We start from the raw sequence: 57,671 nt of genomic DNA, 5'->3' as shown, positions 1-57,671 counted from the left end.
TTGAGCTGGCATCCATACCGGCAAAACTGACCCGGCAGCTGAGTCGGTTGAAAGGCACATCGGATTCCATTGAACGCCACCATGATACAGAACTATCTCAGCAGGGATTGGGTGAAGTTGAAGCCGCCAGAGGACGTCTCTTCCATCGCGCAGTACAGCAGGATGGTGTGATCCGCCAGTATCAGATCGTGGCGCCCACAGAGTGGAATTTTCATCCCCGTGGTGTGGTCTGTCAGGGTCTGAAAAGCCTCTCAGCCAAGCATCAAAAGCAGCTGATGCAGCAGGCGGAACTGCTGATCGGTGCGGTCGATCCCTGTGTCGGTTTTCAACTGGAGTTGCGCTGATGCATGAGATGTCACTCTGTGAAGGGGTGTTGCAGATACTCGAGGAGAGTTCGGCCAGTCAGGGTTTCAGCAAGGTGAAGCGTGTCTGGCTGGAGATCGGTGAACTCTCCGGTGTGGAGAAAGAGGCGATGCGCTTCGGCTTCGATGTGGTGATGAAAGAGACCCTCGCGGATGGGGCTAAACTGGAGATCATCGATGTGCCCGGCGAGGCCTGGTGCATGCCATGCTCAAAGCAGGTGAAGGTGGCAGCCAGATTCGATGCCTGCCCCGATTGCGGCAGTTATCAGTTGCAGGTCACCGGGGGGGATGAGATGCGTGTCAAAGAGCTGGAAGTGGAATAACCGATCCACAATGAACAAAGCGATGTCGGAACAGACATCAGTGAATGCAGTTAATGATTAGAGGATAAGAGCCATGTGCACAGTCTGCGGTTGCGGTGAAGGTGAAACAACGATTGATGATCATCAGCATCATCACCACGAGCCCAGTCATGAACATAGCCACGAGCATACTCATGACTATGGAAAAGGAGCGGCACATGCCCATGCGCCGGGGATGAGTCAGGCGCGTATGGTGCAGATCGAACAGGATATCCTGGGCAAGAACAATCAATATGCGGCGGCCAACCGACAATACTTCAGTGAGCATGGGATTCATGTATTGAATCTGGTCTCCAGCCCTGGCTCAGGTAAAACCAGTCTGCTCTCCCGAACCATTGAAGATATGCAGGCTGAATTCAGTGTTGCGGTGATCGAAGGGGATCAGCAGACCGCCAATGATGCGGAACGCATTCGCAGCACCGGTGCCAAGGCGATTCAGATAAACACCGGCAAAGGCTGTCATCTGGATGGCCATATGGTGGGGCACGCGGTGGAGAGTCTGCAGCCGGAGGATGGCAGTCTGCTGTTCATCGAGAATGTGGGTAACCTGGTCTGTCCCGCCGCCTTCGATCTGGGTGAGGCCCATAAAGTAGCCATACTCTCTGTCACCGAAGGTGAGGACAAACCGATCAAGTATCCGGATATGTTTCACGCCGCCGACCTGATGCTGTTGAACAAAATCGATCTGCTGCCCTATCTGGATTTCGATGTGGCGCAATGCATCGCCTACGCCCAACAGGTCAATCCGCGGATTCGAGTGCTGGAGCTCTCCGCCAAAACCGGAGAAGGCATGGACGAGTGGTATCAGTGGCTGCTCTCCACCCGGCAGACAGCGCTGATCGGTCATCCGAAAAAGCGCGCCAAGTAGTCCAGTTGCGGTTCTTTCGTATCACTTAAAAGACGGAGTGAACAAACATGTGTCTGGCCATACCGGCAAAAGTTGTCGCTATCGATGAGCTGGCTGATAACGCCACAGTGGAACTGGGTGAAGTCAGGAAAGCGGTTTCACTGGCCCTGGTGGAGAATGTGACTGTGGGTGACTTCGTACTGATTCATGTCGGTTATGCCCTCAACAAGGTGAGTGAGGAGGAGGCCCAGCGAACCCTTGAACTGTTTGCACAAGCCGGAGTGACCCCATGAAATATGTCGACGAGTTTCGCCAGCACAAGCTGGCCAAGCAGCTGGCAGCAGCCATCCGGGATGAGGTTGATACAGGCAGAAGCTACCATCTGATGGAGTTCTGCGGTGGCCATACCCATGCAATTTTCCGTTATGGGGTGCAGGACCTGATGCCGGGCAATGTGCGTTTTATCCACGGTCCCGGCTGTCCAGTGTGTGTGCTGCCGGTCGGGCGCATCGACAATGCCATCCATCTGGTTGAAGCGGAGGATGTGATTCTCTGCACCTATGGGGATCTGCTGCGGGTACCGGCAAGCGGTCGCAACAGTCTGATCAAGGTGAAGGCGGCCGGTGGCGATGTGAGGATGGTCTACTCCACCCAGGATGCGTTGAACATCGCCCGGGAGAATCCCGATCGGCAGGTGGTGTTTCTGGCGATCGGCTTTGAGACCACCACTCCCCCAAGTGCGGTAGCGCTGCAGCAGGCCAGGCGGGAAGGACTGAAGAACTTCAGTCTGTTCTGTAATCATGTGCTGACACCGGCCGCCATCCAGAACATCCTGGAGTCCCCCGAAGTCAGAGAGATCGGTTCGGTGGCCATTCATGGCTTCTTCGGACCCTCCCATGTCAGCTCGGTGATCGGCAGTCGCCCCTATGAGTTCTTTGCCGAAGAGTTTCAACGGCCGGTGGTGATCGCCGGATTCGAGCCACTGGATGTGATGCAGTCGGTGCTGATGCTGATCCGACAACTGAATCAAGGGCGCTATGAGGTGGAGAACGAATATACCCGGGTGGTGACCCGTGAGGGGAATCAAAAAGCTCAGCGACTGGTTGCGGAAGTGTTCGAGTTACGTCGCAGTTTTGAGTGGCGGGGTTTGGGGCTGGTGCCCTACAGCGCACTGAAAATCAAAGCGGACTACCAGGAGTACGATGCGGAGCAGCGATTTCAGATCCCGGTCAGTCCGGCAAAGGAGGTTAAAGGGTGCGAGTGTCCGGCGATCCTGCGTGGGGCGAAGCGTCCTACCGACTGCAAACTGTTCGGGGTGGTCTGTACCCCTGACAATCCAATGGGTTCCTGCATGGTCTCGTCGGAGGGGGCCTGTGCCGCCTACTGGAGTTATGGCCGATTCCGTCAACCAGAAGCAAAGAGCGCATCAACAGAGGTGGCGATATGAATGCCCAGGTGAAACCTTTTACTCTACGACTCGACACCCGCAAGGGGAAAGTTGATATGACCCATGGCAGTGGTGGTCGGGCAATGGCTCAGTTGATTCAGGAGCTGTTTCTGAAGCATTTCGATAATGAACTGCTGCGCCAGGCCAACGATCAGGCCAGCTTCGATGTGCACGCGGGTCGCATGGTGATGAGTGTGGATGGTCATGTGATCTCCCCGCTGTTTTTTCCCGGTGGTGATATCGGCTCACTGGCTGTGCATGGCACCATCAATGATGTGGCCATGTCCGGTGCCCGTCCCACCTATCTCTCCGCCGGTTTCATACTGGAAGAGGGGTTCCCCCTCGCCGATCTGGAACGGATCGTGATCAGCATGAGTCGAGCCGCCAATGAAGCGGGTGTGCCGGTTGTGACCGGCGACACCAAGGTGGTGGAGAAGGGCAAAGGGGATGGTGTATTCATCACCACCACCGGTATCGGGGTGGTGCCCCAGGGGATCGATATCTCCGGTGACCGGGCCGTGCCGGGGGATTTGATCATCGTTAGCGGCAGTATGGGTGATCATGGGGTCACCATCATGTCGAGCCGGGAGAACCTGGAGTTTGAAACCTCCATTACCTCCGACTCAGCCGCACTCCACACCCTGGTTGAACAGATGGTGGCGGTGGCGCCGGATATCCACTCTCTGCGCGACCCAACCCGGGGTGGTCTGGCCACCACGCTGAATGAGCTGGCCCAGCAATCACAAGTGGGCATGCAGTTGAGCGAGGCCGAGATACCGGTCAAGCCCGCTGTCGCCTCGGCCTGCGAGCTGTTGGGTCTGGATCCCCTCTATGTGGCCAATGAGGGCAAACTGATCTGTATCTGTTCCGAGGCGGATGCTGAGCGTCTGCTGCCGGTGATGCGGGCTCATCCACTGGGTGGGGAGAGTGCCGTTATCGGACGGGTGATTGAAGATCCCCATCACTTTGTGCAGATGGAGACACTGTTCGGCGGCAGCCGGGTGGTCGATTGGCTTACCGGCGAGCAGCTCCCCAGAATCTGCTAAAAAGGCCCTGATATGCGAATCCTGTTTTTAAGTCACGCCTTCAACAGCCTCACTCAACGGCTGTTTGTCGAACTGGAGGCCCTGGGTCACCAGGTCTCGGTCGAGTTCGATATCAACGACAGCGTGGCCAGGGAGGCGGTGCTGCTCGCCACGCCCGACTTAATCATTGCACCCTTTCTGAAACGGGCGATCCCTGAATCGATCTGGCAACAGCATACCTGTCTGGTGGTTCATCCAGGGATTCCCGGAGACCGGGGGCCATCTTCACTGGATTGGGCCATTCTGCAGGGTCGATCCCGTTGGGGTGTCACGGTACTCCAGGCCAATGGTGAGATGGACGGGGGCGATATCTGGGCCAGTTGCGAATTTGTCATGCGCCAGGCGAGCAAAGGGAGCCTCTATCGCAATGAAGTCACCGAGGCGGCGGTGAAAGCGGTGCTGCTTGCGGTGGCGCGGTTTCAAGCCGACGACTACCAGCCGCTGCCCCAGGATCAACTCAAACAGTCCGATTCTGGCCAGTGGCAACCGTTGATGACACAGCAGCAGCGCCAGATCGATTGGCAACAGGACACTACAGAACTGGTAATGCGTAAACTGCAGAGCGGTGATGGCGTGCCTGGAGTCAAAGACTCTCTGTTTGATCACCCATGTTATCTCTACGATGCCAGAGTTGAGAGCGAGCTGAAGGGTAGACCGGGTGAGGTGATCGCCAAATCCGGACCTGCGATCTGTATTGCCACCATCGATGGGGCGGTCTGGATCGGACACCTCAAGCTCAGTGACGGCGAGATCCCTTTCAAACTGCCGGCCAGCACACTGCTGGCAGGTCAGCTGACGCAACTGCCGGAAGTCAGGCCAACCGCAGAGAGTGGTTATCGGGAGGTATGGTATGAAGAGGCCGATGGGGTTGGCTATCTCCACTTTCCTTTTTACAACGGTGCCATGAGCAGCGGTCAGTGCCGTACCCTGCTTGAAGCCTACCGGGAGGCAAAACAGTGTGATACTCAGGCCATCGTGTTACTCGGTGGTCCGGACTACTGGTCGAACGGTATGCATCTCAATCTGATCGAGGCCGCCGAGAGTGCGGCGGATGCCTCCTGGGAGAATATCAACGCCATCGATGATCTGGCTTTGGAGATCATCAATACAGAATCCCATCTGACCATAGCGGCACTGCAGGGCAATGCGGGTGCCGGTGGGGTGTTTCTCGCCCGAGCCGCTGATGAGGTCTGGGCCCGGAACGGTGTGATCCTCAATCCTCATTACAAGGATATGGGCAATCTCTATGGATCGGAGTACTGGAGCTATCTGTTACCCCGCTATGTGGGTGAGGAGCATGCCCAGACCATCATTCATAACCGGCTGCCCATGGGCGCAGCCCAAGCAGCGGAACTGCAGTTGGTGGATCGGGTGATTGATCAGCGTGGCGACGCCTATCTGGCACAGGTCAGAAAACTGGCTGAGGCGATGATCGCCGCCCCGGCGTTTGTCAAGCGTCTACATTATAAGCGTGCCCGCCGCACAGCGGACGAGCTGCAAAAAGCCCTGTCGCAATACAGGGAGGAGGAACTGGAGCAGATGAAACGTAATTTCTACGGCTTTGATCCAAGCTACCATATCGCCCGTTACAACTTTGTACACAAGATCGCCAAATCCCGTACTCCGTTGACGATTGCCCGTCATCGCCGTACCGACAACCAGTGGAAGTGTGCCTCATGAGCAGTCGTCCAACCGTCTTGATCGTGGACGATGAGGTCCGCAGCCTGGAGACCCTGGAGCGGATTCTGGAGGATGAATTCGATATTCAGACCGCAGAGAATGTGGAGCAGGCAAGAGCCATTCTGCAGAGCCAGTGGGTTCAGATCATCCTCTGTGATCAACGCATGCCGGATATCACCGGGGTGGAGTTTCTCAAGCAGGTGCGTGAACAGTGGCCCGAAGTGATCCGCATGATCATCTCCGGTTATACCGATTCCGAGGATATCATCAGCGCGGTGAATGAGGCGGGCATCTATCAGTTCGTCACCAAACCCTGGCATCCGGACAGTCTGATACTGCTGCTGAAAAATGCCGCCGAGCTGTTTGAGCTGCAGCGTAAGAACGAGATCCTCAGCATAGAACTGAAGATGTCGCCCAGCCGGCTGCAGACGATGGCGGATGAGAAGAGTCAGCGACTGCGGGATGACTACAGTTGTGACGATCAGATCGTACGCACTCCGCAGAGTTGCATGAACCAGGTGTGTGAAAAGATCCGCCGGGTATCCCCCTACGATATCTCGGTACTGCTGACCGGTGAGTCGGGTACCGGTAAGGAGCTGGCGGCCAGGGCGCTGCACTACAACAGCAACCGTTGGCAGCAACCCTTCGTGGTGGAGAATTGCGGCGCACTCCCCGATGAGCTGCTGGAGAGTGAACTGTTCGGTTACAAACGGGGCGCTTTTACCGGTGCCGTCGAGGATCGGGCCGGGCTGTTTGAGCGGGCCAGCGGCGGCACGGTTTTCCTCGATGAAGTGGGTGAGGTCTCCGCGGCATTTCAGGTAAAACTCCTGCGGGTGTTGCAGGAGGGGGAGATCCGTCCCCTCGGCAGCAGTCAGACCCGGCAGGTCGATGTACGCATCATTGCGGCCACCAACCGGGATCTGGAGAAGGAGGTCCGGGAGGGACGATTCCGTGAGGATCTATACTATCGGTTGGCAACCGTGACCATTCAGCTGCCCGCTTTGCGTGATCGCAAGATGGATATTCCACTGATCGCCAACAGTATTCTGGAATCCTCCATGAAGCAGCTGGGCAAACGGGTGGAAGGATTTACCAATGAGACTCTGGCCTGTATGCAGGCCTACCAGTGGCCTGGCAATGTTCGGGAGCTGCAGAATGAGATCCGTCATATGCTGGTGATGGGGGAGGGTAAGTTGCTCGGTGCCGATCTGCTCTCACCCCGGGTGCTGAGAGCGACCCCTGAAGCGGATGATGGGGATATCGAACTGGTGGATGGATTGAACGGCACCCTGAAGGAGCGGGTCGAATCCCTGGAGGCGCGGATCCTGAAAGAGTGTCTGATCCGCAACCGCTGGAATAAGAGTCAGGCGGCGAAAGAGCTGGGACTCTCCAGAGTCGGTTTGCGCAGCAAACTGGAGCGTTACGGTCTGGAGAAGATCGAACAGCTGCGCGATGATGAAGATATGGTGGGGTAATAGCCAACCGTACAATACTAAAAAACAGAGTAATTTGAGGCATAGACGATCAAGATGCAGAGCCATACCGAAGTAACCAAAGGTCTGACTGATGTAATCGGTTGACAGGGAGCCGTTATGACAGAGACTAAGGAATCTCCAAGTCCCAGCCTGATCGACAAGGTCGGCATGGACACCCCGATCGAGTTCTCCGAGTCCACGGAGAGCGCCTGGATCGATGTGATCCAGAAAATGGATAAGGTCTATGCGGATCTGGTCCACTACCAGGTAGAGTTGGAGCAAAAGAACGCGGAACTGGAGGAGGCTCAGCAGTTTATTCGCAGCGTACTCGAGTCGATGACCGAGGTGCTGGTGGTGTGTGATGTGCAGGGCCGTATTCTGCAGGTCAACCAGGCGCTCGAGGATCTTACCGGCAAGCCGGAAGCGGAATGGCTGCATCGATCGTTTGTCGAGTTGTTTGGTGAAGAGTCGCAACCCCTGGCGGGGGAGTTTGCCGAGAAACTGGGCAGTGATGCGATTATGGATTGTGAAGTCAATCTGCAAACCCTGGAGGGTGGCTCGATGCCCCTGGCGATGAACTGCTCATCCCGCTATGACGTAAAAGGGCGTCTGATGGGTATGGTGTTGATCGGCAGACCGGTCGGCGAGTTGCGCCGAGCCTATGAGAAACTGAATAAGGCCCATGGGGATCTGAAACAGACTCAGGAGCAGTTGGTCCACTCGGAAAAGATGGCCTCTCTGGGGCGTCTGGTGGCCGGGGTGGCCCATGAGTTGAATAATCCGATCAGTGTGGTGTTCGGCAACATGCACGCCTTGAAACGTTATGGTGAACGGATCAATGGCTATCTGTCGGCGGTAGGTGATCAACTGTCTGCCGAACTGAATCAGAAGTTGCGGGAGGATTTTCGTATCGATCGCATCGAGTCCGACATGGGGCCGTTGATCGATGGCACCATGGAGGGGGCTGAGCGCATCAGTAACATCGTACTCGATCTACGTCGCTACTCCGGAGTGCAGAAGGAGAAGCCGGAACGTTTCGATCTCAGGCAGGTCATCCAGACCGCTGTCCACTGGGTGGTGAAGGCAGCCAGAGAGAAGCTGGATATCGTCTGTGATCTCCCCGATGATCTGCAGATCGTCGGACGCCAGGGACAGGTTCACCAAGTCCTCATCAATCTGCTGCAAAACGCCATCGATGTGATGGAGGGGCAGCAGGATCCCAAGCTGGTTATCGGCTGCAGCAAAGTCCAATCCCGGGTTTCAGTCACAGTCAGGGATGTTGGCCCGGGGATTCCGCAAGCGGATCTGAAAAAGATATTCGATCCGTTTTTCACCACCAAGGCGGTAGGCAAGGGTACCGGTCTGGGGCTCTATATCAGTTATGGCCTGGCACGGGATATGGGGGGTGATCTGCAAGCGGATAACCACCCACAAGGGGGAGCCATCTTTACCCTGCAGCTGCCGTTGAATGGAGTGGACGATGAGTGATCAGCCGACACTCAATCTGCTCTGGCTGCAATCCGGCGGCTGTGGTGGATGCAGCCTATCTTTGTTGTGTGCCGAGGGGCCGGATCTGTTCACCCTGCTGGAGAGTGCCGGCATCAATCTGCTTTGGCACCCCTCTCTGAGTGAAGCCAGTGGCAGTGAACTGATTGAGTTGCTGAAGAGCATTCTCGATGGGGAGGTCAGGCTGGATCTGCTCTGTCTGGAGGGCTCCGTGGTTTGTGGTCCCAACGGCAGTGGTAAGTTTCATCGCTTTGCCGGAACCGACCAGCCGATGATGCAGTGGATAGAACGGTTGGCCAAGGTCGCCGGGCATGTGATCGCAGTGGGCAGTTGTGCCGCTTATGGTGGTATTACAGCGGCTGGTAACAATCCCAGTGAGTCCTGTGGTCTGCAGTACGATGAACATGAGAAGGGGGGATTGCTGGGTCAGAGCTTCAGTGACGAGTCGGGTCTGCCGGTGATCAACATCGCCGGTTGCCCGGTACATCCCAACTGGGTCAGTGAGACCCTGGTGCAACTGGCCTGTGGGGAGCTGCAACGGCAACACCTGGATCACGTGGGTCGGCCTCGAAGCTATGCGGATCACCTGGTCCATCACGGTTGTCCACGCAATGAATTTTACGAATACAAGGCGAGTGCGGAGAAGTCTTCCGATCTGGGCTGCATGATGGAGCATATGGGCTGTCTCGGTACCCAGGCCCATGCGGATTGCAATACCCGCCTGTGGAACGGTGAGGGTTCCTGTCTGCGCGGCGGGTATGCCTGCATCAACTGCACTGCACCGGGTTTCGAAGAGCCGGGTCACCCGTTTACCGAAACGCCCAAGATCGCCGGTATACCGGTTGGTCTGCCCACCGACATGCCCAAGGCCTGGTTTGTCGCGCTGGCCTCGCTGGCGAAGGCGGCCACCCCGAAACGTCTGAAGGAGAATGCGGTGGCCGATCATATCCGCGTGCCACCAAGCCGCAAGCCAGGTGAGAAAACGTGACTCGACGCATCATGGGCCCGTTCAATCGGGTAGAGGGGGATCTGGAGGTTGAGCTGGAGATTGAATCCGGTCAGGTGGTTTCCGCCCAGGTCTCCTCTTCACTCTACCGTGGCTTCGAACAGATCCTGCAGGGTAAAGAGCCTGCTGATGCGCTGGTCTACACACCGAGAATATGCGGCATCTGTTCGGTATCCCAATCGGTTGCGGCGGCGCGGGCTCTGGCCCAGTTGAGTGGCGTCACGATGCCGACAAACGGCGACCTGGCCATCAATCTGATTCTGGCCAACGAAAACGTGGCGGACCACCTGACTCACTTCTATCTCTTTTTCATGCCCGACTTTGCCCGGGAGACCTACCGCAATGAGCCCTGGTATGAGTTGATCGCAAACCGATTCCGTGCGCAGACCGGTAGTGCGGCCAGAGAGATGCTGGCAGCACGCGCCCAGTTCATGCATCTGATGGGACTGATGGCGGGCAAATGGCCCCACAGTCTTGCCATTCAGCCTGGTGGGGTAAGTCGCTCGATCGAGATGCAGGAGAAGGCGAGGCTGCAGGCGATCCTGTTCGGTTTCCGTCGCTATCTGGAGTCCCAGCTGTTCGGTGATAGCCTGGAAAATATCGTCTCACTGGATAGTGCCGATGCTCTGCAGGCCTGGTCCGTCGAGCAGCCGCTGGATCGGAGTGATTTCAGGGCCTTTCTTGAAGTGGCGGGAGAGCTTGAGCTGGATCAGCTTGGACAGGCTGAAGACCGCTTTATGAGTTATGGTGCCTATCAACTCAGTGGCCGTAACAGCTTTGCACAGGGGCTCTGGGAAACAGAACTCGAACCCCTTGATAGCAAGCTGATCACCGAAGATATCAGCCACAGTTGGATGGGCTATCAGACAGCGCCCAAGCACCCCTTTGAAGGCGTTACACTGCCGGATGCGGAGATTGAACAGGCCTACAGCTGGTGTAAGGCGCCAAGACTGGATGGCAAGGTTGTGGAGGTTGGTGCCCTGGCCCGTCAGCAGGTGGACGGGCATCCCTTGATCAGGGATCTGGTGAGCCAAAGCGGTGGTAATGTGAGGAACAGGGTAATTGCCAGATTGTTGGAGATTGCCCGGGTGACGTTACTGATGGAGTCCTGGGTCAGAGAGATCCAGCCAAAGCAGCCCTTCTGTGATCATGCAGCCATGCCACAGGAGGCGCAGGGGGCCGGTCTGGTGGAAGCGGCACGGGGCAGTCTGGGACACTGGATAAAAATCCGCAACGGCCGCATTCTCAACTATCAGATTGTGGCGCCGACCACCTGGAACTTCTCACCCCGGGACGCCAAAGGTCAACCCGGTGCGCTTGAGGTGGCCTTGCAGGGGGCCAAGCTCAGGGCTGGGGAGCAGGAGCCGGTATCGGTACAGCATATTGTTCGATCATTCGATCCCTGTATGGTCTGTACAGTTCACTAGGGCCGATTGGGTTCGTGTTGACAGCCCTGATGCTTAACTTCAATGATCATATCGAGTTCGAAAAAATCTTCCTGCATGATTTTGTATCAAGCCAATCCTTCATGAGTTATTCCTTCGCTGCTCATTGAGTCAGGTGAAGATTTTTTATAGTTATGAGCGTTATTCAGGTTGCCAGTTTGCCTAGAATGTCTGACAGATCTGGAAACTGGTATATTGGACAGGTTATGTTGATCCAACTAAAGTTTAAATTATAGGGTGTATCAGTTTATTAATTAGTGTTTATGTAGGTTTTTGTGGTGTAACCCTATTCAATACCTGGATGTATATATTTCTGGTAGATTAGACCGTTGATGTAGTTAACGGTATTTTGGGATAACCATAAATGACCAGTACCAAGAGATCAAAACGCGGCGCATCAACCGCTGTTCGGAAAAAAAAGGCGCCGAGCAAGCCGAAGGTTGGGAAAATCAAAGAACACCCAGAGGATGTGCCTGTTGTGGGCATTGCCGGGTCGGCGGGTGGTCTGAAGGCCTTCAAAGCTCTGCTCTCAAACTTATCTGGCGAAATGGGTATGGGTTTCGTACTCATTCAGCATCTGGATCCCAACCACAAATCCATACTTCCTGAAATACTGGCCAAAGATTGCCCCTTACCTGTGCTCGAGATTACCGATGGCATGAACATCGAGCCGGATCATGTTTATGTGATACCGCCGGGAATGCAATTGACTCTGCTGCACAACAGCCTAAGTTTAATGCCAATACCCAAAGATAAAAGACTCTACAATCCGGCAGACCTGTTTTTTCAGAGCATGGCGGATGATCGCGGTTCAAGTGCCATTGGTGTGGTGCTGTCGGGAACCGCTTCCGATGGCACGCTGGGTTGCCGTGCCATCAAAGAGGCGGGTGGAATCACCTTTGCTCAGGACAGTGACAGTGCGGAATACGATGGCATGCCGGCAAGCGCCGTGTCTGCTGGCTGCATCGATTTTGTTTTGAATCCGGTTGATATCGCCCATGAGCTGGTGCGGATTGTCAGTCACACAGCCCTGCGTCCCGGTCAGATCTTTCTCAAATCCGAGGAGACGCTGACAGCGACCCAGGAACAACTGAACAAAATATTCATTCTGCTAAGGGCACGCACTGGCAACGACTTTTCATACTATAAGACCACTACCGTCAAACGTCGTATCAACCGGCGCATGCTATTGCACAAGTTAGAGCGGATTTCTGAGTATATTTTGTTGATGCAACAGGATCCGCAAGAGATCGATGCCCTGTTTCAGGATATATTGATCAATGTCACCGCCTTTTTGCGTGATCCCGAAAGCTTCGATGCATTGAAAACAAGGGTCTATCCTAAACTGCAGGAAAACCGCCCGTTGGATGCGTCGATCCGCATCTGGGTGCCAGGCTGTTCTATGGGTCAGGAAGCCTATTCCATCGCAATGACACTGATTGAATATCTTGGTGACCGGGCTGACAACTATCCAATCCAGATATTTGGCAGCGACATTGACGAAAGCGCCGTCGAAAAGGCCCGTAGTGGCATCTACCCTGAGACGATCGAAGACGAGGTCTCCCAGGTGCGTCTGCAACGTTACTTCCACAAGGTCAGTGGTGGCTATCAGGTGAACAAACAGTTGCGTGATATGTGTGTGTTTGCTGTCCACAATGTGATCAAGGATCCGCCATTCTCGCGCATCGATCTGATCAGTTGTCGAAATCTGCTGATCTATCTTGGCGCTACACTGCAGAAGAAAGTCCTGCAGGTATTCCACTATGCCTTACAACCCGGTGGATTTCTGCTGCTCGGTACATCTGAAACCATCGGTAGCCAGGCCGATCTGTTTGCCATGCAGGACAAAAAGGCGAAACTCTATCAGAAGAAATCCGTCGCCACACATCTGAACAATGATTTTGTGTTTCGTGAGAATCATAATCCGGTAGCCATTGAGGTACCTGAACGAGGCGATGATCTCACTTTGGTCTACTCTCTTGAACGAGAGGCCGATCGGTTACTGTTGGAAACCTATGTGCCTCCCGGCGTCATTGTCAATTCCGATCAAATGGTCATCCGTTTCCTTGGACGTACCTGGCCCTATATTGAGCCATCGGATGGCGCTGCCTCCCTGAATCTCTACAAGATCGCCCATCCCGACCTTGTAGTCGAATTGCGAGCAGCCATTCACAGTGTCATCAAAGAGGGTGGCAAGGTACGCAAGGAGCATGTTCGCCTGAAGGTCTGTGGTGAAGCTCAACGTGTGAATATTCAGGTGCTCTCCCTGGGTGGTGCGATACGCAATGAGGAAAACCTGCTGGTCATGTTCGAACCGGTGACAGTGTCATCGAAAGAGCAGATTGTCACAGACGAAGCCGAAGGAGAGCAGAAAGAAAACCTTGAAGCGCTGGTTGCTCGTAATAGCGAGCTGGAGCGTGAAGTGGTTACCACCCGGGAGTATATGCAGTCGATCGTCGAAGAACAGGAAGGTACCAACGAAGAGTTGCGCTCAGCCAATGAGGAGATTCAATCAACCAACGAAGAACTTCAGAGCACCAATGAAGAGATGGAGACCGCCAAGGAAGAGTTGCAATCGGCAAATGAAGAGTTGTCCACGGTCAATGAAGAGTTGGAGACTCGCAATGATGAACTGGCCCGTACCAATGATGATCTGACCAATCTGATGGCCAGTGTCAATCTGCCGATCCTGATGCTTGGTTCCGATCTGCGCATTCGTCAGTTCACCCAGGCGGCGGAGAAGCTGCTCAATCTTATCGATACGGATGTGGGTAGGCCAATCGGTAACATCAAAGCGAATATCGATATACCGGATCTGGAGTCCGAAGTCCTGGATGTGATTGATTCCATGGCCACCAAATCAATTGAAATACAGGACAACTCAGGTGTCTGGTATGCGATCAGCATTCGTCCCTATAAGACACTGGACAACCGGATCGACGGCGCAGTGATGATATTCATCGATATCAGTGCGATAAAGGATATTGATAAGATCAAACAGGCCCTTGCCAGGGAGAGACGTTTGGCCACCGTTGTCAGAGATTCGAATGACGCCATTACGGTTCAGGATCTGCATGGCAACATCAAGGCCTGGAACCCGGCAGCTGAACGTCTCTATGGCTATACAGAAGAAGAGGCACTCGACCTGAATGTCTCGCAGATTGTCACAGAATATGGTCAGTCAGATCTAAAAATGATGATCGAGCTTATTAGCGAGGGCGAAAAGTTTGAACCCATGCAACTCGAACGAATAACAAAGTCAGGGGAAGTGGTTCAGATTTGGCTGATTGCCACGGCTCTCATGGATGATGAAGGAAAACCGAATGCCCTGTCTACCATCGAGCGATTGGCTCATTGATAACCGGCGGAGAATTTCAATCTCATGAGTCGATACACTAATCTCAGTCACAGCGAGCTTGAAAGAATGCTCAGTGAATCTGAAAGGTTACTGCGCGCTGATGCAGATACTGATACAGACTATCTGCTGCACAATCTGCAGCTGCATAAAATTGAACTCGAGATTCAGAATCGGGACTTGATGGAATCCCAGAAGGAATTGGAAAACATACGGGATCAATATGCAGAACTCTATGATTTTGCCCCTGTGGGTTATTTGACGCTCGATAAGAACGGCATAATTAATAATCTAAACATATCTGCAGCGGCTATGTTCGGGGCGGAACGTTCCCGAATCGTGGGTAGACCCTTATCAACGCAATTGGCCCCGGGGATGGGGCGTTTGTTGTTCGATCACCTGCGTCATGCCTTCTCATCAGATCAGAAAGTCACGGCTGACCTTGCCCTCAAGACGACATCGGATGGCATTACCCGATATGTGAGAGCCGATACCATCGTACATGCGGACCTTGAGAGTCAGGCCCACTGTCTGATGAATCTGATCGACACCACCGAGCGGCGGCGAGCAGAACAGGCGGTGATCGATGAACGGACTTTTCTGCAACATGTGATTGACGGCGTGGAAAATCCGATTATGGTGATCAGCCTCGACTTCAAAGTACTCAGGATGAATGAAGCCGCCAAGCGTATCGCCACTATGCAGAAGATCGACCCGGAGCACGCCTGCTGTTATCAGATTTCCCACCAGGTGGATCGGCCTTGTGATGGCGATGATTACCCTTGCCCACTTAAAATCGTACTGCAAACCCGCTTGCCGACCAAAGTAACACACAATCATATCTCGGAGTTTGGCACACAACGGAAGTATGAGGTTTCAGTGAGCCCGTTGTTTGATGACGATGGTGAAATCATGGGTGTCATCGAGTCATCCCATGATATCACTGAACATCTTGAATTGCTGGACGAGCTGAAAGAAAGGCAACTCAGCTATGCCCATCTGGCGCAACATGATGCGCTGACAGGGCTACCCAATCGTTTGCTGTTTGCTGATCGTCTGAGTCAGGCGATTCATGTGGCGCACAGAAACAAGTCGATGCTTGCCGTATTGTTTATCGATCTTGACAGGTTCAAAGAGGTCAACGACAGCTTCAATCACGCAACCGGTGATGCTGTGCTGAAAGAGGTTGCAGAGCGATTTCAATCCTTGTTCAGAGAGGATGACACCATTGCGCGCATGGGTGGTGATGAGTTTACGGTGATTCTTACCCACATCAAGAAAGACTCTAACGCGGCATTGGTTGCCAAAAAGCTGCTGAATTTATTCAAAAAGCCCTTTACCATCCAAAATCATAAGTTGTACCTGACCGCCAGTATCGGGATCAGTCTCTATCCCGACCACGGAGAGTCGGTTGATGAACTGGTTCGAAATGCGGACACGGCAATGTACCGGGCCAAGGAGGAGGGCCGGAATACCTTTCAATACTACACGCTGGAGTTGACGGCTAGAGCGTTCGAGCGGGTATTCCTGGCTTCCAGTCTACATAATGCGATATCGCAGAATGAACTCATACTCCACTATCAGCCTCAAATTGAGCTGATTACAAAAGAAATTTGTGGCGTTGAAGCATTGGTGAGATGGCAAAACCGGGATCTGGGGTTGTTGGCGCCCGACAAGTTCATCCCCTTGGCTGAAGAGTCGGAAGTCATCGACGAAATGGGGGCGTGGATCATGAAAGAAGCCTGCCAACAAATGAAAGCCTGGCAGGATTCAGGTATTTTGAGAAGTGACATGACGATCAGTGTGAATTTGTCCGGAAAGCAGTTTGATCATAACAACCTGCTTGAAGAGATTGAGCAGACTTTGACAGCTACCGGTCTTTCACCCGATTGCCTGGAACTGGAAATCACTGAAACCACCATGATGCGTTCGACAAGCGTAACCAGTGAAACTCTGAGAAAACTGCGCAAGCTTGGTGTCAAAGTTGCTGTTGATGATTTCGGAACCGGATATTCGTCCTTGAATTATCTAAAACAATTACCGATTACACGCCTTAAGATCGACAAGACATTCATTTCTGATATCCCTGATGACTTGAATGATGTGGCCATTTCAAAAGCGATCATTGCCATGGCCAACAATCTGTTGCTGGATGTCTTGGCAGAAGGTATTGAAACCGGTGAACAACATCAATTCCTGATTCAACAGGGCTGCCGGGTGGGTCAGGGGTATCTATTTGCCCGGCCCATGCCATCGGATCAGTTTGAATCCTTTATTGAACAAACGCCACAGGGCTGATCTGGCTTGCTAACCGATTTCCCTTTGCAGTTGGGATTCACGAGCTACACACTCTGCTTACGAGCCTGAGAAGGGTGATGCTGGGCAACTAACCCCACAGTCTGTTGAGATCTCACACTACCAAGCTCTGCAGATGCAATGTGTTGTACTGAGGCAAGGGGGTCGAGAACCCATGTCCAGCATTTAGTGCGGTCGTTCGCCCCTGTATGGTCTGTACATGTACCTGAAATCCTATGGTCTGTTTACCTGCTATCCATTCCGAAAACCACCCGGATAGTGCAATCAAGCATGAATGCGATGTGATACAGAAATCGTGGCGAGAATTTGGTAGAAGCTCGATTCGGATTTATCAAGTTGACAATCCTGCTAGTAAAGTATGCTGTGATAGCCTTGAGTGCAAAACCCAGATAATATTAGTATTTACTGATGGTCTGTTCTGGCATAGAATACGCTCACTATGAATGCCTAATCTACATATGCGGGGGGAAAGAGCAGCTGCTTTTGCTGAGCAAAAGTTGCCCGCTGCCGTCTATCCATTTCCCTCGGAATCCAAAATATCCAACTAAGAACTCTGAAGCCAATTGGCTTCGAAGGATTTTATTATGTACGAATTTATTCATGACATTGCGATGCGTCCCAGCCCATTTTCTCGCTCTACAGCGAAGCAACTCTGGACGAAACAGCATCTTGCAGAACAGATGCTCGATTATCATCTAAGCCAGGAGACAGATCTTGCATCCAGGCGTGTCGAGGTGATCGATCGTGTTGTAACCTGGATTGATGGGCAAATCGAACTGTCCGGCAAGAAATTATGCGATCTGGGATGTGGGCCAGGGCTCTACACCATACGTTTTTCTGAGCATGGTGCACAAGTAACGGGGATAGATTTCTCCGAATATAGTCTGAACTACGCCAAATCAAACTCGGGTGGGGTGGTTAACTATCTACAAGCAGATTATGTTGTCGATCAATTACCCACAGGATTTGATCTCATCACCCTGATCTATACGGATCTCTGCGTGTTATCACCTGAGCAGAGATCGATCCTGTTACGCAAGATGCGTGGCATGTTGAATCCTGGTGGTAAAATCGTGCTCGATGTTGCCGGGATGGGCCTGTTGAATGGCAGGCAAGAAGTTACTCTCATTGAGGATCGATTGATGGGTGGATTCTGGGCTGCAGGTGACTATGTTGGGATTCAGAAATCTTATCTATACGATGAACAGCATTTGGTACTGGACCGTTACGTTATTGTCGAACCTGATGAAACCTGGCAGATTTACAATTGGTTCCAACACTACACGCCGCAAATGATAGAAACGGAACTGCGGAATTCAGGGTTTGCAATTACAGAGCTGGCAGGAGATCTTACTGGTAAACCATTGGTTGAAAATAGCGATCTGATGGGAATCATCGCGACACCATGCTAAACCTCATGTGGAGGTGTCGGCTGATGGTTGACATCTCCACGTTCTGAGGTCCACTCGATGAACGAGAACGATACAGTTATGCTAGAAATTCGCAAAGAAGAAGCCAACGACCGGGAGGCCATTCACCAGCTGAATTCAATTGCATTTGATCACGGTCCGGAAGCCGTGCTTGTTGATAAACTCCGAATTACCTGTCAGGACTACATATCATTTGTTGCTGTTGAAGAGAGTTCTGTAATCGGCCATATCTTATTTACTCCGGCTGGCATAGAGGATTGCTCCGCAGTTGGCATGGGATTGGCGCCAATGTCGGTGCTGCCTTCACACCAGAGAGAGGGGGTTGGGTCCCGTCTTGTCCATTATGGCCTAGATTATTTGCGTGATGCCGGTTGCCCATTTGTGATTGTCTTGGGGCACCCTGACTACTATCCGCGCTTTGGTTTCGAGCCCGCGTCAAAATATCAGATTCGCAGTCAATGGGAGGGTGTGCCGGATGCTGCCTTCATGATCGCAGTGTTCGATCGGGAGGTGATACCGAAGCGTGGTGGCGTGGCAAGATATCGGGATGAATTCGATGAGGCGATGTAGACTGTACTATGGCTGACGACAATATATTGAGTTGAGTTGTTGCTCTGAAATCTCTTCTGAAGATTTTAGTTTTCCTGAGTCTGGGTAAATCTCCTTGAGCGAAAAGGCCACACTGAAGATTCAATTCTACAGTGTGGTTTTTGTTGGCAGTAACAGGCTCTAGATCCCGTTCAAAAGATTAAGCGCCACCAGGTTCACCGGTAAACTGAACGAGCAGGTCTTCATCTGTGACGACGGTCTGGCAGGCCAGACGGAAGCTTGGTGGAAGATCTTTTACATTAGCACGCTCTTCCTCTTGCTTGGAGAGTTTGCCAATTGACTTGAGTACCTCTCTCTCCTTGTCGGTTAGCATGACGCCTTTGATATGATCGCCATCGAGGTGAGTGACTTTAATAAGGCATGAGCCGCACTCTCCATCCTGGCACTCGAATGGGATTTTTACGTTGTTTTCCTTGGCAACGGCAAGCAGGGTATCCCGCTTGCCTACGACGGCAGAAACTTTTTTGTTTTTGCTCATGATTGGAGATGAGAAGTAGATTGTGGCCATGATGTGCTCCACTGGGTCAGTTTAAAAAATAGATTGATGGCTGGATTTCAAATCAGAAAAAAACCAAATATTTGTCACGCAACAGTATCAATAGTGTGTTAGGACATGACCCATCATACGTAAAAAAAGGAGACAATGAATAGTTAATTTTGCAATGCACCATATTGATGCCTGAATTGATATGAGTGTCGTTTTTGTGCTTTTTTTCATGCGCTATTTGAATGCATTTTCCAATCTGATTTTTTGTTGACAGAGGAAAATGCACCAATATGATGCCTTACGAAAAAATGTTCCTGGATGATGGTTGTAAATCATGCACCGATATGAAACGCTGGTTGTTCAGTGGTTGGATATTTTGCAAGTCGTGGAGTGATCAATGGCCTGGGTATGGTTATTAGCAGCCGGTGTTCTGGAAGTCTTTTTTGCCGTGTTCCTAAAGCTGTCTGACGGTTTCAGCAAACCAATGTTTACACTGCTTTTTGCAATTGCGGCTGGGTTGTCGCTCTACTGTTTGTCCAAGGCAATGCAGGCGATTCCGATCGGCACAGCTTATGCTGTATGGACAGGTATCGGTACCGCAGGCGTGGCGTTGCTTGGGATCTTACTTTTTTCAGAACCGGTAACCGGTCTAAGACTCTTTTTTATGGCGACACTGATTATGTCAATCATAGGATTGAAGCTGGCCTGAATCCTGTTGCTTGTTGGTCAGGATTTGTAGGGTAGGGCAAGCACATCTTCAACAAACCATCGATTTGAAGTGCGGTTCCCGCCTTATAACTAAATTCCCAGAATAGGCTTGAACTTCTATGAATCTGTCACTTCAGAGAGATGGATAAAGCTCAGAAGATGCGATTGAGGCCGTTCAATGCCGCAACACGATAGGCTTCAGCCATCGTTGGATAGTTGAAGGTGGTCTCTGCGAAATAGAGCAGGCTGTTGGCCTCGCCCTGTTGGGCCATGATGGCCTGGCCAATGTGGACGATCTCGGAGGCCTGCTCGCCGAAACAGTGGATACCGAGGATCTCCAGGGTCTCCCGGTGAAACAACAGTTTCAGCATGCCGACTTCATGGTCGGTTATCTGGGCACGGGCGATGGTTCTGAAGCTTGCCTGCCCCACTTCGTAGGGGACTTTGCTGGCGGTCAGCTCCCGTTCAGTGCGACCGATCGAGCTGATTTCAGGCAGCGTGTAGATGCCGGTGGGAAAGTCATCGATCAACTGCCAGTCCGCACTGCCGGTGGCGATCTGGGCACCGACAAAGCGTCCCTGGTCGTAACTGGCACTGGCCAGGGCAGGTGGGCCGACCACATCGCCGACCGCATAGATGTGGGGCAGTGAGGTGGCATAGGTTTTGTCGATCTCGATCTGACCCCGGTGATTGACCGCTACCCCGATCTCATCCAGTCCCATGTTTTCCGTATTACCGCTGCGCCCATTGGCCCACAGCAGGTAGTCTGTCTTGAATTTCTTGCCAGACTTGCAGTGAAGCACCACACCGTCATCAACGGCCTCCACCTGTTCATAAACCTCATCATGGCGGATTACAGTACCCTGATTGCGCAGGTGATAACTGAGCGCATCGGTGATCTCATCATCAAGAAATGAGAGCAGGCGGTCCCGGGTGTTGACCAGGTTCACTTTGACATCAAGATTGCAAAAGATCGAGGCATACTCACAGCCGATAACGCCTGCACCATAGATGGTAATCGAGTCCGGTGTGGTATCGAGACGCAGTACTGAGTCACTATCGAGAATCCTGGGGTGGTTGAAGTCGATATCTGCTGGTTGGTATGGACGGGATCCTGTAGCGATCACAAAGTGTTCCGCCGTAATCTCTTCGCTGACGCCACTCGGCTGAACAATTTCGATCCGGTGCGTATCGATGAATCCGGCCCGGCCATGGATCACGTCAATCCGATTTCTGGCATAGTGGCGCAGACGACTGCGCACCTGCTGGTTGATCACCTTGCCCGCAGCCTTCAGCAGATCGGAATACTCAACCTGAACCTGGTCGTGGGTGTGTTGAAAGAGGGGGTTGCGCCGATAATCCCTTAACAGCTGAATATTGTGTCTGAGTGCTTTGGATGGAATGGTTCCCCAGTGGGTGCACCCCCCGCCTACCATATCGTGCGCTTCAATCACGGCAACCCGTTTACCGCTCTTGACCAGCTTCATGGCAGCCCCTTCACCACCGGGGCCACTACCAATTACCACCACATCAAAATGTTTTGCACTCATCGTTTCTCCGCTTCGCTACCATGCTAACCGGCCACAGTCTAACATTTTTTTGCGGTGCAATATGGTCGATCGCAGAATTTTTTTAACATTCCGGAGCTGTCTGGAGCCTCAGGTTGCGGTGTCGGCAACCTTTATGTCCGGTTGCTGGCAAAAAACGATAAACCTGTCGAAATCCATCGGTTTGGCAATCATATCGCCTTGTACGATATTGCAGGCATAACGCTTCAGCAGCTCAAAGGTCGACTGCTCTTCAACGCCCTCCGCAACCACTTTCAGACCGAGCTTTCTGGCCATATCGATGGTGCCTTCAACGATCACCGCATCGGTCTTTTCCCGGGTGATGTCCTTGACCAGTATCCGATCGATCTTGATCAGATCGATCGGCAGTTTTTTGATATAGGCGAGAGAGGATTGACCACTGCCGAAATCATCGATTGCCAGGGTGAAATTCGCCTCACGCAGCTGTTGCAGCTTACAGATTGTCTCTCCCCAGTCAGGCAGCAGGGCGTTTTCAGTGATTTCAAGTAACAGATGTTTCGCTTCGATGCCGTAACGGCTTATGGTGGTCTGGATATCCGTGACAAAATTACGATCGGCAAACTGCAGTGGACTGACATTGATTGAGATTTTGAATTGATCTGTCAACAGACCTGAATCGGCCAGTCTGTTGAGGTGCTGGCAGACCATTTCCAACACCTGTTTGCCCAGCTCGATGATCAGGCCGCTCTGCTCTGCATGCTCGATAAAGCTGTCAGGCGCCACCAGGCCATCCTGTGGGTGGTGCCAGCGGACCAGGGCTTCAGCGCCGATCACCGCTCCATCGATACTGATAAAAGGCTGATAGTGGATAACCAGACCATCATTCCTCAGGGCATTGCGCAAACCCTGTTCCAGGGTCATCAGCAGATGGGCCTGTTCCTGCATCTCCGGATCATAGAGGCTCATTGTATTGCGGCCAATGGCTTTTGCCCGGTACATCGCAAAATCCGCCCGTTTCAGCAGGTCATCGGCGTTGTCTCCATGCAGTGGAAACAGAGCAATCCCGAGACTTGCCGACATGTGAATCTCCCTGCCGCCAAGTGGAAATGGGCGTGCGAGGGCTTCCTGAACCTTTTTGATCGTCAGTTCGGCCAACCTGAGAGCTTCACTCTCCTGGTCGGCCAGTTCCGGCATCAGCAGCACGAATTCATCTCCTCCGAGACGGGTGGCCGTAACCTCATCGCTCAGACAACTGTTCAATCGGAGTGCCATCTGCTTGAGCAGTTCATCGCCTAGCTGGTGTCCCATGGAATCATTGAGGGTTTTGAAATTATCCAGATCCAGATAGATCAAAGCTCCGATATGGGAATGATGGATCGAGCGTGCAATATCCTTGCTCAGGCGTTCGGTCAGCAGACGTCGATTCGGCAGATTGGTGAGTGCATCATGGTAGGCGAGGTGTTCGATGATCTTACGGGAGTGGCGCTGTCTGATGTTCATCGCCAGGGAATCGGATAAATTCCGATTGATACTGATCGCACCTGAAGCCATCACGATGACATAGATACAAAGCATGAAGCCCAGGCCGAGATTGGCCGGCCCACCGAGGGTGAAGAGTCTGATGATCAATGGGATGATTACCAGTAACATGTAACCCAGAGAGGCGGGTAGCAGGGCCGCTTGAGTTATCACACCGCCTGCGGCCATACCGATCAGACTGGCTATGATTATGGTTTGATGGAAAGACTGCTCTCCCAAAGGGACCAGTAGAAATGCAGCGGATCCCCAGATGGCACCTGAAGCCAGCGTGCCTGCAATGGCTCGTTTCCGCCAGATCTTGAGGGAGCCCTCAGTGGATTTTCGGGCTTGATAGACACGGTAGGTGTAGTATCGATAGAGGCTTAAACCGAGCATGCCGGTAAACCAGCCAAGCAGAATCTGCCATTGAATCACGGACCACTGGGCAATCACGATAACGGTGGTGTTGATCATGATCGCGCTCAGCGAGGCGGGTAATCCGGTAAAAGACAACTCTACCTGATTCTCCCTGAGGCGAGCTGCAAAATCGGGTGGATCGCTGAGTGACGGGTCGGTATATTCAGTCATCTTTACTATTGCTTTATTTTTATACTCAACAGCTGTTCGCTGAGTGTTGGCGAATTGTTTCCTACCGGGCAGATGAGCTGATCATTCCTGGTCTACCACCCCCAAGGATTCTGTACCATAAAGAGTTCCAGCTTGCTGATTCGCTGGATGGTAGCCAATCTGCGGCATGGTGCAGCAGTGCCCTGATCCTGTATCTATAAATAATCCTTGTTGGGGTCCTGGTCTGGCTCAAATAGCCGTTCATCCATTTTCTGCAGTAACCAAAGCTTTTGATGCGGTCGGTTGAGTGCCTGTTAATGCGGCACATGGATCTAACTGCCAGGATAATGTCAGAAATTTCACCATGATGATAGGGCGGCTGGCGGATTTTAGCGCCAGATACGGAATATTGTTCGGTGTCCTGGCGAAAGCCTGGTTGTGTAGCTGGTCGGCAGCTCTACAGATTGATCAGGGAGATCTTCCATAGGAGTGGTGTAGCTATCTGATCTGTCTCCTAATTCGAGCAGTCGATCAATGCGTTCTCCGGGTTCGGGATGTGTGCGCAAGAGTGACGGCTCCGGTCTCCGGTACCCAGGAAGGAGCAGCTTTTGCCAGAACCTGCCATGGGGATAGGCGATTTTGTTCAAGGCATTGGCCAATCCCGCCGGGTCACCTGTCAATTCAGCAGCCAACAGGTCGGCATCGAATTCCCGTATTCTGGAGAGACCGAGTTGCATCACGGCGCTCAGAGAGGGGGAGACAATCAGCAGCAGTATGCCCCGCAGGGAGAAGGGGGTATAGCCAAGGAACAACAAGGGAAATGTAATCAGCAGTAAGATGATTCCCAAGCTTGACATCAGATGGGTCAGCCGGCTGATCAGATCGGCAATATTCATCAGTCGGATATCGTTATTTGCAAGGTGGGCGGTTTCATGGGCCAGTACCGCGATCAGCTCGCGCATCGAGAGCAGTTCCAAAAGTCCGTCAGTCAGCGCAATCGCGGTTTGATTTGTCCGACCCACGCTGAAGGCATTGGTGGTTTTACTGGGTATCCAGTAAAGGGTGGGGATGGATTTAAGCTTGGCGCGGCGGCTCAACTCTTCAATGACCATCCAGAGTTGTGGCGCCTGATCGGGGCTGATCGGTCTGGCCTGATAGAGATGCAGCAACCAGCGTGGAGACATGTCCGGCAGGGCAAAGATGATCACAGTAGTGCCGATGAATACCCATAGCCATAACTCCTGCCCAAACAGCAGTTCCACACAGAGCGCCAACAACAGAGACATGCCGCCAAGCAACAGTAATGTCTGCAGGAAGTTTCTAAATTTATGCTGTGAGATTCGAGTAAAATTCATGATGGGTGATCAATTACCACAGGTTTGGTAGTTTGATAAGGCTTAAACTCTGTTGTTCCCACATTCGACCAGACCTGCCTGACAGATATTTCTCCATTCGCTATAGTGGCGCGAAAGTCGTGGTGATTCGTGTTTATATGCGGCAAATCACTGCTTGATCCACTAAATTTCGATCTCCTTATTGAACAACAATCGCCCGGCAACTTTGAGGGCTACGATTTTAGGACCTGCTAACACGAATCTAATGCGCCTTGCTGGATCTGTTTCTGTGCCCAGCAAAAAAGCGGTATGGATGATCATTGATCAGACTGAACCAGGCAGGGTCTGCAATACCATCCGGCCTCCAGACTCTCGATTGTCGCTCACCGCTGCCGGGGTAGACCGATTCGTCATCGCCAAAGGCAAGATCTTAATGGTTACCAGGATAGTGCTCGATCAGGTAACGGATAGAGTCAGCCTGATCGTGAGTGGACCTATTTGAATTAACGGAGTGACATAAGGTTACAGATATCCTCATGAGCCGTCATTGCTCCCTGGATGTCCGGTAACAGATTCCGATGTCTGCCATCTGTCATTTTAACGTAAATCAATGAGAACGCTGTGACGCTCGACTGTTTCGGCTGCGTGTTTTTGGTGCGAAGCGGTTGCCAGCGTGCACCATTCTGCTTCGTGTTCCAAGGATGAAGCGATCGGGGATTTGATGTTGTTTTGGTTAAAGTATTGAATATTGGTCAATTAGTTTCATTGGCCTGGGTTTTGCAAAGTAGTTTGCGTCCGTGCCCTTGTTATCAGGACAATACAATTTAACCGAAATAGAAAGCTAGGGTTCCGATCCGGCTCAATACCAGACAAGGTGGTGAGCTGCGATGCCTGGTCCAAGAGCGTTCGACCTCTCCCTCTCAGTGCAGGGTATGGGTTACACGGCGGGATAAAAGCCCGGGAGACTTGCTTGGTCTGACTGCCAAGGGTGCTCCGTGTAGACAGATGTAACTGAGAGGTTCTTCATGAAACGTTTTGCCGCATTAATTCTCGCACTTTCTCTTAGCTCTGTGGCTCAGGCCGCTGATAGTTTCAAAATATGCTGGTCGATCTACGTAGGCTGGATGCCCTGGGCCTATGGGGCTGAGCAGGGGATTGTCAACAAATGGGCTGATAAATATGGCATCGATATCGAAGTGGTGCAGATCAATGACTATATCGAATCGATCAATCAATACACAGCGGGTGAGTTCGACGCCTGTACCATGACCAACATGGATGCCCTGACCATTCCGGCTGCCGGTGGTGTGGACAGTACCGCACTGGTGGTAGGCGACTTTTCCAACGGTAACGACGGGGTGGTGCTGAAGGGCAAGGACAAGCTGGCGGATATCAAAGGTCAGCAGGTTAACCTGGTGGAGTTGAGTGTCTCACACTATCTGTTGGCCCGTGGTCTTGAGAGTGTCGGTCTGAGTGAAAAGGACCTCACCGTGGTGAATACCTCCGATGCGGATATGGTTGCCATCTACGGCACCGATGATGTCACCGCCGTTGCCACTTGGAATCCCTTGCTGAGTGAGATCACATCAATGCCGAACAGCACCAAGGTGTTCGACTCCTCCATGATTCCGGGTGAGATTATCGATCTGCTGGTAATCAATACCGAAACGCTCAAGGCTAACCCGAAACTGGGTAAGGCGCTGGTGGGAGCCTGGTATGAAATCATGTCTGTCATGAGTGGCTCTGATAAGGCTGGCGTCGATGCAAAAACCCATATGGCAAGCGCATCCGGTACCGACCTGGCAGGCTATGAAGCACAACTGGCCAGTACCGAGATGTTCTATACCCCGGCGGCGGCCCTGGATCTCACCAACAGTGAAAAACTGCTGGCCACCATGGAGCATGTCGCCAACTTCTCCTTCGATCATGGCCTGTTGGGTGACGGTGCGCCGGATGCGGGTTTTATCGGTATCGAGATGCCTGCCGGCACCTTCGGTGATAAAGGCAATATCAAGTTCCGCTTTGACCCCAGCTACATGACCATGGCTGCGGAAGGCAAGCTCTAACTGGATATTGTTAGATTTAGCAAACCATCAGTTGACTCGGGCAATGCAGTTTTGATTCGACATCCCGGCAAAGGCCGGGATGTCGATGAGTGAATTAATCATTGCAGCCTGAAGCTGGTCGATTGTTGCAGAGATTTCATCCTCTTTTATTACCATTGGACGCTCAATGCCAAAGCTTTGCATGCAGGCTGGCCGGTGGAGTTTGTTTAGAGAAACCCTATGAAGAAATTCATCAATCAACACCCGGGCAGGGCATTCAAGCTGTTATTGGGTATCGCACCCTTTGTGCTTTTGATCCTGCTCTATGTGATGGGTTCGGATGCCCGTCTGGAAGTGAATCCGAATGACAAACTGTTACCCAGCATGAGTCAGATTGCCGATGGTCTGGAACGGATGGCCTTCGAGCCCAGCAAACGATCCGGCGAGTATCTGTTCTGGCAGGATACCGCCAGCAGTCTGACCCGTCTCGCTTTGGGAATCCTGATTGCGGCAATGCTTGGGTTGCTGATCGGTCTGGTGACCGGTGCACTGCCGATGATCGCTGCCTCCCTTTCGCCATTGCTGACTGTGGTCTCCCTGATACCACCGCTGGCGATTCTGCCGATTCTGTTCATTGTTTTCGGTCTCGGCGAGCTCTCCAAAGTGGTGTTGATCGCCCTCGGCATCACACCTTTCATCGCCCGGGACATTCAACGACGCACTCAGGAGATTCCCTTCGAACAGTTGGTAAAGGCCCAGTCACTGGGTGCCAATACCTCGCAGATCATGATTCGGGTGCTGCTGCCCCAGATCATGCCAAAACTTTTCGATGCGGTGCGCTTGTCTCTCGGTGCAGGCTGGCTGTTTCTGATCGCTGCGGAAGCGGTCGCTGCAACAGACGGTCTGGGGTATCGGATCTTCCTGGTAAGGCGTTACATGGCGATGGATGTGATTCTTCCCTATGTGGCCTGGATAACCATCCTCGCATTTCTCATCGATGTGAGTCTGCGGGAGCTGACGAAAAAACTCTTTCCTTGGTATGTGCAGGGAGGTAAGTCATGAGTGAAACCGATCAAGATTCCAAACCGATGATTCAGGTGAACCAGGTATGGAAGCAGTATGACGACAACATCGTATTGGAACGTCTCAACAAAACTGTCGATGAGGGGGAGTTCGTCACCCTGGTTGGTGCCTCGGGTTGCGGCAAGAGTACCTTTTTGAATATGTTGCTGGGCACCGAACAGCCCTCCAAAGGCGAGATACTGCTCGACGGTAAACCGATCCCGAATGAAGCGGGATCGGATCGGGGTATTGTGTTCCAGCAATACTCGGTATTTCCGCATATGACCGTGTTGGAGAATGTGATGGCGACCTGTGGCTTTCAACGTCCAGGTATAACCGGTTATCTGTTTGGTTCGGGGCGAAGCGCAGCCCGTGAGGCGGCCGAGTCGATACTCGAACAGGTCGGTCTCAGTCAGGCGTTGAAGAAGTATCCCCATGAACTCTCCGGTGGTATGAGGCAGCGTCTGGCGCTTGCCCAGGCACTGCTGGGTAAGCCTCGGATACTGTTGCTGGATGAGTCTTTCGGTGCCCTCGATCCAGGTATCCGGTCGGATATGCACGACCTGGTGTTGAACCTCTGGAGTGAACACAAACTGACCGTCTTCATGGTTACCCATGACCTGAAAGAGGGTTTCTATCTGGGCACCCGGTTGTGGGTGTTCGACAAGCTGAGACATGATCCCCAGGCTCCGCAAAGGTACGGTGCCGTGATTACCTATGATCTGCCGGTAGGGCATATGGATCAAACAACCTATCAACAGATCGACGACCACTTGAGACCGATACCGGCTCAAGCAGGTTAGTGGAGAGATCAATATGAGCGATATGATCAAGTCGATTGACTATACAACGGAACTACCTGGCGGGGCCCATTGGTCGCTACGTGTACGCCGAGGCAGCATCATGCGGCTGACCGATATAAAAGGCGCAGCCAATCTGGGAATGCTCTTCTACAATCCGGAGAATCTTCTGGAGCGATACAACGCACCGGACACCCTGAAATGCCAACATACCTTTAAGTTGACCAGAGGCAACTGTCTCTATTCGGATATGGGGAGAATCTTTGCTTCTATCGTGGAAGACAGCCTGGGTTGGCATGAGACAGTTGCCGGAAACTCCCATGCCTCACATGTTGAGAGCCTGTGGGGTACAAGGGATTATCAACACGACCGCAACGATTGGAAACAGAACGGCCATGATGCCTTTCTGGTGGAGCTGGCCAAGTATGGCCTCAGTGCGGCAGACCTTGCTGCCAACATCAACTGGTTCAGCAAAGTAATGGTCAACGATGAGGGTAATCTGCAACTGGCCGCTGATCACAGCCAGGCGGGTGATCAGGTGACTCTGCGCTTCGAGATGGACACACTTGTCATGATGCACACCTGTCCACACCCGATGAACCGTTCGACAGACTATCCGCAAAGCAGGGTGCAGATCGAACTGGGGGTTGCCGAAGCAGTGCAACCGGATGACTACTGCATGCACTTCAGGGCGGAAAATACCCGGGGATTTCAGAATAACTCCCTCTATCATATCGGCATTGGAGAGTAGATGATGATCAAAGAGTCAGAGCTGTTGGCGCAGCAGGCAATCCGAAGAACCCGGGTTGATGCAGGTGACTATTTCATCGGCATCGTCAAAGCGGGTGAGACGATTCGCATCCTCGATCTGGAAGGTAACCAGGCGGCGGATACCCTGTTCTATTCAGCCGATAATCCGGCAGAGCGCTACAGTGCGATGGATACCATCAGGGAGCAGGGTAACGTCTATCTGACTGCCGGTTCGAAACTCCGCTCGAATGAGAATAACGTGATGCTGGAAGTGGTGGCCGATACCTGTGGCCGTCACGATACCCTTGGTGGTGCCTGTGCCACGGAAAGCAATACTGTGCGCTACGATCTGGAGAAGCGTTGCATGCACGCTTGTCGTGACAGCTGGATGCTGGCAGTGGCGGAACACCCCGAGTATGGCATCAGCAAACGAGATATCACTCATAACATCAATTTCTTTATGAATGTGCCGGTCACCGCAGCAGGGGGATTGACCTTTGAAGACGGTATCTCCGCCCCGGGAAAGTATGTGGAGCTCAGGGCCGAGATGGATGTGATTGTGTTGCTTTCAAATTGTCCTCAATTGAACAACCCCTGTAACGGTTACAACCCGACCCCGATCGAGTGTCTGATCTGGGGTAGTGCCTGAACAGATTGCAGCATTGATTAACGAAGGATCAGTGGACGACCACTGATGACGCTTTTTTTAACCGGGACGACCCGGTCAAGGTAAGCATGTTTTCCAAAGTAATGATCGCCAACCGTGGTGCCATCGCAACACGGATCATCCGCACCCTGCAAAGACTCCGTATTCCATCCCTGGCCGTTTACGCAGAGAGTGATGCGGATAGTCTGCATGTTCGCCATGCAGACCAGGCTTATTCCCTCGGAGATGGGGTGGCCGCCGAAACCTATCTGGATATGGATAAGATCATTGCCATTGCCAAAGCGAATGGTGTCGATGCGATACACCCCGGTTACGGCTTTCTCAGTGAGAATGCCGATTTTGTCAGACGCTGCGAAGCAGAAGGTATCGTCTTCATCGGACCGACTCCGGAGCAGATGGAGCTGTTTGGTTTGAAACACAAAGCCAGGGAGCTGGCACAACAGGCGGATGTACCACTGACTCCGGGCACCGAACTGCTGCAGGATCTCCAGTCCGCGCTGGCATCAGCGGAGAGTATCGGCTATCCGGTGATGCTGAAGAGTACCGCCGGGGGTGGTGGCATCGGTATGCAGTTGTGTCACTCATCTGCAGAGGTGACTGGGGCCTTCGATTCGGTCAAGCGCCTTGGGGCCAACAACTTCGCCAATGACGGGGTATTCATAGAAAAGTTTATCGCCAGGGCCAGACATATCGAAGTTCAGGTTTTTGGTGATGGTGAAGGTGGCGCATTGGCGATCGGCGAACGGGACTGTTCCAGTCAGCGACGCAATCAGAAAGTCGTTGAGGAGTGTCCGGCGCCCAATCTCACCGATGAGATACGCCAACAACTCTATCGCACCGCCGAATCCCTGCTCTCCAGTGTCCACTATCGGAATGCAGGCACGGTTGAGTTTATCTATGATGCGGATACGGATGCGTTCTACTTTCTTGAGGTCAACACCCGTCTGCAGGTGGAACACGGGGTGACGGAGGAGGTCTACGGGGTCGATCTGGTGGAGTGGATGATCAGACAGGCTGCAGGCGATCGTGTCGATCTGCAGCGTGAGCGTTCCACCCTGTCACCACAAGGCCATGCGGTCCAGGTCAGACTCTATGCGGAAGATCCCTATCGGGGTTTTCAACCCTCACCTGGACTGTTGACCGAGGTAGTGTTTCCCGATGACAAGGATGTGAGGATAGACCACTGGATCGAGTCGGGTGTCGAAGTGCCCGCCTATTTTGACCCCATGCTGGCGAAGGTGATTGTCCATGCTGCTGAGCGGAAGGCAGCATTTGCAAAACTCCAGGCCACACTCGCGGCAATCCGACTCTATGGCAGTGAGACCAATCTGGACTACCTGTCGGTGTTGAGTCGGGATCCTTTGCTGCTGGCGGGCGAAGTGACGACCCGCTATCTCAATGATTTTGTCTATACCCCGAGCCGTATCGATGTGATGCAGGGAGGAACCCAGACCACCATTCAGGACTATCCCGCAAGAACGGGTTACTGGGATGTGGGTGTGCCTCCATCGGGTCCTTTCGACAACTACTCCTTTCAGCTGGCCAACCGGCTGCTGGGCAATCCAGCCGGGGCGGCCGGCATGGAGATCACCATCCAGGGGCCTAGCCTGAAGTTCAGCTGTGATAGCCGGATTGCACTCACCGGTGCGGAGATCGAAGCGCGCCTCGATGGTGAACCTTTGGCGATGTGGAGCGCGGTGGAGATTCATGCCGGGCAGACACTCACCCTGGGCAGAATCAAACAGCAGGGGGCGAGAAGTTATCTGGCGGTTAGCGGCGGCATTCACTGCCCGGACTATCTGGGTTCCAAATCGACCTTCACCCTGGGACAGTTCGGCGGCCACAACGGCCGGGCTCTGCGAGCTGGTGATGTGTTGAGGATCGCCTCATCCGACAACCTGACCGACCAGAAAACGATCGCTGAAAATGCCAGGCCACAGATAACCCATGAGTGGCAGTTGCGGGTGATCTATGGTCCCCACGGCGCCCCGGATTTTTTTACTCAGCCGGATATCGACCGGTTCATTTCACACCAGTGGGAAGTCCACTACAACTCCAGCCGTACCGGAATCCGTCTGATCGGACCCAAGCCCGAGTGGGCGCGTAAGGATGGCGGGGAAGCGGGACTCCATCCCTCGAATATTCATGATAACGCCTATGCCTTCGGTACAGTGGATTTTACCGGTGACATGCCGGTGATACTCGGACCGGATGGTCCCTCACTGGGCGGTTTTGTCTGTCCGGCAACCGTGATCCAGGCCGATCTGTGGAAGCTGGGGCAACTGCGTGCCGGAGATAAAGTCAGCTTTTTGCCGGTGGATCTGGAAACGGCCGTCAGGCTGGAACAGGATCAGATCGAAGCTGTTGCCCAGTTGAGACCGCTGACCGATCAATACCAGCCCACTGAGATCACCACCCCTGTCGTGGGACAGCTTGGAAGCAGTGAATATGGTGTCGATGTGGTCTATCGTCTTGCCGGCGATCACTTCATGTTGGTGGAGTATGGCGAACAGGCACTGGATATTTCACTGCGATTTCGTGCCCATGCATTGATGCAGTGGTTACAGCAACATCCTCTCATTGGGCTGCAGGAAATGACCCCGGGGATTCGCTCACTACAGATTCACTACGATGCTCAACGACTCAGTCAGCGCAAACTGCTGCTCCATCTGAAGACTGCGGAGCACGCACTGGCGAGTCAGATCGATCAGCTCCATGTGCCCTCGAGGATTGTGCATATACCCCTCTCATGGGATGACGAAGCCTGTCATAAAGCAATTGAAAAGTATGATCAGTCGGTGCGCAAGAATGCACCCTGGTGCCCCAGTAACCTGGAGTTCATACGTCGCATCAATGGGCTTCAAAGCATCGATGATGTGAAACGGATTGTGTTTGAGGCCTCCTACCTGGTGATGGGATTGGGTGATGTCTATCTTGGTGCACCGGTCGCCACGCCGGTGGATCCCCGTCATCGGTTGGTGACCACCAAATACAATCCAGCCAGAACCTGGACCGCAGAAAATTCAGTGGGTATCGGCGGCTCCTATCTCTGTGTCTATGGCATGGAAGGGCCGGGAGGATATCAGTTCGTCGGACGCACTCTGCAGATGTGGAACCGTTACAAACAGACAACGGCCTTTGAAAAACCCTGGCTGTTGAGATTCTTTGATCAGATACGTTTTTATGAAGTCACACAGGATGAGCTGGTCACCATTCGCAAAGACTTTCCCCAGGGTCGCTATCCGATAAAGATTGAGGAGAGTCGTTTCAGTCTGACTGAATACCAGGCGTTCATCCATTCACAGCAAGCTGAGATCGAAGCATTCCGTCAACACCGGCAGCAGGCCTTCGAAGCCGAGCTCGCCCAATGGCATGCGGATGGACAATTCAACTTTGAAGTGAACGAACAGACCGAAGAGCAGACAGATAGCAGTTGGCCGGAAGATAGTCTGGTGATCGACAGTCCGATCAGCGGCAGTGTCTGGCAGACGGAGGTCAGTGTCGGCCAACAGGTGAAAGCGGGTGAATGTCTGATGATTCTGGAGTCAATGAAAATGGAGATTCCGGTCTATGCCTCGGCCGACAGTACGGTTACCCATGTGTTGTTGGAAAATGGGCAGCGGGTTGGAGCGGGGCAGGCCTTGGTCGTCCTGCAGGAGGGTTAGCTCATGACAACAGACTTTCCCTATGAGATGACCATCTCTGCACTACGCAGAGCTTATCTTAGCGGCAGTCTGACACCTGAGCAGGTGATGCAGACGATCCGTAAGCGTGCCTCGGAGTATGAGGATTACAACATCTGGATCCATCTGCTCAGTGAAGCAGAGCAGGCACACTATCTCGATCGATTGCAACAGCTCGATCTGGCGCGCTTCCCCTTATGGGGCATTCCCTTTGCCATCAAAGACAATATCGATCTCAATGAGATCCCGACCACAGCGGCCTGTATCGAGTTTGCCTATACCCCGACGGCATCCGCGACCGTGGTTGAGCGATTGATTGCCGCCGGTGCCATCCCGGTGGGTAAAGCCAATCTCGATCAGTTTGCCACCGGCCTGAATGGTACCCGGTCCCCCTGGGGTGCCTGCAGAAATGCTTTCAAGCCGGACTATATCAGCGGTGGTTCAAGTTCCGGTTCCGCCGTGTCAGTTGCTCTGGGGCTTGCCAGCTTCAGCCTGGGAACCGATACCGCCGGATCGGGCCGGGTGCCTGCCTGTTTCAACAACCTGATCGGTTTAAAGCCAAGCCGGGGCCTGTTATCCACCAAAGGCCTGGTGCCAGCCTGCCGAAGTCTGGATTGCATCACCCTCTTCGCCTGTGACACCGATGATGCCAATCTGGTGCTGTCGGTGGCCGAAGCCTATGATGCGGATGACGAATACAGCCGCAACAATCCATTTCAGAATCAAAAACGGCACTATGGTGAGCGGCAAGGACCGCTGAAGGTCGGTGTCATCCCTGGGCAGCAGTTGAACTTCTTCGGTGATCAGGCCTATCAACAAGCCTATCGCGATACCCTCAAGCAACTTGAAACAGATGGGATCGAGTTCATTGAGATTGATTATCAACCCTTTGCCGAAGCAGCCAGACTGCTCTATGAAGGGCCCTGGGTGGCAGAGCGTTATCTGGCAACCCAGCCTTTGATTGATGACAACCCGCAAGCGCTGTTCCCGGTCGTGCGGGAGATCATCGAACCCGGTAAGGCATTGCAGGCCGGCAGCCTGTTTGAAGCGCAATACAGGTTGAGCGGATTGAAGGCGATCTGTAATCGACAACTGGCAGCGGTCGACTGTCTTCTGACACCCACCGCAGGCACCTGCTTTACCATTGAGCAGATGTTGGAAGAGCCTATTCTGCGTAACAGTCAGTTGGGTTACTACACCAACTTTATGAATCTGCTGGATCTGGCTTCAGTAGCCGTGCCGACGCAGATGACCACTTCCGGTCTGCCTTTCGGTATCACGCTGGTCGGTGATGCCTTTACAGACCGGGCTCTGCTCTCCATTGCGAAACGGATTCACCGACAGTTTGAGTTGAAAATCGGTGCATCCCAGTATGAACTTCAATCAACTGCTCAACCATCAGTGGGTGACTACAATAAGATCGACGTTGTGGTGTGTGGCGCCCATCTGCAAGGTCTGCCACTCAACTGGCAGTTGACTGAACGTGGCGCCACGTTTAAAGCCAAAACCAAGACAGCCCCGATCTACAGAATGTACGCCTTGCCAGGTGGACCACCCGCAAGACCCGGATTGATACTGGATGAAGCAGCAGGTGGGGCGATCGAGGTTGAAGTCTGGTCGATGCCCCTGAGTCAGTTCGGGGGGTTCGTTGCAGCTATTCCATCACCACTTGGCATCGGTAAGCTGAAGCTTGCCGATGGCACCCAGGCAAGCGGTTTCATCTGTGAATCATATGCGATAACCGGGGCTAAAGAGATTACCGGTTACGGTGGTTGGAAGGCTTATCTGAACAGATAACCCTGTCAGAGTGAGTGAGGCAAGTTATCCAGCTACTAACGATTCGCAATAATTTAGGGTACTTCGCGTTCAATTGCGACAATAAGCCAAGGTCAAAAACCCGTTAGCCGTCTACCACCACATTCCGCAGCAGATCGGCAAACGCCTGAGCTGCCGGTGAGAGGGTACTGCCTCGACGGGCAATGACCGCCAGCTCTCTCTCGACCTTGAAGTCCTTGACCTCGATCTCCGCCACATCCTCCAGGCTGTCCACCCCGAGTTGACTGACGAAGGCCAGATTACCGGTGGTAGCCACCATCCTCAGGATGGCTGGGATCGAGCGAAGCTCCATCACCACATTCATCGCCACGCCCGCATCTCGCAGTGTGGCATCGATGATCTGGCGAACCGCAGTATCCGCTTCAAAACCGACAAAGGAGATACCATCCAATGCGCTGGCACTGATACGGCGCTTTTTCGCCAGTGGGTGCTGTTTGGGTCCAACCAGCACGATCCGGTCGGTGAGCAGTGGCCAGACTTTGAGTTCCCGGTTTTTCACCGGCATGGTCACCAATCCCAGTTCCAGGCGGCCGTTAATCACATCCTCGGCCACCTCATTACTGCCGGCCTCTTTCAACTGAAACTTCACCGCCGGATGGCTACCCTGAAAGGAGGCGATTGCTTTCGGCAGAAGAAATGAGACAGCAGTGGCGCCACCACCGATTCTCACTGTGCCCCCTTCGAGACCCTGGTGGGCTCTGACCTGGTCCCGTAGGTGGTCGTATCGGGCAATCAGGATGCGCGCCTCGTTCTCCACCAGGCGACCGATTTCAGTCAGCTGCACCCCCTTGCGACCCCGGGAGAACAGCTCTGCACCGAAATAGTCCTCCAGTTGCTGCAAGCGGCGGGATAGGGCGGGTTGAGTGAGACCGATCCGATCCGCCGCTTCGGTGATCGAGCCGGTATCGGCAATCGCAACCAGAGAACGCATCAACAACAGGTCCATGGTGGTTATTCCCAGGCAAGGGAATGATCGGATGAGACAGCATGCATGGCGTCACTCCTAAGGTTGAGGGCAGGGATTAAAACCTGTGATGAAGAGGTCATGACAAAATTATAGCATGCAAAATATTTATACAATACATGCGAACAATCAATTATACGTATGTTAAGCGGTCTGATATCGTGCCCAATATTATCTGGTTGGTTGACCAGAACGATCCCCATCGGACAACGGGCATGACTGGCCGTTGATCCCCTGAACCCAGGAGAGAGATTATGCTCGAAGCCTATCGTCAACATGCTGCAGAACGTGCCGAACAAGGTATCCCCCCACTGCCCCTGAATGCGCAGCAGGTCGCCGATCTGGTTGAACTGTTGAAGAGCCCACCGGCGGGAGAGGAGGAGACCCTACTCGATCTTCTGACCAACCGGGTGCCACCTGGTGTTGACGATGCGGCTTACGTCAAAGCGGGCTTCCTGGCTGCCGTGGCCCAGGGTGAGGCGGACAGTCCACTGGTGGACAAGGCCAAGGCGGTGGAGCTGCTGGGCACCATGCTGGGTGGCTACAACATCCAGCCGCTGATCGAACTGATGGATGATACCGAGCTGGGCGAGCTGGCTGCCGAGCAGCTGAAATTCACCCTGCTGATGTTCGATGCCTTCCACGATGTGAAGGAGAAGGCGGATGCGGGTAATACCCACGCCAAGGCGGTGATGAACTCCTGGGCGGAGGCCGAGTGGTTCAAGCGCAAGCCCGATGTACCGGAAGCGATCAAGCTCACCGTGTTCAAGGTTACCGGTGAGACCAACACCGACGACCTGTCACCGGCCCAGGATGCCTGGTCCCGTCCCGATATTCCGCTGCATGCCCTGGCAATGCTGAAGAACGAGCGTGAAGGCATCAGACCGGATGAGCAGGGCAAGATCGGACCCATAGTCGAACTCAATGCACTCAAGGAGAAGGGATTGCCCCTGGCCTATGTGGGCGACGTTGTGGGTACCGGCTCCTCCCGTAAGTCAGCCACCAATTCCGTGCTTTGGCACATGGGTGACGACATCCCCTTTGTTCCCAACAAACGCCAGGGTGGTGTGGTACTGGGTGGCAAGATCGCACCGATCTTCTTCAATACCGTAGAGGATTCCGGCGCTCTGCCAATCGAGTGCCCGGTAGAGAAGCTCGCCATGGGGGATGTGATTGTGGTCAAGCCGTACGAGGGCAAGATCGAAACGGATTCCGGTGAACTGCTCTCCGAGTTCAGCCTGAAGACCGAGGTGCTGCTCGACGAAGCGAAGGCGGGCGGTCGTATTCCTCTGATTATCGGTCGCTCTCTGACTGAGCGGGCACGGGAAGCCCTGGGCTTGGGTGCCACCGAGATGTTCCGTCGTCCGGTGGACCCTGAAGATTCCGGTAAGGGCTTTACTCTGGCGCAGAAGATGGTGGGGCAGGCCTGCGGTGTGGCGGGGATCCGCCCCGGCACCTACTGCGAGCCCCGTATGAGCACGGTCGGTTCCCAGGATACCACTGGCCCGATGACCCGTGACGAACTGAAAGAGCTGGCCTGTCTCGGCTTCAGTGCCGACCTGGTGATGCAGTCCTTCTGCCATACCGCCGCCTACCCCAAGCCGGTGGACATCAACACCCAGCACACCCTGCCAGATTTCATCCAGAATCGCGGTGGTGTCTCCCTGCGTCCCGGTGACGGCATCATCCACTCCTGGCTCAACCGTATGCTGCTGCCCGATCAGGTGGGTACCGGTGGTGACTCCCACACCCGTTTCCCGCTGGGCATCTCTTTCCCGGCCGGTTCCGGTCTTGTCGCCTTCGGCGCGGCCCTGGGCGTGATCCCGCTGGATATGCCTGAGTCGGTGCTGGTGAAGTTCACCGGTGAGATGCAGCCCGGTATCACTCTGCGTGATCTGGTCAATGCGATTCCCTACGCCGCTCTGCAGCGGGGTCTGCTGACCGTGGAGAAGAAGGGCAAAAAGAACATCTATAACGGTCGCATCCTGGAGATCCAGGGGCTGCCCGATCTGACCGTGGAGCAGGCTTTCGAACTCTCCGATGCCTCGGCCGAGCGCTCCGCCGGTGGCTGTACCATCGAGCTCTCCGAAGAGTCTGTTGCAGAGTACCTGCGCTCCAACATCACCATGCTGCGTTGGATGATCGATAACGGCTACGAGGATGCCCGCACCCTGGAACGTCGCGCCCGGGCGATGGAAGAGTGGCTGGAGAATCCGAGCCTGATGCGTGCCGATGCGGATGCGGAGTACGCCGAAGTCATCGAGATCGACATGTCCGAGATCAAAGAGCCTCTGCTGGCATGCCCCAACGATCCGGACGATGTGAAGCCCCTGTCGGAGATCGCCGGCACCAGGATCGACGAAGTCTTCATCGGCTCCTGTATGACCAACATCGGTCACTTCCGTGCCACTGCCAAGATGCTGGAAGCCTCCGGCGAGTCGATCCCGACCCGCCTCTGGCTGGCGCCGCCCACCAAGATGGATGAGCAGCAGCTGATGGAAGAGGGCGTTTACAATGTCTACGCCAGTGCCGGTGCCCGCACCGAAATGCCCGGCTGTTCACTCTGTATGGGCAACCAGGCGCGTATTGCGGCGGGTTCAACAGCGGTCTCAACTTCCACACGTAACTTCCCCAACCGCTTGGGGCAGGGTGCCGATGTCTTCCTGTCATCAGCAGAGCTGGCCGCAGTAGCCGCCGTCATGGGCAAGCTACCCACGGTGGAGGAGTACATGGCCTACGCCACCAAGATCGACTCCATGGCACCGGAGATCTACAAGTATCTCAACTTCGACAAGATGGATGAGTATGTGGAATCTGCCAAGCGGGGAGAGGAGATTGCGGTTAAGTTGATTGCTTGAGGAGCCTGACAGACCGGGAGGTATCGCCTCCGGTCTGTATGAGGCTTGTTGGATGCCGGTCAGTACCTGACATCCATCCAGTCGTGCATGGCGAATCGATATGTAGAGACCAATATGAGAACATAAGCGGCTCCATGGAATGGAGCACGCTATGCCTAAAGCAGCGATCACGGATCGGTCACCCCACAGCCCGCCCTATAAACGTCACCGGCCGGAACAGACGCTGCTCTATCAAATCATCGAGCGGTACTAGCCGGAATTTAGGGATGTGATGGCCATGCAGAGCAAGCCCTTGCCCCTGCATGTGGAACAGGAATTTGCCGATTACCTCAAATGCGGCCGCCTGGAGCACGGATTTCTGCGGGTGCAATGTACCGAGTGCCATCATGAACACCTGGTTGCATTCAGCTGTAAGCGGCGCGGATTTTGCCCCAGCTGTGGCGCAAGACGTATGGCGGAAAGTGCTGCACTGTTGGTGGATGAGGTTTTACCAGAACAACCGATCCGACAATGGGTGCTGAGCTTCCCATTTCAATTGCGGTTCCTGTTTGCCAGCTGCCCGCAACTGATGAGGCGGGTGCTGGGGATCGTTTACAGGGCCATCTCGTCCCATCTTATTAAGAAGTCGGGATTCACTCGAAAAACCGCGCAGACTGGTGCGGTGACGCTGATCCAAAGATTCGGCAGTGCGCTCAATTTGAATGTGCATTTCCACATGCTGTTTCTGGACGGTGTGTACACCACCATGCCCTGGGGTAAAAGCCGATTTCATCGTGCCCATGCACCCGCTCAGCAGGAATTGACGGAGTTGGTGCATAGGATCAGCCATCGGGTTGCCGGGTTTCTGGAGCGCGAGGGAATCCTGGAACGCGATGTGGAAAACAGCTACCTGAATCTGGAAGATCAAGACGAAGATCCGATGCAACAGGTATTGGGTTGCTCGGTGAGTTACCGCGTTGCCATCGGACTCCAACAGGGACGCAAGGTGTTCACGCTGCAGACCATCCCGGCCTGGGAAGAAGATGACCGTTTTGCCCAGGTAGCGAAAGTGGCTGGGCTTAGCCTGCATGCCGGTGTTGCGGCAGAGACCTTGGAACGGCACAAACTGGAGAGGCTATGTCGATATATATCAAGACCGGCGGTCTCCGAGAAACGCCTGTCATTGACCGCTTCTGGGAATATTCGCTACCAGCTCAAAATGCCTTACAGCGATGGGACCACGCACGTCATCTTTGAGCCACTGGTTTTTATCGCCAAGCTGGCGGCGCTGGTACCCAAGCCTACGGTGAACCTGACCCGGTTTCATGGCGTGTTTGCGCCCAACAGCAAATACCGAGTCGATGTAACGCCCGCCAAACGTGGCAAAGGATCAAAGCCTCATGAGAGTGATGATAAGACTCCGCAACAGCGGTACAAGGCGATCACCTGGGCGCAATGCCTGAAGAGTGTGTGCAATATTGACACCACTATCTGCGAGAAGTGCGGAGGTGAAGCCAAGATAATCGCCAATATCGAGGATCAGGCGGTAATCGACAAGATCCTTCATCGCTTACAGGCCAAGGGCATTTTAAAGCACCCCTCTGAGTTGCTGCCGGCAGCACGGATCTCACCCGATTCAGACTGGTTAGCATATGCCCAGCTCCAGAAAAAATCTGGCACAGAGGACAGCGATCAGCACTGAATAATTACCGACTTATTACTACTTAATAGTGATTAAAGGGAATATTTGAGATTAACTCTTTGAAATATCGGAAATATTTAATGGGTGTCCCAGAGACTGGTGAATCTCGTGGAGTGTTGATCAGAGGGTTTCATATACAGTGTTGCAGAAGTGTATTCTTGTATGGACATAGTAAAAATCCTGATACAGGCACATAATATGCCTGTGTGCACTAATTTGTAGTGGCTTGGCTTAGCGAAGGGAGGCAATTTAGAGAGACAGGAATTCTATTTACACAGATTTACCCTGGGGTGGGTGATGTTCAGTCACTGGTTACCGCGAGTTTTTCCAGCGATCTTCCTGCTTTTGATTATTCTAAGCCCTCCAGTATTTGGACAAACACACCCTGACTCGACCGATGTCGGTGATGATTTCCGTTTTGCCACATTGACTGGGGTGATGCAGGTTCTGCTCGACCCTGAGCGCCAGCTGAATATCGATAGCGCCAGTGCAGCAACACTACATTCACAATATCAGGATGTGTCTAACGGCGGAAAAATCGGTTTTACCGACGCTGCTGTATGGACGCGCTTCACACTGGCTTCCCATCTGTCTTCCGCACAGACCTTTTTACTCGAGCTTGACTATCCACTCATGGATCGAATCGAGCTCTACGAGCCCGATGGTCAGGCAAGTTTCAGAAAGCGCCTTGGGGGAGATGCCTTTTTATTCTCTGCACGTGACGTACAGGTTCGCACGAATGTCTTCACCATTGATCTTGTGCCGGGTGAGATCAAGACTCTCTATATGCGGTTGACGACGAATGGTTCAATTCAATTGCCAGTTCGACTCTGGAATCAGATTGCGTTTGCCGAATATGTTGCACAGTCACAGCTTTGGTTTGGGCTCTATTTTGGTGCTATCGTGTTATTGGTGGCATCAGCAATAGGTGGTTTGCTATTTCTTAAATCACCGCTTTTTTTCTGGTATGCCCTGTACTTAACCTTCTATGGATTACTCAATTTCACATTGACAGGGTTGGGTTTTCAGTTCATCTGGCCGGGGTTTCCCTTGTGGCAGGACATGGCACCCAGTTTCTTTGTTGGTGTTGTGGTGATAACCGCCATGATTTTCTCGAGCAAGCTGCTCGATATTGCACAATATAGTCGCACTTTCTATCATCTTTTTTGGTTAACCGCTGTGTTGGCGGCTATTGGTGTTTTCTTATCTCTCACAGGTTACACTGGATTTGCGAAGCGGGTCAGCTCATTCTCAGGTCTGGTGCTTGTTCCTATTGTCATGTTGGCAGCTGTCATCGCCTATCGTGGTGGTAATCTCGCTGCGCGCTACTTTCTGATTGCCTGGGGCGTATTCCTGATTTTTGTTTTTATCTCCGGCCTCTACTATTGGGGAGTTTTACCGCATAATTTTGTGACTGCCTACGCATTACAATTAGGCTCAGTTTTCGAAGTTACGATGTTGGGTATGGCACTGGCTGAGCGGGTGGCGTCATTAAACAGAGAGAAAGAGCAAGCCGATCAGCAGGCAAGGGGCTATTTGACCCTGTTGAACGAAAAGCTTGAATCTTTGGTGAAAGAACGTACATCAGAGCTAGAGGCGAGTAATCAACGTCTAGAGGAGCTAGCCACCCATGACAGTTTGACGCTTTTGCTGAATCATCATGCAGTGCTGCGTGCGTTGGAGGGTGTTATCAATGCATCTGAGAGGCATGGGCAATCGTTCTGCATTGCCATTGTTGATGTGGATAACTTCAAGCAGATTAATGATCAGTTTGGCCATCAGGTAGGGGATGAGGTGTTGGTTGCGATCGCCAATACCCTGAGTAGTAGTCTAAGAACATATGATATTGCTGGACGATATGGCGGGGAAGAGTTTTTACTGATTTTGCCACAGACATCTACTGATGATGCCTCTGATCTCATTGATAGATTGAGACTATCTGTTTCAGATTTGGTGCTTAACAACACCGGGGGTGAGCGAATCACAGTCAGTGCTGGAATGATGGCATACGAACATGGTGTTTCTATGGATGTGGAGGCTCTATTTAGATGTGCCGATGATGCACTTTACTTGGCAAAGGATAGGGGTAAAGACAGGATTGAATGGGGTAGTTTAAAAAGTCTTGATCGCAGTTTGAAGGGCTTTGCTGATGAGAAGGGTAGGCATAAGTTTCATTGCATAAAGGAATGAAGACGCGGATATTGATAGATGACTGAGAGCAGGGAGTGTAGTGGCATAGTTGTTTTGGCCACCTGAATATGGGTGATATTATCACCCCATATGATCTAAATTCTTGCTGCCTGTCAGCCATATTGTCAGCGCCGCCCGATGCTACACTTAACGGAATAGCTTTCAGATATGTCACTTACGCATCAACCTGAATTCTAATAACAGATATCATCATCAATGATTAAGCTAGAACTTGCCGACATACTTACCGCCCCGGTAACCACGGTGCCACCCAATTGTACTGTGGATAATGCGTTGGCACTCATGCGCAAACAGCGCATCAGCTCCATTGTGATCACCGAAGGACAGGTACCGGTTGGGATTTTTACCGAGCGCGACGCTGTCATTATCAGCTATCGACATCAAGACTCCGAACATCTCGCAGTACAGGACGTAATGGGTACGCCACCTCTGACTGCTCCATTGGATATGGATTATCGCGAGGCCTATCGATTGATCGCTGATCATCACGTTCGCCATCTGATCATTGTCAACGATCAGGGGCATTTAGCGGGTATCGCATCCGAGAGCAGCTTCATGCAGCATCTGGGGACCGAATTTCTGGTGCGGTTCAAGGAAGTCGGTGCGCTGATGACCCGTAGCGTCATCACCCTTCCATACGATGCACTTGTTGATGACGCAATCAGGCTCATGGCGCGTGACCGCATCTCGTGCGTGGTCGTGGAAGATGCGGGCGCTGCCGTTGGCATCTTCACAGAACGAGACCTGGTTAGGCTCTCCTCTTCCATTAACAAAGGGGAATCTATTAGCCTCTCCAGCGTAATGGCCCACCCTGTTCGATCCATACCTATCGACATGCCCGTATCAGACGCCATCAAAATCATGGATCAGGCACATATTCGACGCCTGGTTGTGATTGGAGAGAGTGGCTACATTGTAGGATTGGTGACCCGGAACAATATCGTTCGACAACTCTATGACACTCACATAGAACACCTGCGTCAGGCACTGAATGACCGGGAACAGGAGCTTGAAAGTTTAAAAAGCCAGCTTCAGCTTGAGAAACGGCTTCGCAACACGGAAGAGGCGCTGAAAGACAGCGAGCGTCGACTCAAGCTGGCCCTCTCTGCCGGGGGTATTGGAACATGGTCCTGGGATATCGGCAGTGACATGATTGTAGCGGACAGTCACTTTGCGAAACTTAGCGGGATACCAGAAGATCTGGCCGTTAAGGGGCTTTCATTTGAGCAGGTTTTTGATTCCATCTACGAAGAAGACCGTGACTCGGTCCACGCGATTATCCAAGAGTGTCTATCAGCAGGAGGGTCTGATCAATACAGTTTTGATTTTCGTGTTATTTGGCCTGATGAAAGCATGCATTGGTTATCAGCACTTGGCGAGGTCAATGATCGGGACTCTACCGACAGGGCAACATTTATTCACGGTTGCCTGATAGACGTATCTGATCGCAAGGAAGCAGAGCACGCATTACGCGAGAGCGAAATGCAATATAAAAATCTCATTACGCACAGCCCGGACATGATGTACCAGGTCGGTCTAGACGGAAAAGTTATATTTGTATCACCATCCATCGAACACATGACCGGCTTTACACCAGACGAGGTTATCGGAATCGATGCAGCCGAATCACTCTATGTCCGGCCTGAAGAGCGCAATATTCTTTTACAATTATTGAATGAAAAAGGATCCGTGACGGGGTTTGAAGCCGAGTTAAAGCGAAAAGATGGCACTACCTGGTGGGCATCGGCAAATGTCCATTACGTGAAAGATGAGAATGGAACTGTGCAGGCCGTAGAAGGAATAGTCAGGGACATCTCAGAACAGAAACGCATAGAGAGTCTGCTTCATGAAAGTGAACAACGGCTGAGGTTTGCCCTGGATCACAGTCATACCGGCAGCTGGGATCTTAATCTTGTGGATCACACGGCACACCGAACGTTGAAGCATGATCAAATATTCGGTTATGACTCACTGCTGCCTGAGTGGACCTATGAAATGTTTCTTGATCACGTCATTCCTGTAGACAGGTCAGACGTTGACAACAATTTCAACAACTCTGTAGACACTAAATCCGACTGGAATTTCGAATGCCGTATTCGTCGGAGAGATAATGAAATACGGTGGATCCGGGGAGCGGGCGGTCATGAACTCGGCAAGACGGGAGAGATTAAACGCATGTCCGGTATCGTGCAGGACATTACTGAGCGGAAACTGGCTGAAGCCAAACTCATTGAGAGTGAAAAGAGCCTGAGAACCCTGCTCGATACCATACCCGACCTGATCTGGCTGAAAGATCCGGAAGGGGTTTATCTATCATGTAACTCCCGTTTCCAAGAGTTCCTCGATCTATCCGAAGAGAGGATCATTGGAAAAACAGATTATGACCTCTTCGATCCTTCCATAGCCGATGCTTATCGCAAGAACGACAAGATAGTGCTAGACAGCGGTAAAGTCCACATGAATGAAGAGGATGCGAACTATGCGGACGGTCATATCACTCAACTGGAGACCACCAAGACACCAGTGCATGCCCCCGATGGATCGCTTGTCGGCGTACTGGGTATAGGTCGCGACATTACAGAACGTAAGAGAGCAGAGAGCGACCTTACCGAAAGTGAACGCCGCTTTCGCGCCACCTTCGACCAGGCTGCTGTTGGTATTGCCCGCGTCGCTCCAGATGGCCATTGGCTTGAAGTCAACGAGAAGCTCTCAGAGATCGTCGGCTATTCACGTGAGGAACTGCTTGAAAAGACCTTTCAGGACATCACCTACCCAGACGACCTGGATGCGGATCTTGCTCTTGTCAAAGAGGTATTGTCAGGCAAACGCAAAACCTACTCGATGGACAAACGTTACATCAAGTCATCGGGAGCGTTAGTCTGGATCCGGCTTACCGTTTCTCTGGTTCGTGATGATGATGGAGAACCGCTCTACTTTATCTCCGTAATCGAGGACATCGACCAACGGAAAAAGAACGCTGAAAAGCTCATAGAGGCAGCAGCGGTTTTCCGCAGTACCGGAGAAGGGGTCACCATTACCGATCATGAAGGCAACATTCTCGATGTCAACGACGCTTTTACCCGAATAACGGGTTACTCGCGGGATGAAGTGATAGGCCGGAACCCCCGTGTTCTCCAATCCGGTCGACACGACAAGCATTTCTATGAAGACATGTGGCATCAGTTACTGGAGAATGGCCAATGGCATGGTGAAATTTGGAATCGCTCAAAAAACGGTACCGTCTATCCTGAAATACTCACCATCAGCTCAGTAGACCCGGATGACGGCGGACCAAAGAAATATGTCGGCGTGTTCGCTGATATCTCTTCACTCAAGGCCACCGAAGCCCGCCTCGATCATCTGGCACACCATGACTCTCTCACCGGCCTGCCCAACAGGTTACTGTTCAGGGACCGACTCATTCACAGCCTGGCCAGTTCCGAGCGAAAAGGTACCAAAGTAGCAGTCGTGTTTCTTGATCTGGACCGCTTCAAAAACATCAACGATACACTTGGCCATGGTGTTGGTGACCAACTGCTGGTTGAGGTTTCAGAACGTATTACCCGAATCACCCGTGCTGGCGACACCGTTGGCCGCATCAGTGGCGACGAATTCTGCCTGGTGCTGGAAGATCTTCATCTCTCGATCGAAGTCATTCCTGTTGTGGAAAAGGTAATACAGATTTTCGCTGATCCCTTCGAAGTGGAAAGCCATATCCTGCGGGTCTCATCCAGCATCGGCATCGCCTTGTATCCGGATAACAGCAAGGATGCCGACGCCCTGCTGAGCTTTGCCGATGCAGCCATGTACGAGGCCAAGGAGGCGGGCAGGAACACTTACTGCTTCTATACCCGAGAGATGACCGAACAGGCGCAAGAGCACAGCTTCGTGCAGAGCGCCCTGCGCGAGGCCCAGGATCAGTCCCAGTTCTATCTGGTCTACCAACCGCAGATAGACCTCAATACCAATAACCTGGTTGGCCTCGAGGTATTGTCCCGCTGGCAACACCCGACACGCGGGCTTATCCCACCCAACATGTTTATCCCTGTTGCCGAACAGAGCGGCTTGATCAGACAGCTTGGTGCCTGGATACTGCGTACAGCCACAACCCAGGCAAGAGCCTGGCTCGACGAAGGTCATGAATTTGGCCGTGTTTACGTTAATGTGGCAGGCCCGCAACTTCACGATGCGGGGTTTCCCGAGTTAGTGAAAAGCTGCCTGACCGAAAGTGGCCTTCCGCCTGAACGACTGGGCCTGGAGGTCACTGAGAGTTTCGCCATGCGCGCCTCCGAGCACGCCTTCGAGGTGCTCTCGAGTCTGCGGGATATGGGCATAGAACTGGCGATTGACGACTTTGGCACTGGCTACTCCTCACTGAGCTATCTGAAGCAATTGCCTGTGCACAAGTTGAAGATTGACCAGTCTTTTGTCCGCGATATACCTGTCGATCCCAACGACATGGCCATCGCTGAAGCCGTCATCAGTATGGGCCGGGCGCTGAATCTGAAGGTGATAGCTGAAGGGGTGGAAAAGCAGGAGCAGGCCGCTTTCCTCTACGGCAAGGGCTGTCAGGAAGCTCAAGGCTATCTCTACAGCCGGCCATTAAAACCTGAACAGTTTGAAGAGTGGATGGCTCAGACCATGTAGTAGCAGAAGAGAATCGATCCGCCTGTCTCAGATACCGGGCTCTTCCAGCAATCTATCGATCAGCTTTTCACCCAGTGCAGGGTCAAATCCCCCGAATCTTAAGCAGAAAAGGGGTCAGTACCCTTATCAGAAAAGGGGTCAGTACCCTTATCGCGACACTGCTCTATTTCTCCATATTAATGGCTTTTCCATCAGTCAACCGTTCTCTGCTTTACTAACTCAACACGTCGATTTTTTGCCCGACCGGTTTCAGTATCATTACTGCTGACCGGTGCTGCAGGTCCGACACCAAGCGCAGTCAGTCTGCTGTCTTCGATGCCGGCGGCAACCAATGACTTAACGACACTATTGGCACGTTTCAGGGAAAGATCCTGGTTGTACGTCAGACTTCCGACATCGTCAGTATGTCCTACCACGTAGAGTTGTAAGGCGGAATCTGATTTCAATGCCTTCACTATCTCGGTAATCGTTTCATTGGACTCAGGTCGTAACGTCGCTTTATCATGGTCGAACTGGATACCGTACAGGGCCACGTGCCCAGACTCTCCAATTTGCTGCTGCATTTCGGATGCGTCGACGAACTCCAGGGTTGCCTCAAAATTGCTGACCTCCAGAATCTCAACCAGCATCACAGTCCGTTCCCTGAATTTTTTGTTGGAGTTGTTCGCGGCGATAACCACGGCAGACACACCAACATGATATCTGGCACTATCCGTCGTTACGTCAATATAGCGATATGCCGGCGAAGTGAAGGTGTGAGAGAAGCCCAGCAAATAAAACGGGTGAGTTAGCCCCTCGGTTGGAACCATTGTGTCACGCGTCCAGAATGTGGTCGCAAGCAGATGTCTGTTACATCCTGTGTTTTTGCAACTGTATATCTCATTGGCATTTCCCAGTTGCCTCAAGGCAGTAGCATAGTTCTTCTGTACCATCAGCGGCTTATCGCCCGCCTTTGCCAGATAGAGAATACGCGTCCGTTTACCTTCCGGATTAACCAGGGTTATTTTTGTACTCGCGTCTGCTTTCAAAAAGTTGGCGGCATCGTACTCGTTGTATTCAAAACCGATGATTTCCGAACCAGCCACACGTGGAATTTCCGGGTGATCGCGACTACCCTGCATATCACCCGCATAAACAGAAGTTGTAGGCAAGATCAATGACAGGAAGATGAGAATAAATATGTGCATGATTCAATCTCCTTTTTGCGAGCGAGTATAGATCAGGAATATAGCTTTATCTGCCCGGAAGTGAATATTCACGACTGAAATCCCCACATATCTAGTACAATTCATAGTGGATAATACCGAGAGCATGATGACGGAAGGAGACTGTCGATATGAGCCGCCCTGGGGTTCTGTTCGCCAGCCGCCCGCAACGGATGGGGCGTGTGCTGGGGATTGTTTACAGGGCCATATCGTCCCATCTAATTAAGAAGGCGGGATTTACTCAAAAAACCGCGCAGACCCGCGCGGTAACGCTGATCCAGCGTTTTGGTGGCGCACTCAATCTGAATGTTCACTATCATATGCTGTTTCTGGGAGGTCGAATTTACTAGGGATTCTTGGGGGTTGAGCAAAAGGTTGGCCGGGTAAAGGTATTAAAAGTCTTTACTACAGCCAGTTTTCTGCCCTGATATGAAGACGGTTTGCTTTTATATTTACTATATTGCTCGTTGCGAATGGGGCGATTTTGAACCTGATACCGGGGGCAGTTCAGCCCCCGATACAAGGATTCTTACAAGAATCCACCGTAGATAAACCTGTCGCCACCATAAAGATCAGGGTTGCTGAACATGTACTCATCTTTGGAAATCATCCCATCATCGTTCATGTCAGACATCATGAAACCCTTGCTGGCAGCCTTTTCAGCATAGTCCATGTACTCATCCTTGCTGATCATTTCATCTTCATTCTTGTCCATCATACCTTGCGTCATCTTCATTTTTTCCATGGCAAGAAAATGACCGTAAAGGTCGGGATTTCCTGCGAACGGATTGTCTTGTGCGTGAAGAGCGGCAGTGGGTAATGCGAATGTCAAAGCGAGTGCACTAATTGCAGCAATTTTCTTCATCTGTTTTCTCCTAACTGACTATTGGTGTCTGAGCAGGGATTGTAAAGACGGCAAGCCCTGGCACAGATGTGAGTGAATAATTCTGGTGAAAAGGTCTCACCTGTTTATCACGAAGGGATAACAATTCATTCCATCAGGGGCGACACATCAGAGGATGGAGTCAAGCCACAATACGCAGGGAGAATATGGCAATATCGTCAGTTGGCTTGACTCCGACCGCTTGATCAAAAAAGGTGGCGGAGCGAATTTCTGTTTCAGGCGGTTAAAGAAGAGGGAAGGGCTGTATAGAGGAACAGGTGGTCATCGACAAGATACTGAAACATCTACAAGCCAAGTACAGATTGCCACCCCCACCAGATCGGTCACCTGCTACACGTGGCTCACCGACTTCGGGCTGGATTGTATGGCACCGGGTTTTCACACCTGACTACACTTACAGCAACAGAAAGGCAGGTTGCCTGGTGGCTTATTGTCTGAATAAAACCGGATGGTTAGGAAGGCAGTGGGGGGAGGGCAGATTATTCCGGACTCCCTGTCCTCCACCCCTTCGGGGTCAGCTAAAGCTGTTCAAAATCGTTCCAGACGATTTTATCAGCCGGGAACCCGGAGAGTTGGGTGGTTTGAGGTCGGGCAGACGGGAGTCTAAAGCGTATTCTGTCACCAGTTTTCTGCCTTGATGGGCAGGGGTGTTGCGGTTATTCTCTCTATACATAACCTCACGCTCAATGGCGATTGCACGGTTTTTTTGTTTCTGATCATCCCGGCACTGTAAAAATAGAAGGTGTTGAGAACTTTAAACGTTAAGTCGTAGGGAGCAGCTAAGATGGATGTACACTATCGTCCTGCCACGGCAGATGACAGCCGCTTTATAGCTACCATGATCGATATCTCATCCGATGGTATCGCCACATTGGAGTGGCAGGATGAGTGCGATGAGCCGTCAGCCAAAACTGCTCTGGATGTGGGTAGTGAATGGTATGCGCGTGATGAGGGTGATTACAGCTATCGCAACTGTTTGATTGCAGAAACCGTTCGTCCGGTTGGGATGATTCTCTCTTTCCCTATAACAGAGGAAAATTTCAGCAAGGATGGGCACCCTCCTCCCTATGAGACTGACGACATCTATGCGCCTTATAAATATCTGGAAGCACTCAACAGCTGGTATATCTGCGGCGTGGCTGTGATTCCTGAATATAGAAAACAGGGAATTGGTAAACAATTGATTGATTTATCCCTGCAAGAAGGCAGACAGCAGGGATATTCCAATGCCAGTTTGATCGCGGTACATGCCAAAAAAGCACTGATTGCCTACTACGAATCGCTTGGCTTCAAAATAACCCTTAAGGCACCAATCGTAGAACACCCTGGCATTCGTGTTACTGGTGATGTTGTACTGATGGAGACACGTTCTTAAGCTAGTGAATCATATGAATTACTCTGTTTTTTACACCTGGCTACACATACAGCAACAGAAAGACAGGTTGTCTGGTGGCTTGTTGTCTGAATCAAGCCGGAAGATTAAAGGGGTCAAAGCCACTGCTGTCCCAGTAACAAAGCAATAAAGAGGCTTAAATCAACCTGTGTTGATACAATGTAATTGTCTAGAAAACACAGTATAAACAGAAGATTTAAGCCATGGCTCATTCTAACACTGTGCTGTCACAAATGCTTAAAAATGATCCCGAGACATGAGTTCGAGAAGCTGGCAAACATGGTGGATGGCAAGGTTCGAGCTACCGCATTATCGCGTTGGAGCCAGTTTGTAGCGTTAACGGTAGGGCAGCTCAGTGGCCGTCAGAGCCTGCGCGATTTTGAAAGTTGTTTAGCGTCACAACGCCATCTCCATTACCATCTAGGCACTCAACCCGTAAGCAAATCTGAATTAAGCAGAGCGAATGAACAACGTGATGCAAAATTTTACACACAGTTATTTCAGCTGCTCTATCAACGCTGTACCCACCATGCCCCGCGACATGGTTTTCGTTTTAAACACAAACTTTTCTCTCTTGAGGGTTCTTTGCTGAATGCCTCAATGAAACTTTTTTCCTGGGCAGACTACAATCGCAAGAAAGCCGCTTTCAAGTTACATGTGTGGCTGGATCATGACGGCTTGATACCCTGTTTCGCACAGGTGACCGAAGGGCGTGTTTCAGAAAACGAGCAAGCCAGAGCCTTTGATGCCCCCAGGGGATCAGTGCTGGTCTTTGTTAAGGGGTATAACAATTACCGATGGCATAAGACACTGACAGATAAGGGTATTTACTGGACCACCCGGATACGGGGAAATGCCAAATACAAGGTGCTTGAACGCCGTGATACGGCTCCTAACTCGGCAGTCACTAGCGATCAAATCATTAAATACAGCTCCAAACAACGCGATGGCGATAAGCTGAACCCAATTAGACGTATCGGCTATCGCGACCTTGAGACTGGGCGTCATTATGTTTTTATCACAAACCACTTTGACTGGTCTGCTTAGACCATCGCCGATATTTATAAGCAACCCTGGCAGGTGGAATTGTTTTTCAAATGGATCAAGCAGAATTTAAAAATCAAAACATTTATAGGTAACAGCAAGAATGCTGTGCTGACTCAAATACTGGCAGCATTATGCGTTTATTTATTGATCGCGTTTATGAAGTTCCAATCGAAACTTTCTCCTAGTATGCAACAGATTGCTCGATTACTGCATACCAATTTATTCAGTAAGCGTGACCTGATAGGACTGTTCCAGAAACTAAAACCCGATAAATACTCTCCCCCACAAATGATGCTATCATTGGTGCGTCGTTAGTGGGACTGCAGTGGGGCAAAGGCTTTGTCTACCAGTAGTACGCTCATCATCAGTGTCGTGTGTTGGTTAGGTCATTTCCTGAGTGCTGAGAATTTTGTTGAGTGCATCAATTACCGGGACAAACTGTTATTATTACTACCTGGCACGATCCGCATCGGTTTATTCATCAGCCTGAAATACACTCTATGACAACCCAGTTTTCCTCACTAAAACTCGCTCCGGCGTTGTTGGATAATCTTGAGTCTCTAGGTTATTTGAAGATGACGCCGATCCAGTCGGAGAGTCTGCCCCATCTGCTGGCAGGGCAGGATCTTATCGCCCGGGCCAAGACTGGAAGTGGTAAAACGGTTGCCTTTGGACTTGGTCTGCTCAACCTGCTCGATCAGAAATCTTTTAGAGTACAGGGGCTCGTACTCTGTCCAACCCGAGAACTGGCCGATCAGGTAGCCAAGGAGTTACGACGTCTGGCACGTGCCAGTTCCAACACCAAAATCGTTACTCTCTGTGGCGGCACCCCCTTCGGACCGCAGATAGGTTCGTTGGTGCATGGGGCACATATGGTGGTCGGTACGCCGGGACGTATCCTCAAACACCTGGAGAAGGGCTCCCTCTCCCTCGACAGTGTTCGTGCAGTTGTGCTTGATGAGGCTGATAGAATGCTCGATATGGGTTTTCATGACGATATGGCCGAGATCCTTTCAGCCACCCCATCTCAACGACAAACCCTGCTCTTCTCAGCCACCTATCCCGAGACCATTCGAGAAATGAGTGCCGCTTTTCAAAGCGATCCGATTGAAGTGACCGTCGACTCACATCACAGCGATTTGAAGATCAGGCAGCACTTCTATGAAGTCCAAAAAGGCAAGCGAAATCAAACCCTGGCCGCCTTGTTGGCGAAATTTTTTCCGACTTCTACCGTCGTGTTTTGCCATACCAAATCACAGTGTCAGGAAGTCGCGGAGGAGTTACAGCAGCGGGGTATTCAAGCCCTGGCACTGCACGGCGACCTAGAGCAAAAGGATCGTGATCTGGTACTGGTGCGCTTTGCAAATGGTAGTGTTCCGGTACTGGTGGCTACAGATGTGGCAGCTCGCGGCCTCGACATCAAGGAACTTGGCGCGGTGATTAACTATGAGCTGCCCCGGGATCCAGAGATCTATGTCCACCGAATCGGTCGTACAGGACGGGCAGGGAGAAATGGTCTGGCGCTTAGTCTGTTTATCGCCTCAGAGGCCAATCGCGTCAATGCCATTGAGGCCTATCTCAAGAACGAAGTGCGCCTGGAGCAACCGGTAGGGCTAGACATACCTGAGGGTTTCAGTCTCACCGCACCGAATGTCACGCTCTGTATCGATGGCGGCCGCAAAGAAAAAGTTCGTCCCGGCGACATTCTAGGCGCACTCACTGCAGATAAAGCAATACAAGGTGGACTGGTTGGAAAGATCGATATTTTCGACCATGTTGCCTATGTCGCCGTTGATCGCAGTGTTCGGAAAATAGCAATCCGTGTTTTGTCCGATAACAAGATAAAGGGACGTCGCTTTAAAGTGCGAATGATACATCGACTCTGACTCCATGTAGTCAGTATGAACGCCATCGTTTTCACTTGTTGCTTCAGTTTACCTGTGAACATTCGACCAGAATAGATCAAACCGTCCGGTTTTTTAATGCCCTATCTAGGCCGCTATAAAGGTTTCAACGCTATATAGACATTTTGATGCATTTATCTTCAATTTGACAGATGTGTGATTGGCGGCGTTTTTCCTGATATCACAAACAGGTCTATATCAGGTAAGAGAAACCGGCTATCGAACAGAAGTGAAATTCCCATCAAGACTGCTGGAACTGATGTATAATTCTAACTAAACCCCATCGTAACCCGCCAGAATGATTTCAACGGTTTTTGATTTGCTGTTAGCTATGAATCGGGTATGAATATCAAAGATACAGACTTTAGACGTGGTTACCAGCTCAGCATGTTGGTTGGGGCTTCAGGGTCGACGTTCTTGATCGTCTTTGGGATCATTGCGATTGTTAATGACAGACAAATCCTAGGGCTGACGCTTCTTGCCATTACCCTACTGGTATTGGTGTCAATGTTCCTGATGTGGCTGATGAAAAATCCGTCGTTCGGAATCAATGGAATCTCAATTGCGGTTGTTATTGCTTTTACCTATATCATCTCAACAGGGGGAATCGATAATACCGGCCCCCTGTGGTGTTATCCATTGACTCTGATAATGATGTTGCTCCAGGGATTGCGAAGAGGAGTCATCGCATTATTTGTGCTACTGATAATCGCAATCGTTGTGATGTATATCCCATCTGTGTCTTTTGTCACTGCAGACTATCCACAAAGTTTTAAAGTCAGGTTTATTGCCTCCTTTTTTGCTTTGTCCATTATGGTGACAATTTACGAGTTCCTGAGGGAAAGGACGCACAAAAGATACATCGAGATCAGCAACGAATTGGAACATGCTTCCCACACTGACATGTTGACAGGATTGGCTAATCGACGGGAAATGTTGGCGCGACTGGATGCAGCCTACGGTACCTATAATCGCCATGGCGCTCCTTTTTCGATCATCATGGCCGATTTGGATAATTTTAAACGAATAAATGACACATATGGGCACGTCGTTGGTGATCATCTTCTAATCGGGCTTGGCAAGCTTCTATCCTCTGTTGTAAGGCGACAGGATCTGGTTTCCAGGTGGGGGGGAGAGGAGTTCCTGATTATGCTTTCCCAGACTGATAGGCGCCAGGCTATGGAGGTTGCGGAAAAGTTGCGATTGTCTGTGGAATCAGCGGTTTTCTCTGATGAAAATAAATATCAGATAACCCTGAGTCTGGGTGTACAATCGATTACGGAAGCCGTCAACACAGATACAATGATCAGAGATGCCGATCGATTTCTCTACGAAGCAAAACGGAGAGGGCGCAATCGAGTGGCAGGACCGCTATAGTTTGCTTGGATATCTCCCGTTACTTATTCTATATTAAACCAATTCAAAAACACCACCAATGACCGATAGGATTGCCTCACAGCAGATTGATTACTCCCCGGTAGCCTTGGGTAAGCGTATCTTTGTCAGCCTTACATTACTCGTCCTCATCATTTCATCGGCCATGACCGGGGTCTACTATTGGCAGTACCAGGATCGGCTGCGCCAGGAAATGCGGGAGAAACTACACGATATCGTGGCGGTTGCGGCACTGCAGATCGACGCCGAAGCCCACAATACCCTAAGGTTACCCGAACAAGAGTCTGGTCCGACCTATCTCAGGCTACGCCGTGATCTGCAGCGCATCCGCGACACTGCCACCGGAATCCGCTACGTATACACAATGGTGCCGAGCGCGGATGGACAGATCATGTTCGTGCTCGACGCAGAAACGAATCCTGAGGAGATTGCCCACCTCGGTGATCTATACGACGATGCCAGTGAAACACTTAAAACAAACTTTACTTCGCTAGACAAACCTCTTGTGGAACAAGACTTCTACACAGATAAATGGGGCACCTGGCTCACGGCATACGCCCCTTTCTACACCAGCGACGGCAAGCGGGCCGGCGTGCTGGGTATCGACATCGAGAACAGTAATATCCAGACTCGGGAACGCTATCTACTACTCACCTCCCTGCCGATATCATTCGCGGTCATTCTCGCAGTCCTGATCTTCAGTTGGCTTGTCGCCTATCGGTTGTCAGCTACTACGCGTTCAGCCCTGCAGTCGCTACGTGCCAGCGAAGAGAAGCTACGCAATATCGTGGAGTACAGCAGCAACTTACATTACTTTCACACAGATCAACATGTGCTCACATATCTCAGCCCCCAGACCCATCGATTTCTAGACTGCGGACCGGAAGAGGCGAAACGGCGCTGGACGGAGTTTGTAAGCGACCATCCGGTTAACAAAAAGGGATTTGAGATTACCCAGCGCGCCATTGATACCGGTGAACAACAGCCATCTTATGAATTAGAGCTTGTCGGTACCAAAGGTCGCAAAATTTGGGTGCAGGTCAATGAAGCTCCGGTAGTACAAGAAGGCAGGACTATTGGCATTGTCGGCGCTTTGACAGATATCTCCGAAAGCAAACACTACGCCGATTTCATACAGCACCAAGCTACTTATGATGCGCTTACGGATCTTCCAAACCGTCGACTGTTATTGGATCGGCTGAGTCAAACCCTGACCCGTTGTCGACGCCATGGGAAAAAGGGTGCCCTGCTGTTCCTCGATCTTGACCAATTCAAGCACATCAACGATTCACTGGGCCATCCTGTCGGCGATGCGGTGTTGAAAGCTGTCGCAGAACGGCTCAAGAAAAATCTTCGCGATGAGGACTCTCCCGCCCGCCTGGGTGGTGATGAATTTGTACTGCTGTTCAGCGAAGTTGGGGATGATACCGAGAAGGTCGCGGAATATACTCAGATGTATGCGGAAAAAATTCGTGATTTGTTGTCAAAACCCTATACGATCCAGGGCCATGAATTACATGTAACCCCAAGTATCGGTATTGCACTGTTCCC

The 57,671-nt window shown here is 52.1% G+C and carries 38 protein-coding genes, 3 pseudogenes and 1 riboswitch (2 of these 42 running past the window's edge); of the genes and pseudogenes, 33 read left to right on the top strand and 8 right to left on the bottom strand.

Annotated features, from left to right (window positions below):
* The 15 genes from A3193_RS10540 to A3193_RS10470 form a co-directional block, all read left to right on the top strand.
* A protein-coding gene (locus tag A3193_RS10540) for a nickel-dependent hydrogenase large subunit (RefSeq protein WP_069014668.1) crosses the window boundary here: on the top strand, positions 1 to 344 show its end. 838 nt of this gene lie to the left of the window's left edge; only the last 344 of its 1,182 coding nucleotides appear in the window; the start codon falls outside the window, past its left edge; its stop codon occupies positions 342 to 344.
* Positions 344 to 685, top strand: a complete 342-nt coding sequence (gene hypA, locus A3193_RS10535) for a hydrogenase maturation nickel metallochaperone HypA (protein ID WP_069006776.1) — start codon at positions 344 to 346, stop codon at positions 683 to 685. The genes A3193_RS10540 and hypA overlap by 1 nt, the downstream gene beginning before the upstream one ends.
* Positions 686 to 758: 73 nt before the next feature.
* Positions 759 to 1,592, top strand: coding sequence for a hydrogenase nickel incorporation protein HypB (gene hypB, locus A3193_RS10530; protein ID WP_069014667.1), 834 nt, complete (start codon positions 759 to 761; stop codon positions 1,590 to 1,592).
* Between the two features lie 47 nt (positions 1,593 to 1,639).
* Positions 1,640 to 1,864, top strand: a complete 225-nt coding sequence (locus A3193_RS10525; protein WP_069006774.1) for a HypC/HybG/HupF family hydrogenase formation chaperone — start codon at positions 1,640 to 1,642, stop codon at positions 1,862 to 1,864.
* The gene (hypD, locus tag A3193_RS10520; protein ID WP_069014666.1) at positions 1,861 to 3,018 is read left to right on the top strand and encodes a hydrogenase formation protein HypD; all 1,158 of its coding nucleotides are present in this window, start codon (positions 1,861 to 1,863) and stop codon (positions 3,016 to 3,018) included. Before A3193_RS10525 ends, hypD begins: the two co-directional genes overlap by 4 nt.
* Positions 3,015 to 4,064 (top strand): hydrogenase expression/formation protein HypE, encoded by a 1,050-nt coding sequence (gene hypE / locus A3193_RS10515; RefSeq protein WP_069006825.1) that lies wholly within the window; start codon positions 3,015 to 3,017, stop codon positions 4,062 to 4,064. The genes hypD and hypE overlap by 4 nt, the downstream gene beginning before the upstream one ends.
* A 12-nt stretch (positions 4,065 to 4,076) precedes the next feature.
* Positions 4,077 to 5,783 (top strand): enoyl-CoA hydratase-related protein, encoded by a 1,707-nt coding sequence (locus A3193_RS10510; protein WP_069006772.1) that lies wholly within the window; start codon positions 4,077 to 4,079, stop codon positions 5,781 to 5,783.
* A complete protein-coding gene (locus A3193_RS10505) occupies positions 5,780 to 7,258 on the top strand; it encodes a sigma-54-dependent transcriptional regulator (protein WP_069006771.1) in 1,479 nt (492 codons plus the stop codon). Before A3193_RS10510 ends, A3193_RS10505 begins: the two co-directional genes overlap by 4 nt.
* A gap of 117 nt (positions 7,259 to 7,375) precedes the next feature.
* Complete coding sequence (locus tag A3193_RS10500; protein ID WP_071933793.1) at positions 7,376 to 8,746, top strand: PAS domain-containing sensor histidine kinase; 1,371 nt, start codon at positions 7,376 to 7,378, stop codon at positions 8,744 to 8,746.
* Positions 8,739 to 9,752: an NADH-quinone oxidoreductase subunit B family protein gene (locus tag A3193_RS10495; RefSeq protein WP_083218679.1), complete on the top strand. Its 1,014-nt coding sequence runs from the start codon at positions 8,739 to 8,741 to the stop codon at positions 9,750 to 9,752. The genes A3193_RS10500 and A3193_RS10495 overlap by 8 nt, the downstream gene beginning before the upstream one ends.
* Entirely contained in the window at positions 9,749 to 11,197 is a 1,449-nt protein-coding gene (locus tag A3193_RS10490; protein WP_069006769.1) for a nickel-dependent hydrogenase large subunit, read from the top strand. The genes A3193_RS10495 and A3193_RS10490 overlap by 4 nt, the downstream gene beginning before the upstream one ends.
* A 382-nt stretch (positions 11,198 to 11,579) precedes the next feature.
* Positions 11,580 to 14,573 carry a CheR family methyltransferase gene (locus tag A3193_RS10485; RefSeq protein ID WP_083218677.1) on the top strand — a complete coding sequence of 998 codons (2,994 nt, stop codon included), beginning with the start codon at positions 11,580 to 11,582 and terminating at the stop codon, positions 14,571 to 14,573.
* Positions 14,574 to 14,597: 24 nt separating this feature from the next.
* Entirely contained in the window at positions 14,598 to 16,868 is a 2,271-nt protein-coding gene (locus tag A3193_RS10480) for a putative bifunctional diguanylate cyclase/phosphodiesterase (RefSeq protein ID WP_083218675.1), read from the top strand.
* A gap of 602 nt (positions 16,869 to 17,470) precedes the next feature.
* Positions 17,471 to 18,298 (top strand): class I SAM-dependent methyltransferase, encoded by an 828-nt coding sequence (locus A3193_RS10475; RefSeq protein ID WP_069014663.1) that lies wholly within the window; start codon positions 17,471 to 17,473, stop codon positions 18,296 to 18,298.
* Positions 18,299 to 18,355: 57 nt separating this feature from the next.
* On the top strand, positions 18,356 to 18,886 hold the full coding sequence (locus A3193_RS10470) for a GNAT family N-acetyltransferase (RefSeq protein WP_141694778.1): 531 nt from the start codon (positions 18,356 to 18,358) through the stop codon (positions 18,884 to 18,886).
* Positions 18,887 to 19,064: 178 nt separating this feature from the next.
* Here A3193_RS10470 and A3193_RS10465 read toward each other — a convergent pair whose 3' ends face one another.
* A complete protein-coding gene (locus A3193_RS10465) occupies positions 19,065 to 19,433 on the bottom strand; it encodes a 2Fe-2S iron-sulfur cluster-binding protein (protein ID WP_069006765.1) in 369 nt (122 codons plus the stop codon).
* Between the two features lie 376 nt (positions 19,434 to 19,809).
* Here A3193_RS10465 and A3193_RS10460 point away from each other — a divergent pair, with 376 nt between their 5' ends.
* The gene (locus tag A3193_RS10460; RefSeq protein WP_069006764.1) at positions 19,810 to 20,121 is read left to right on the top strand and encodes a DMT family transporter; all 312 of its coding nucleotides are present in this window, start codon (positions 19,810 to 19,812) and stop codon (positions 20,119 to 20,121) included.
* 151 nt (positions 20,122 to 20,272) lie between these two features.
* Here A3193_RS10460 and sthA read toward each other — a convergent pair whose 3' ends face one another.
* The 3 genes from sthA to A3193_RS10445 form a co-directional block, all read right to left on the bottom strand.
* The gene (gene sthA / locus A3193_RS10455) at positions 20,273 to 21,670 is read right to left on the bottom strand and encodes a Si-specific NAD(P)(+) transhydrogenase (protein ID WP_069006763.1); all 1,398 of its coding nucleotides are present in this window, start codon (positions 21,668 to 21,670) and stop codon (positions 20,273 to 20,275) included.
* Positions 21,671 to 21,778: 108 nt separating this feature from the next.
* Positions 21,779 to 23,755: a putative bifunctional diguanylate cyclase/phosphodiesterase gene (locus tag A3193_RS10450; RefSeq protein WP_083218502.1), complete on the bottom strand. Its 1,977-nt coding sequence runs from the start codon at positions 23,753 to 23,755 to the stop codon at positions 21,779 to 21,781.
* A gap of 368 nt (positions 23,756 to 24,123) precedes the next feature.
* On the bottom strand, positions 24,124 to 25,089 hold the full coding sequence (locus A3193_RS10445) for a zinc metalloprotease HtpX (protein WP_069014662.1): 966 nt from the start codon (positions 25,087 to 25,089) through the stop codon (positions 24,124 to 24,126).
* A gap of 809 nt (positions 25,090 to 25,898) precedes the next feature.
* A riboswitch (guanidine-I (ykkC/yxkD leader) is annotated at positions 25,899 to 26,034 on the top strand.
* Between the two features lie 59 nt (positions 26,035 to 26,093).
* Here A3193_RS10445 and A3193_RS10435 point away from each other — a divergent pair.
* On the top strand, positions 26,094 to 27,134 hold the full coding sequence (locus A3193_RS10435) for a putative urea ABC transporter substrate-binding protein (RefSeq protein WP_069014660.1): 1,041 nt from the start codon (positions 26,094 to 26,096) through the stop codon (positions 27,132 to 27,134).
* A gap of 27 nt (positions 27,135 to 27,161) precedes the next feature.
* Here A3193_RS10435 and A3193_RS20560 read toward each other — a convergent pair whose 3' ends face one another.
* A complete protein-coding gene (locus tag A3193_RS20560; RefSeq protein WP_155523033.1) occupies positions 27,162 to 27,317 on the bottom strand; it encodes a hypothetical protein in 156 nt (51 codons plus the stop codon).
* Positions 27,318 to 27,353: 36 nt separating this feature from the next.
* Between A3193_RS20560 and A3193_RS10430 the strand changes: the two genes are divergently transcribed.
* The 6 genes from A3193_RS10430 (at position 27,354) to atzF (ending at position 35,872) form a co-directional block, all read left to right on the top strand.
* Positions 27,354 to 28,175 (top strand): ABC transporter permease, encoded by an 822-nt coding sequence (locus A3193_RS10430; RefSeq protein WP_069006759.1) that lies wholly within the window; start codon positions 27,354 to 27,356, stop codon positions 28,173 to 28,175.
* A complete protein-coding gene (locus tag A3193_RS10425; RefSeq protein WP_235614953.1) occupies positions 28,172 to 28,978 on the top strand; it encodes an ABC transporter ATP-binding protein in 807 nt (268 codons plus the stop codon). Before A3193_RS10430 ends, A3193_RS10425 begins: the two co-directional genes overlap by 4 nt.
* 13 nt (positions 28,979 to 28,991) lie before the next feature.
* Entirely contained in the window at positions 28,992 to 29,726 is a 735-nt protein-coding gene (locus tag A3193_RS10420) for an urea amidolyase associated protein UAAP1 (protein WP_069014659.1), read from the top strand.
* Positions 29,727 to 30,374 (top strand): urea amidolyase associated protein UAAP2, encoded by a 648-nt coding sequence (locus A3193_RS10415; RefSeq protein ID WP_305782019.1) that lies wholly within the window; start codon positions 29,727 to 29,729, stop codon positions 30,372 to 30,374.
* 86 nt (positions 30,375 to 30,460) lie between these two features.
* The gene (uca, locus tag A3193_RS10410; protein ID WP_069014658.1) at positions 30,461 to 34,057 is read left to right on the top strand and encodes an urea carboxylase; all 3,597 of its coding nucleotides are present in this window, start codon (positions 30,461 to 30,463) and stop codon (positions 34,055 to 34,057) included.
* Positions 34,058 to 34,060: 3 nt separating this feature from the next.
* Positions 34,061 to 35,872, top strand: a complete 1,812-nt coding sequence (gene atzF / locus A3193_RS10405; RefSeq protein WP_069014657.1) for an allophanate hydrolase — start codon at positions 34,061 to 34,063, stop codon at positions 35,870 to 35,872.
* 103 nt (positions 35,873 to 35,975) lie between these two features.
* Here atzF and A3193_RS10400 read toward each other — a convergent pair whose 3' ends face one another.
* On the bottom strand, positions 35,976 to 36,857 hold the full coding sequence (locus A3193_RS10400) for a LysR family transcriptional regulator (RefSeq protein WP_069014656.1): 882 nt from the start codon (positions 36,855 to 36,857) through the stop codon (positions 35,976 to 35,978).
* A gap of 272 nt (positions 36,858 to 37,129) precedes the next feature.
* On the opposite strand from A3193_RS10400, the gene acnB reads away from it, so the two are divergent.
* The 4 genes and pseudogenes from acnB (at position 37,130) to A3193_RS20285 (ending at position 48,272) form a co-directional block, all read left to right on the top strand.
* Positions 37,130 to 39,733, top strand: a complete 2,604-nt coding sequence (gene acnB / locus A3193_RS10395) for a bifunctional aconitate hydratase 2/2-methylisocitrate dehydratase (RefSeq protein WP_069014655.1) — start codon at positions 37,130 to 37,132, stop codon at positions 39,731 to 39,733.
* A gap of 139 nt (positions 39,734 to 39,872) precedes the next feature.
* Positions 39,873 to 41,414, top strand: a pseudogene (locus A3193_RS10390) (transposase).
* A gap of 297 nt (positions 41,415 to 41,711) precedes the next feature.
* On the top strand, positions 41,712 to 43,604 hold the full coding sequence (locus A3193_RS10385; protein ID WP_069014653.1) for a sensor domain-containing diguanylate cyclase: 1,893 nt from the start codon (positions 41,712 to 41,714) through the stop codon (positions 43,602 to 43,604).
* Between the two features lie 216 nt (positions 43,605 to 43,820).
* Positions 43,821 to 48,272 (top strand): PAS domain S-box protein, encoded by a 4,452-nt coding sequence (locus A3193_RS20285; protein WP_083218674.1) that lies wholly within the window; start codon positions 43,821 to 43,823, stop codon positions 48,270 to 48,272.
* Positions 48,273 to 48,463: 191 nt separating this feature from the next.
* Here A3193_RS20285 and A3193_RS10375 read toward each other — a convergent pair whose 3' ends face one another.
* Complete coding sequence (locus A3193_RS10375) at positions 48,464 to 49,459, bottom strand: OmpA family protein (RefSeq protein WP_069006752.1); 996 nt, start codon at positions 49,457 to 49,459, stop codon at positions 48,464 to 48,466.
* Positions 49,460 to 49,626: 167 nt separating this feature from the next.
* Here A3193_RS10375 and A3193_RS10370 point away from each other — a divergent pair.
* Positions 49,627 to 49,815: pseudogene (locus tag A3193_RS10370) on the top strand (transposase); the annotation flags it as partial.
* 191 nt (positions 49,816 to 50,006) lie between these two features.
* On the opposite strand, the gene A3193_RS10365 reads toward A3193_RS10370, so the two are convergent.
* Entirely contained in the window at positions 50,007 to 50,342 is a 336-nt protein-coding gene (locus A3193_RS10365) for a hypothetical protein (protein ID WP_069014651.1), read from the bottom strand.
* 823 nt (positions 50,343 to 51,165) lie between these two features.
* On the opposite strand from A3193_RS10365, the gene A3193_RS10360 reads away from it, so the two are divergent.
* The 5 genes and pseudogenes from A3193_RS10360 to A3193_RS10340 all read left to right on the top strand — a co-directional run.
* Positions 51,166 to 51,756: a GNAT family N-acetyltransferase gene (locus tag A3193_RS10360; RefSeq protein WP_069014650.1), complete on the top strand. Its 591-nt coding sequence runs from the start codon at positions 51,166 to 51,168 to the stop codon at positions 51,754 to 51,756.
* Positions 51,757 to 52,017: 261 nt separating this feature from the next.
* A pseudogene (locus A3193_RS10355) lies at positions 52,018 to 53,136 on the top strand (IS4 family transposase).
* Positions 53,137 to 53,321: 185 nt separating this feature from the next.
* Positions 53,322 to 54,707, top strand: coding sequence for an ATP-dependent RNA helicase DbpA (gene dbpA / locus A3193_RS10350; protein WP_069014649.1), 1,386 nt, complete (start codon positions 53,322 to 53,324; stop codon positions 54,705 to 54,707).
* Positions 54,708 to 55,067: 360 nt separating this feature from the next.
* The gene (locus tag A3193_RS10345; protein WP_069014648.1) at positions 55,068 to 56,102 is read left to right on the top strand and encodes a GGDEF domain-containing protein; all 1,035 of its coding nucleotides are present in this window, start codon (positions 55,068 to 55,070) and stop codon (positions 56,100 to 56,102) included.
* A 58-nt stretch (positions 56,103 to 56,160) separates the two neighbouring features.
* Positions 56,161 to 57,671 carry the 5' portion of a bifunctional diguanylate cyclase/phosphodiesterase gene (locus A3193_RS10340; protein ID WP_083218671.1) on the top strand. It continues 886 nt past the right edge of the window, so only the first 1,511 of its 2,397 coding nucleotides appear in the window; the start codon lies at positions 56,161 to 56,163; the stop codon falls past the right edge of the window.

The sequence above is a fragment of the Candidatus Thiodiazotropha endoloripes genome (assembly GCF_001708965.1).
Classification (GTDB): Bacteria; Pseudomonadota; Gammaproteobacteria; order Chromatiales; family Chromatiaceae; genus Thiodiazotropha; species Thiodiazotropha endoloripes.
This window is presented reverse-complemented; position numbering and strand designations above follow the sequence as displayed.

Bases quoted from the DNA above. Each gene is read 5' to 3' on its own strand.
- hypA (WP_069006776.1), top strand. From the start codon at position 344: ATGCATGAGATGTCACTCTGTGAAGGGGTGTTGCAGATACTCGAGGAG.
- hypB (WP_069014667.1), top strand. From the start codon at position 759: ATGTGCACAGTCTGCGGTTGCGGTGAAGGTGAAACAACGATTGATGAT.
- A3193_RS10525 (WP_069006774.1), top strand. From the start codon at position 1,640: ATGTGTCTGGCCATACCGGCAAAAGTTGTCGCTATCGATGAGCTGGCT.
- hypD (WP_069014666.1), top strand. From the start codon at position 1,861: ATGAAATATGTCGACGAGTTTCGCCAGCACAAGCTGGCCAAGCAGCTG.
- hypE (WP_069006825.1), top strand. From the start codon at position 3,015: ATGAATGCCCAGGTGAAACCTTTTACTCTACGACTCGACACCCGCAAG.
- A3193_RS10510 (WP_069006772.1), top strand. From the start codon at position 4,077: ATGCGAATCCTGTTTTTAAGTCACGCCTTCAACAGCCTCACTCAACGG.
- A3193_RS10505 (WP_069006771.1), top strand. From the start codon at position 5,780: ATGAGCAGTCGTCCAACCGTCTTGATCGTGGACGATGAGGTCCGCAGC.
- A3193_RS10500 (WP_071933793.1), top strand. From the start codon at position 7,376: ATGACAGAGACTAAGGAATCTCCAAGTCCCAGCCTGATCGACAAGGTC.
- A3193_RS10495 (WP_083218679.1), top strand. From the start codon at position 8,739: ATGAGTGATCAGCCGACACTCAATCTGCTCTGGCTGCAATCCGGCGGC.
- A3193_RS10485 (WP_083218677.1), top strand. From the start codon at position 11,580: ATGACCAGTACCAAGAGATCAAAACGCGGCGCATCAACCGCTGTTCGG.
- A3193_RS10480 (WP_083218675.1), top strand. From the start codon at position 14,598: ATGAGTCGATACACTAATCTCAGTCACAGCGAGCTTGAAAGAATGCTC.
- A3193_RS10475 (WP_069014663.1), top strand. From the start codon at position 17,471: ATGTACGAATTTATTCATGACATTGCGATGCGTCCCAGCCCATTTTCT.
- A3193_RS10470 (WP_141694778.1), top strand. From the start codon at position 18,356: ATGAACGAGAACGATACAGTTATGCTAGAAATTCGCAAAGAAGAAGCC.
- A3193_RS10465 (WP_069006765.1), bottom strand. From the start codon at position 19,433: ATGGCCACAATCTACTTCTCATCTCCAATCATGAGCAAAAACAAAAAA.
- A3193_RS10460 (WP_069006764.1), top strand. From the start codon at position 19,810: ATGGCCTGGGTATGGTTATTAGCAGCCGGTGTTCTGGAAGTCTTTTTT.
- sthA (WP_069006763.1), bottom strand. From the start codon at position 21,670: ATGAGTGCAAAACATTTTGATGTGGTGGTAATTGGTAGTGGCCCCGGT.
- A3193_RS10450 (WP_083218502.1), bottom strand. From the start codon at position 23,755: ATGACTGAATATACCGACCCGTCACTCAGCGATCCACCCGATTTTGCA.
- A3193_RS10445 (WP_069014662.1), bottom strand. From the start codon at position 25,089: ATGAATTTTACTCGAATCTCACAGCATAAATTTAGAAACTTCCTGCAG.
- A3193_RS10435 (WP_069014660.1), top strand. From the start codon at position 26,094: ATGAAACGTTTTGCCGCATTAATTCTCGCACTTTCTCTTAGCTCTGTG.
- A3193_RS20560 (WP_155523033.1), bottom strand. From the start codon at position 27,317: ATGCAAAGCTTTGGCATTGAGCGTCCAATGGTAATAAAAGAGGATGAA.
- A3193_RS10430 (WP_069006759.1), top strand. From the start codon at position 27,354: ATGAAGAAATTCATCAATCAACACCCGGGCAGGGCATTCAAGCTGTTA.
- A3193_RS10425 (WP_235614953.1), top strand. From the start codon at position 28,172: ATGAGTGAAACCGATCAAGATTCCAAACCGATGATTCAGGTGAACCAG.
- A3193_RS10420 (WP_069014659.1), top strand. From the start codon at position 28,992: ATGAGCGATATGATCAAGTCGATTGACTATACAACGGAACTACCTGGC.
- A3193_RS10415 (WP_305782019.1), top strand. From the start codon at position 29,727: ATGATGATCAAAGAGTCAGAGCTGTTGGCGCAGCAGGCAATCCGAAGA.
- uca (WP_069014658.1), top strand. From the start codon at position 30,461: ATGTTTTCCAAAGTAATGATCGCCAACCGTGGTGCCATCGCAACACGG.
- atzF (WP_069014657.1), top strand. From the start codon at position 34,061: ATGACAACAGACTTTCCCTATGAGATGACCATCTCTGCACTACGCAGA.
- A3193_RS10400 (WP_069014656.1), bottom strand. From the start codon at position 36,857: ATGGACCTGTTGTTGATGCGTTCTCTGGTTGCGATTGCCGATACCGGC.
- acnB (WP_069014655.1), top strand. From the start codon at position 37,130: ATGCTCGAAGCCTATCGTCAACATGCTGCAGAACGTGCCGAACAAGGT.
- A3193_RS10385 (WP_069014653.1), top strand. From the start codon at position 41,712: ATGTTCAGTCACTGGTTACCGCGAGTTTTTCCAGCGATCTTCCTGCTT.
- A3193_RS20285 (WP_083218674.1), top strand. From the start codon at position 43,821: ATGATTAAGCTAGAACTTGCCGACATACTTACCGCCCCGGTAACCACG.
- A3193_RS10375 (WP_069006752.1), bottom strand. From the start codon at position 49,459: ATGCACATATTTATTCTCATCTTCCTGTCATTGATCTTGCCTACAACT.
- A3193_RS10365 (WP_069014651.1), bottom strand. From the start codon at position 50,342: ATGAAGAAAATTGCTGCAATTAGTGCACTCGCTTTGACATTCGCATTA.
- A3193_RS10360 (WP_069014650.1), top strand. From the start codon at position 51,166: ATGGATGTACACTATCGTCCTGCCACGGCAGATGACAGCCGCTTTATA.
- dbpA (WP_069014649.1), top strand. From the start codon at position 53,322: ATGACAACCCAGTTTTCCTCACTAAAACTCGCTCCGGCGTTGTTGGAT.
- A3193_RS10345 (WP_069014648.1), top strand. From the start codon at position 55,068: ATGAATATCAAAGATACAGACTTTAGACGTGGTTACCAGCTCAGCATG.